The following is a 57,671-nucleotide window of genomic DNA, read 5'->3' as shown; positions in this document are numbered from 1 at the left end:
GCAATGGGCCTTACATGAAAGGCCTCGACTCATAAGTCAAAAAAACAATATTCGAGAGAACAATGCCTCTTCCAATAAGCCTGAACCCAGGCCCTAGATAAAGGAGTCATCATGCGAAGATGTGTCATGCTTTTCGTTGTTTTGTTTATTATGATTGGCTTACTCACGGGATGTTGGAGTCGGCGTGAGCTTAATGATATCGCCATATCGGTCGGAATGGGTTTTGATAAAAAAGATGATCAAGTGCAGGTGACGATTCAAATTGTTAACCCTTCTGAAGTGGCTTCAAGGAAGGGTGGGGTCGGACTGGCTGCGCCTGTCAGCACTTTTCAAGCTACATCCAAAACCATTTTTGAAGCATTAAGAAAAATTGCCACACAGAGTCCAAGAAAGGTGTACTCTTCTCATCTTCGGATTCTTGTGATCAGCGAAGAATTGGCTAGAGAAGGGATTACGCCGATACTGGATGGGATTTCAAGGAATCATGAAATGCGAGCAGATTTCTATATCGTTGTAGCCAGAGGAACAACGGCTGCGAATATATTAAATATCCTTACGCCTATTGAGAAAATTCCCTCAAATAAAATGTTTAAAACTTTAGAGTTGTCCGAACAGATTTGGGCGCCTTCGGTTAAAGTGAAATTGAATACGTTAATTTCTGATCTGCAAACAGAAGGAAAAGATCCTGTATTAACAGGCATACAAATCAACGGAGATCCGAGTAAAAGTGAAAGTAAAAGTAATGTGAATCGAACAGCCCCTTTTGCATTCTTGCAATATTCGGGTGTAGCCGTTTTTAAAAAGGACAAACTTATCGGTTGGCTTAATGAAAAAGAAAGCAAAGGCTACAATTATATTTTAGACAACGTTAAGAGAACGATCGGACATATAACTTGTCCAACGGGCGGGATTATAGCCGTAGAAGTGGTACGAACGAAAACGAGAATGAGAGGAAAAGTTTTGAACGGCAAGCCACAAATTAATGTTGATGTTTTTGTTGAGCAGAATGTGGGTGAAGTCCAATGCAAGATCGATCTTATCGATCCTCAGACCATTGAGGAACTGGAGAAATTATCGGAAAAAGAGGTGAAAACCATTATCGAATCGACGATTCAAAAAGCAAAAAAATATAATGTGGATATTTGCGGCTTTGGTGAAGCGATTTATCGCGCGGACCCCAAATATTGGAATAAAAACAAAGACAACTGGAAGGAAGAATTCCATGATTTACCTGTATATGTGAATACAGACGTGAAGATTCGTCGTCTGGGCACCGTAAGTGATCCTCTGGTACAAAATTTAAAGGAATGATCAAAAATGTGGACAATCATTATGATACTTTTAGCCTCTACAGTTATCGCAATGCTGGAGATTCCAACGCTTAGGAAGAAAAGGCAGTATAAAGATTTCGTTGTTTTTTGTTGTTTATTATTGCTCGGTACAATCCTGAGCATTGCCCAAAGTTTGCGTATGAAGCTGCCCAACCCTCTAGATTTGATCACCTTTGTTTTTCAACCTGTTAGTGAGTTCATACTAGGGCTTTTGCAATAAATGAGATAGAACGAGAGGAGGGAGCAGCAAAAAAATGGAAAATGGAATTATTGGTATCCGGCAATTCACCATTCTCGTCACGCTATTTACGGTAGGAAGTTCCATATTAATATCCCCAGCAGGCCTCACCGCGGAAGCAAAGCAAGATGCATGGATAGCCGCCATTCTGGCACTAAGTCTTGGATTGCTGACAGTCTACTTATATAGTGTATTGGTAAGGCAATTTCCTAAGCAAACTTTGGTGGAGATGTGCGAGGCAATATTCGGCATTTGGATAGGAAAAATAGTTTCATTCCTTTATTTCAGCTTCTTCTTCCTCCTTGCTGCTCTTGTATTGCGGAACATTGGTGACTTTATGACAACTCAGGTTCTCCCAGATACACCGCTTCAGTTTATAATCATTATCTTTCTCGCAGCTGTAATTATGGCAAATTGGCACGGTCTTGAAACCATTGCGCGTGCCGGGGAAATTTTTTTCCCTTGGGTTATGATTTTCTTTTGTGCTATGGTCATTTTTCTGCTGCCGCAGATCCGACTCATTCAACTAGAACCTTATCTTGGCGGAGGCTTTACGCCGATTATCAGAGCGAGCTTACCCTTTATCGGAACCCCATTTATGGAACTAATCGTATTATTGATGGTTATTCCTTTTGTAAATTGCGCCAAGGAAGTGAATAAAGCGTTTCTTGTAGGAACGGCAATAGCAGGATTATTACTGATTATCATCTCCCTGATATCCATTCTTGTACTTGGTGCAGGTATGACCGCAAGTCAAATGTATCCAAGTTATAACTTAGCGAAAATGATCAGCATTGGAGGATTTCTGGAAAGATTAGAAGTTATTATGGCGGGGATCTGGTTTATCACAATCTTCTTCAAGCTTACGATTTGTTTTTATGCTTCTGCCCACAGTTTCGCTCAAATTATGAAGATGAAAGAAATTCGTCCTCTGCTCTTCCCTTTAGGGATGATTATGATCGTTTTATCCATTGTTTCATACCCAAACACAAGCTATTTTCTTAACTTTGTCTCCAAAATATGGTTTACCTATGCCTGCACATTTGGATTTCTTATCCCTGTATGTATGATTGGTGCAGCCTTCATTCGAAAGAGAGTATAATTTAAACACAGACAACTATGCTACAATAGTCATAAACAACCATTAGGAGATGACATCAAATGACAGAGCAATTAAACGAACAAGAGCTAATACAATTCATCGTAGACAAATCGAAGGCCGATCCTAAGCAAATTCAGCTGGTTTTGAAGTATGAGAAGGATTTTATTATCAAAGCAGAAGAAAATGCCAAAGGGGAAGTTGATATTGATAGCGATGAACTGATCGATCATATTCTGGGCAGACCCGATGTGAAATTGACAGAGCTGGCGGTAGATACCATTTTGGAAGCTGAGATGGATTATTTAATGAAAAAGGGATTTGCCGGATACATCGATTAAATATGTGATAAAAGGAACGGGACACCTCTGAGATGAGGTGTTCTTTTTTTATCGTAACTTGAAAGTTAATTGAATAACGCATATTGACATTAGATGGGCTTGATATGATAATAATCTAAGAGTTATTCATGTTATTTAGTTAACTTTTAAATTAATTATATGGAGGCAATGATGACCGATGACCAACCAACCACGAGCTGAGTACCCTAGACCTCAATTTGTAAGAGATAGCTGGATCAACCTGAATGGCGAATGGGAATTTGAATTTGATGATGATCGTGTAGGCAGTAAAGAGAAGTGGCATTTAGGGAATAGAAAGTTATACAAGACCATTCAAGTGCCATTCGCTTTTCAAAGTAAATTGAGCGGCATTGGGAGCAATGAGTTTCACGATGTTGTATGGTACCGCCGAGATCTAACTTTACCCGATGATTTTCAGAATAAGCGGATTCTGCTTCACTTTGGAGCGGTGGATTACGAAGCTTCGGTTTGGGTGAATGGGGTGCTGGTTGCTAAGCACGAAGGTGGTCATACCCCTTTCCATGCAGACATCACGGATGCGCTTCAAGCTGGGACGAACAAGCTGGTTGTCAAAGCGGTCGATTATAGCAAAGATGTTACGCTGCCGAGAGGAAAGCAATATTGGCATACGGATTCCGCAAGTATTTTTTATACAAGAACGACAGGCATTTGGCAAACCGTATGGATGGAAGCGGTATCTAACGACGGCTATTTGGACAAAGTGAAAATTACCCCGGATATCGATGAGAAACAAGTGGAATTCCAATTCTTTATCCAGGGTTCTGATTCAAATGCTAAGCAGCAGATGAAAGTAGAGATATCTTTTAATGGAGAACTCGTGTCGGAAGATACGTATGGGATGAGAAGCAGCTCCGGTGCGAGAAAAATTCGTCTTAATGATTTCAACGATCATGGGCTCGGTGCTTGGTGGACACCGGAGCATCCGAATTTATATGATGTCACGTTCACGCTGCTGGTTGATAATAAAGCTGTAGATGTGGTAACGAGTTATTTCGGCATGCGTAAGGTATCCATCGAAGACGGTAAATTATGCTTGAACAATCGCCCTTATTTTTTGAAAATGGTTCTGGATCAGGGGTATTTCCCAGATGGCAATTTGACGCCGCCAAGTGATGAAGCGATCAAGGAAGATGTCGAGCTAACGAAGGCAATGGGCTTTAACGGCGCACGGAAACATCAAAAGCTGGAGGATCCAAGATTTCTATACTGGTGCGATAAGCTCGGATTGGTCGTTTGGAGCGAGGCGGCTAATGCGTACGAATATACAGAGAAATATGTTAGTCGATTTACGAATGAATGGATAGCTTCTATCGATCGCGATTACAATCATCCTTCGATTATTGCCTGGGTTCCCCTCAATGAGAGCTGGGGAGTGCCTAATATTCAAATCGATAAATTGCAGCAGCAGCATGCCCTGACCATGTATCATTTGACCAAATCGCTTGATCCGATGCGTCCGGTTGTGTCTAACGATGGGTGGGAGCTAGTGAAAACGGATCTGTTCACCATTCATGACTATGAGTGGCGTGAAGGTGTGCTGGAAGAGCGCTATAGTTCTAGCGATAAAGCTGTTCATGCGATGCCAGCGAATCGCCGCTTATTTGTTGAAGGCTTCCCTTATGAAGGACAACCGATTCTTGTAACCGAATTTGGCGGTATTGCTTACAAGAAAAGCGAATGGGAAGGTTGGGGATATTCAGGGGCGGATAATGACGAGGATTTTGAGAAAAAGCTGCGTGCCGTCATACGTCCTTTGCTAAACTCAGGCGTTGTACAGGGGTACTGTTACACGCAGTTAACTGACGTTGAGCAGGAAATTAACGGCCTTCTAACATATGATAGAAAGCCGAAAATTCCAGTCGAAATCATTAAAGCTATTAATGATCGTAAGTAATTGACTTATATGGATTAAGAAACAAGGGAATCCTTCGGGGTTCCCTTGTTTGTTTGTGAGATGATGAATGACAGCACTGTTTAATCATGTTGACAAAAGCAAATAAAGGGAATAATATACATTTCATATATGTCTAATAGACATGTCTACAAGAATCAAAGGAGGTTCATCATGCAGGACAAAATCATTCTGGGTTTGCTGCTGGACGGGGATAAGTCGTCCTATGATCTTAAGAAAAGCATGGAGGCAAGTACCGGATTTTTCTATAATTCCAGCCAAGGGAGCATACAGCCAGCCTTAAAGAAACTTGTTCAGAATGGGCATGTTCATTTAACGGAGGTGCGTCAGGGGGGGAGGAACAAGAAGGTTTACTCGATCACTGAAGAAGGAGAAAAGGAATTCCTGAGTTGGGTTGGTGAGCCGATCGCATTAGACAAACCAAGGGATCCAGCCCTCGTCAAAATGTTCTTCTTCAACTACGTCGAAGATCCCAGAAAACTCGAACTCATTGAAATGTACTTGAATGAGATCGAAACGGTCCGGTCCACTTTGAAGATGTTTCAGCAAATGAATCGGGAACAACTCGGGAAAAACCAAGAGCTTCTCAACAACCCGAAGGTGAGAAGAAGGCTGGATACTCTGGATTTCGGGAGTGACTATTATGATTTCTTGAAGGCGTGGTACGGGAAGTATGTACAGAAAATAAAAGAGGAGCTGGGACCTTGAACGTAAAGAATAACAAGACACTGAGAAACGTGATTATTTTCTCGCTTGTTGCGTTAAGCTGCGGCTGGATCGGACGACTGGTTGATTTGCAGGCCGGAAAGGATGAAAATGGCAGTCTGGGACAATTGATATGGATTGTATCTCCCCTCCTGATGATGGTCATTTTGCGCAGTTGGATGGGAGATGGGTGGAAAGATTTCGGCATCAAACCTCGAGTCAAAGGAAACGTATTTCTCTATATATTCAGCCTGCTATTCTTTCCCTTCATGACCATGGTGATTGTCGGAATCAGTTCAGGCTTGGGGTGGACGGATATATCCCCAATGTCTTCTCACTATTTGACGGCAGTCGGTTTAGCTCTTGTACCAAGTCTCATCAAAAACATTTTTGAGGAATTTGCATGGAGGGGCTATTTGGCTCCAAAGCTTTATTCGCTTGGTTATCATCGTGTTATCGTTCATATTGCCGTGGGGTTAATTTGGGGCGTGTGGCATTTCCCTTATTTATTTCTTTTCGTGGATACCACGGAAAGCATGATCACCTATATCCCTCGCATGATGCTTGGTGTGATTGTTATGACGGTTCTGTATGGTGAGATTCTGCTGATGACTCGAAGCGTTTGGCCAGCCGTCTTCATGCACATGGCTGGAAATGCCTTCATTGATACATTGATTCTAAAAAAGTTCGTTCTCGTGCAAGCGGAATTTAGTTATTTGGCAATGCCCAGTCCGGAAGGAATCCTCGCCATTGTCTTAACAGCACTTGCCGGTCTATGGATGTATAAAAGAAGGAAAAGAACAACGTTACGGCAAAATCCTCTTGTCTTCCCAACACAACCGAAGCTCCCGGTTTAGCATAAAGCAATCGCCGTCACCTCGTTTAAGAGGCGAACGGCGATTTGTTTTACCCTTTGACAGCGCCAATCATGACGCCTTTGACGAAATACTTTTGCACGAAGGGATACAGGATCAGAATAGGCACCGAAGCTACCATGATAGTTGCATATTTAATCGTTTCCCCTATTTGAAATTGCTCGGCCGCATTAGCCCCTGATGACATGGAATCGGTATTATTCGCTATTAATATTTCTCGCAAAGTGAGCTGGAGCGGGTAGAGGTCACGATCCTTCAAGAAGATAGAGGCATAGAACCACCCGTTCCATTTCTCAACGGCATAGTACAAGATCATCACGGCAATGACCGGCATGGAGAGTGGAATGATGATGCGAAAAAGAATCACAAAATGATTGGCCCCATCCATTTTAGCAGATTCCTCCAAGCTTTCTGGGACTGCCATGAAGGCTGTGCGCATGATGATCAAATTAAATGTGTTGACGGCAAAGGGCAAAATGGTCGCCCAAAGTGAGTCAATTAAACCAACGCCTTTTACAACCAGATAGAGAGGTATAAGTCCACCGCTGAAAAACATCGTTAATACGACAACGAAGATGAAGACACGATTCCACATCACATTTTTACGGGAGAGCACATAAGCGCCTAGAGCAGTAACAATAAGGTTCGTAATGACGCCGAAGAAAAGGATAAACAACGTATTTTGGTAGCCTTTTAGAATAGCAGGGTTATGAAAAACACTTTTGTAAGCTTCTAAACTGAAGCCCAGAGGTTTAATCAGGAACCCTTTATGCGTGATCAATTGGCCGGCGTCGCTAAACGAGGCAAAGGTGACATAAAGAAGAGGATACAGGGTAACAACAACAAGCATAAGCAGCAAGACGTGGATTAACGTGACGAATACTCTGTCCGAATAGCTCGTTTTCATTTCAACACCACCTCCATCACCATAAGCTGTTTTCACTTATCTTTTTGCTTATTTTGTTTGCTGCAATGAGTAAGGCTAGATTAATCACAGAATTGAACAAACCAACCGCTGAGCTGTAGCTCCAACCAAATTCTATGAGCCCTTTGCGATAAACGAAAGAAGAGATGACGTCCGCCGTATCGTAGGTGCTGGGGTTGTAGAGCAAAATAATTTTCTCGAAGCCTACGTTCAGCAAATTCCCCATGCGTAGAATGAACATGATCGCAATGGTTGGGAGAATACCCGGTAAGGTAATATGCCAAATTTGCTTGATTCTGTTGGCCCCGTCCATTTTCGCCGCCTCATACTGCTCTTGGTCAATGCCCATGAGTGCAGCTAGGTAAATAATGGATTCCCATCCTATTTTTTGCCATATTTCAGATAAAATGTAGATCGTTCGGAACAATTCCGGTTTCTGCAGCATTGCCGTATCATTGAAGCCAAAGTAAGTCAGAAAGTTATTAATTAAACCGCCGTTATTTGTAAAATCTTTGATCATCCCGACAATAACGATGAGTGAAATAAAATACGGCATGTAGGTGACCGTCTGAACGAAGCGTTGAAACTTTTTATTCGTAAGCTCATTAATAAGAATCGCCAAAATAATCGGAGCTGGAAATTCAAAACATAGTGAGTAGAGGGAAATAATGACGGTATTTTTGAGAATTCGCCAGAAATAATAGCTGCTGAAGAAATCATTAAAGTGCTGGAAGCCAACCCAGCTACTACCCAGAATGCCTTTATTAGGGGTATATTCTTTAAACGCAATCAAGGCTCCATACATCGGCGCATAATGGAAGATAAAGTAGTAAGCCAGAACGGGAACCATCATCAGGTATAAATATTTATTCAGCAGAAAATCGCGCTTGAAGCGTATTTGGAAGGTTGCTTCCCCTGCTTTACGCATGATATCTCTCCTTTCGCCGTTGTGTTAAAGTGGGGAGAGCCGCTGCCCTCCCCCTGGCGTTTCATCTACCTTTTGTTATAACGATCTAAGGATGCCTTTTTAATTTCGAGAGCACGGCTTAGCTTAACGGATTTGAATTTTTCCATGTATTTATCAAAGCTATCCACTGGCTCTGTTCCTAAAATAATTTTGAGCGTCATTTCATCGACTAGTGTATTGAGGTCAGTCATGATTTTGGCAAGCTCTGTGCTTTCTTCCGGTGTAGCTGTAATAGGAGGCAATTTGTGTTTATCAACATCCGTTTTTTGCCAAGTGGAAACGGCATCGCGTTGTGTTTGCAAAGCCAAATATTGCTCGATATAGCGCTTATCCTGAACGAAAGGACCATTATAATTACCGCGGATGTACAGCGACAGAGCTTGTGCAGGTGCCAATTTATCCGGGTTTTTCATGAGAAGATCCGTATATTTCGGGTAGCCGTTCTCTAATTTATGAGCAACGCCTTCCGTTCCGAAATTGAAGAACATATGACCCTCTTCGGAGTAGCCATAGTCAAGAAGCTTCGCTGCGGTTTCAATATTTTTGGATGACGCAGTGATGGCAACCATACCTCCGGGCGCACTGGCGGGATCCTTCTGGCCGTACATCGGGATGTCGCCTTTTTTGAGAACCGGATATGGAGCTCCGATGAGAATGCCTTTAGGATCTTTAGCTGTAATTAGCGGCTGCCATTTACCGATGCCTCCACCGGCATTCTGTACGGTCACACCTGTCGCACCGGAAGCCATGTTGGCGTCTAAGGATTTGCCATCCGCTGTTGCGAAGTTTTTATCAATCAGCCCTTCTTCGTACCATTTGTGGAAGGTAGCTAGGAAATCTTTGTAGCCCTTTTCGGCTGGACCAAACTTAATTGTGCCATTGTCGATAAAGAAATCACGCGTCACACCGAAGGCACCGGCAAAAGCGCCGTTTGCTAATTCGTTGAAAGGTCTGGGAACACTTACGACGGAGAAGGCAGCCGTTGCGCCTTTTTTCTCCTTAAAGGCTTTGAGAGTTGTGTACCACTCATCGATGGTTTGAGGAACAGGTAGACCCAGATCATCCAACCAATCCTTCCTAATGATAGGGCCTTGGAAGACACGCAGGTAATCATCGCCGCGGATGAAAGGGAAGACATAATAGCTGCCATTATCGGTTTTTACTTGTTTATCAACTTCCGGATGCTCCTTGAGGAACTTCTTCAAATTCGGTGCAAATTTATCGATCGTATCATTTAGTTTAAGGATGTACCCATCTTTGATCGCTTTTTCGGGGCCACCTGGGAATTTTCCCTGCCAATCATACTCGATCATATCAGGTAAATCACCTGTTGCTAATAGTACATTAATAGCTTGATCTGCTTGGTTTGTGGGAGGAGCGCTGAACTTCAGATTAACACCTGTTTTCTTCTGCCAGTCTTGGAAAAAAGGTACATCTGCATGGGCTGCTTTTACTCCCGTTAGGTTACCTGAAAGCTCACCCCAGTAGGTTAGAGTTTTGTCCACTTTTAGCGGATAAGTGACAGCAGCATTAGGAGCGGTCGTACCACCGGCAGTTGTTTTAGGGCTAGCGCTGTTGACATCTGTTGGTGTGTTGGATGAGCATGCAACGACTATGCTCCCCATCAATGATGTTGCAACCAGCATGGTGAACATTTTTTTTCTGTTCTTTTTCATAGGTTGACCTCCTAAGAGTTTTTCGCCAGAAAAACTGGCATCGAAAGCGCTACTGAGTTTTTCGCCAGAAAAACTGGCAGTGTAAGCATTGCCGAGTTTAGAAATCTGCTATCGAAGCGATACAGTGTTTCCCTGGAGGACTGTTTAAGCTTGTGTGAGCTGAGGAGCCGTATGTCTAACCTAACTATATGTTAGCGCTTCCATTTTAACTATCTGCAAAATATCCAATTGGTTCTCGAATTCTGTGTCTAGACTCTACAAAATATCCAATCGCTTCATCAATTTAGCCAATATTCGCTTGTTTCTCGGCATATTGTTGCAAAAGAATAAATAGGCTCACGTTGTCTTCGGGGAAAGCCCGGTAATGGTTCCGGATGAATGAATCCTACTCTCGATTGAATGATGTTGTAGAAAATGCAACAATTGCTCCCTAGATCCCGCCTTTATCTCTTCGTTGTTGCATAATGTACAACAATTGTGCCCCCAAATAGGCCATTTCGCAACAAATGGGTTCAAAATGTTGTACAAACTGCAACTTCAACTAGCAAAACAGCTTTTGGGCGCTTGAATTGTTGTAGAAAATACAACATGGGTAGCCACTATAGCCATCTACCAACAGGGTGCTGCTGAACAATGCTAAAATCGAATCTTGGAAGTATGTCTATCCGCAAGAACAAACCAGCGAAATTGTTGTATGATGTACAACTTTCATTAAAGAAGGGGCAGCCCCACGGCTACCCCAATCAAAAGTGTGCATTTTTGAATCACATCATTTATTTTTCAATCAGTTCTTTATACTTCCCCGGTGTGATACCCTCTACCTTTTTGAAAACCCGAATAAAAGCATTAATATCATTGAAGCCCACGCCGTAAGCCGCATCGCCGACCGACTGTTCTTGCCGCCCCAGCAGCTGTTTGGATTTCTCGATTCTGACCTTATTAATGCGATCAAGCAGCCCCTCTCCCACATAATCCTTGAATAGCTTCGAGAGGTAGGTGGCTTTACGGTTAAAATGGCTGCCAATCATCGTGACATTCAGATTAGCATCTGTGTAGTTATGTTCGATGTAGTCCGTCACTTCATTTACCAATTGCTCCAGTGCTTTCTGTCGTGTAAGTGAAATCGTATGCTGCCGTTTGGCGGATGTGTAGGCACACACTTGTTCGAGCATATCACTGAGCTGGAGCTGCATGTCATGAACGGTTTTACTGCATAAAAGGCGGTCGAGAAGCTTTGGGTTGCGTATAAAGAAGCTTTCCTGGATATCTCCGGTTTCGCTAATGCTTTTCATCATGGTGGTTACCAGGTTGAGCATGAGACACTTCGTTAAGGAGACCGAAATCCCAGGATTATCAAAGTTTTTATTCATAATGTCAGTAAGAATCATCTGCGCTTCTTCAAGTTCACCCAGCTTCACGGCGTACATGAATTGCTGCTCAATCTGCGCCGGATAATAATAGCCGGTATTAGACTCGCAAATGGTACTTGTTTGCAAATCGTCATACGATAGAATCTCTGGCCCACCCATAACAAGCTTAAAGGCCATGGAATCTAGAGCTTCTAAGAAAGCTTGAGGTACATTAGCGAGGTGTTCATGGATACTGCTTATTGAAATTGTTAAGTTTATGTCGTAGGTGGAAGAGAGGAAAGTTTGCGCTTTGTCTGCGATTCTAAGTAACTCCAACTTGGAGCTATTTCCATCTTCCATAGTTAAATTGACTAAACAGGCGAGGGTATCATCAATCTCGGCTGCATAACCGCGGTGCCTCTCCGATATCAGATCCTCCACGACATTCATAATAATAAATTGAAGAAGCTTCCATTTATCCTCTTCAGGCGTATGGTTAATTCGTTCAAAGAAGGGTTCACTCTTATCGACAACAAAAAGCATGACGGCAAAATCCTGCCGATCTAGCTTCATTTCAAAGGTGGTTAAGGCCTCATCGATAGGAATCTGGCTGTCTAATTTTCCTTTCAGCAGCTTTTCGATAAAGTGGGAGCGGACAATGTGCCGCTGCTGCTCCATTTTACTCTTGAAATTGGCAATTTCGATCAACGTACTGTCCACGGCTTCTTGTAGGAAATGAAATTCATTGTATCGTTTACTAGATTGTAAGGTCTGTTTTTTGGAAAATGCATGAACTAAGCGACGTACTGGATTGTAATTTCTTCTTAGAAATACGTAGGTTAGTATACCCCCACCAAGCAAACTGATCGCCATGCTCGTATAAGTCAGGTTACGGATGTGAGCGGCTTTTTTCCAATATACGGTGCTGGGCATCATAGACACATATTTTAGTTTGGAAAGAGGTGACTGGATGTTGAAAACTTCATATTTCTCGGCATTAGAATCGGTGTAATAGAAGTTAGACGAGCTCTCTAATTTATCAAAAGGAAAATCGGCAGGAAGTGAATCTGCGGAGTTGGAAGCTAGAATTTGATTTTCATTATTTAGGATAAGTACGTGACCTTTGTTGAAAATTTCCATATTTTGAATGGCGCCAATTATACGTGACTGATCGACCATAATGACATTGGTAGCAAGTGGTTTATTATGCTCTTCGGGGTATGTGCTGATGTAGGCTACCGTTTTTTGCAGTTTATTATCGTCACCAATCCGGTACATGGGAATAAAGCCTTTGAAATTGCTTCTTGTTACAATAGCTTGCCAGGAAGAGAATGAAAAAGCATCGCTCATATGTAAAGTTTCATAGGCAAAGCTATTTGTTCTAACGGTGGTAGGAAGAATTGCAGATTGATCTTTATTTAAATAAATATAGAAAGAGTCGATCAGCGGGTAGGAGGTTTTGTACATAGAAAGAATGCGTGCGATTTGATAAGCATCATATCTATATTCTTTGGGAAAAGCTTCATACTTATTCGAATAGAGCAGCTCCTGGACGCTTACATTCCACGTAATCTCGAAGTTCAGTTGTTCCATGGTTTTAAACTGATTGTCCATAATTTCCCTTACTTGTTTTAATAGGGAATCATTGGCTTGCTGAATTTCTTCCTTCAGTGTTTTACTGGATTCCACATACAATAATAAGCCGATTGCCACGGGTAAAAGTAGAATGACGATATAGGAGATCATCCACGTTAAGACGATACTTTGTCCATTAAAGAAGATTTTATTCCGCATAAGCAAATCCCCTCACAATCGATCATCGATGATGAGCACTAGGCTCGGAATGAATACGCTCTCATGTATTGTATTTCCTTTCCATCGTTCAAGTCAACGATAGAAAGAATCAATTTTTCATGCAGATTCCTCAACGGGTTTAAACCGATTTTTCCCGAAAAAGAAGTAGAATAAATAGGAGATTACTGTATAGACTACAGCTGTGATGCAGAAAGCATACGCGTAGCCGTAGTAAGAGCCATAGCGGAAAACAAGGCCCGTACTTACTGGTGAAGCAAGGAACCAACCTAGATGAAAAACGGCTTCCCCTGAACTGGACGCTAATCCCCGAAGCGATCGGTTGACGTAACTCATTTTGATCGAATTATAAAAAGGATTAGCGGCGTTCATTAAGGCTTGCCGGAACAAGTACCCACCCGATGATAAGTAAAAGTTAGCAGAAAAAGCGGTTAGGAGGAGAAATGGAATGGAACATAACTGCAGGTATACGACAGATTTAACTTCTCCGAATCTCTTTACAATCATGGGTCCAATGAGAAAAGCAATCGCTGTTGCGGCTTGACCTAAAGCTACAACGATGCCTATTGCGGATTTCGAAGCTTCAAAGCGATCTTCAAAATACACATTTAAATAGGGGACAATCATTCCCCCACCCATGGATGACAACAGGCCTAATAAACAAAAAATGCCAATAACCTGTAAGGATGGTTTATGTACGCTCCACACTTGCTTCCACTTTAGTGATTCGCCACGTTGATGAATTTCTTGCTCACTCTTTTCAAAAAAAGCCATAGGTATAAAACCAAGTGCTGCGATACCAACTCCAGTTAATAAGGTAAATCTCAAGCTTCGAATTTCGTCTAAACCGATAATGAATTGAAAAAGATCACAAAGAACGCCGCCAAGTGCAATACCGACTACATTCGCTAGCATGACAAGAGCCATGTTAAAGCTGAACAGGTGAACACGCTGCTGTGGAGTAGAGTTGTTGGCCATAAACGGTAGAATGGTTGCAGAAACAACAGCAAGAGCCATACCGCCCAAGAATGACGAGATGAGCATACCCTCTTTGACTTCAATAAGAGAGCGAGCCGTCAATGTTACGATGGTAAAAATGAGACCAATTGTAATGACGCGCTTAGGTCCGAAGCGATCATTCATTAAACCCGCGGGAATGAGAATAATGGCCGCTGCAAGAGATGCCATACCAACCATGCTGCCAACAGTTGTTTGGTCATAGCCGAGACTTCTGACATAAAGGTTATAGACGAGACCAAACATACCTAAACCTAAGTTCCATACAAAATTAAACCAAAAGAAGAGCATAATATTTCGGCTGTAGCCATGAAATTGTGACTTCCATTCACTTAGTAAATTTGTCATAAATTATTCCTGCCTTTGTATTCTGTGTCTAAATTGTAACCGCCTTATCCATTCTACCACTGGTAAATAATTTTGAACACGGGAAAGACTTGATATTCGATCTGATCTGTATAATAATAAGTAGTCTAATCTACGAAGCAGGGAGCACATAACTGAATGTCTACACCAACGAGTACCGTGACCGAAGATCAAAAGCCAGAAGTCGAACAGATAGAAATTTGGAAATGTAAAGAGACAGATTGTAAAGCATGGGTTCGCAAAGAATTCGTTACGGAAGCTTTACCAACTTGTCCATTATGCAAAAATCCGATGGTGCGCAGCTACAAGCATGTGCCTGTAACAGCTAAAAAAGGAAATAAAAAGTTTTTAGTTGGGAAAAAACGATTCTAGTAAAATTCAAAAGATCAATAGCATCTTCGCCTTGCGTGAAGAGAGATGCTCTTGGTCTTTTTTTTTTGGAAAGAATAGCAGTGTCCAAGCATAAGATGCTAGAGAGGGGGAGTGCGTTATGCAATGGCCTGAACTTAATCTAAGTGACGATGCGATCAAGATACTTTACAAACTTCGGGATAGGAAACAGGAATGGGACAAGCTCAAGGAGACTCAACCTTTATTCTCTATATTGACTGCGTGTTTGATTCTCTATTTCATATACGTTTTCTATCAAAAGGTATTATTGACTTCTGGCGGGAATGCACTGTCCATCCTCGATTTGCTTATTTCAAACAAGTTCCTGTCGGGCTCTCTTCTGGCTTGTATATCATTGTTCCTATTTACAAGAAATCGCGTGACTAGGATAGAAAAAGCGAAGACGAAATACGAGGATTTAAGAAAGGAAGTCATCGAGAAGTTGGACGCTTCTTGGTTAAAGGACGTAAAGTCGGAATCTCGGGATCAAATTTCTAGCTTTCTAGATAACGAATATGATATTAATATTGTATACAAGAGTTAATGCTCCTTATAGAATATGACTTTTGTGTATTTCAATTAATCTTACCCACACTTTACCCACAAACGGTAAAACCCCACCAAACCATTACGGTTGATAGGGTTTTACCGTTTGTTTTCATTCAGTCGCATCAAGCAATGCGTCCAGACGATCCACGTCGCGTTTCTCGCGCGCTTTTGTTATATGTAGGTAAATGGAACGAGTGACGTCGCTGCCCTTCTGGTGACCGAGCTGCTCCTGTATGGTGTCGAGATCATCGCCAGCTTCAGCCATTAGACTTCAGTGAAATTGGATGTCACACGATGAGGAAGACTTGGGGATACCGATTGTATGTCCAGAATCCGGCTAATTTAGCGTTCCAAATGGATATGTTCAACCATGGGAAACAAACGACTACATTGCGTTATTTAGGGCTTACACAAGGTGCAATGGACAAGGTTATACTACGACTGAGCTAAATACAACGACCATTAATGATGCACTCATTTTCATAAAACGGAAAAAATCCAATAAACATTTACAGTTATTAGTAGATTTCAGCTTATTTTCAGCTCAAAGAAATTTGAAAGCAATCTGCAAAAAAAGCCGTCAAGAAGAAAAATAGGAATTCAAACTCAAATAATAAAAGAGCGCCTTAGCTAGGAAATAAATGCTAAGGCACTCTTTTATTAAAACAACATTATTACCATGCAAAAGACATTGTAATGATAACCAAAAGGATAAAGAGAACTAAAACTTCGGCCATATTATTACGACGATGTCCATGTCCTTCTACTGCATATCCCATATAAATGCAACTCCTTTTAAATGGATTTAACTACACCTTATACTATGTCAGTATCTATCCTTTGATTGGACAGGTATATAAGGCACATGCACATTTCGTTAGTGTATATAACCGTTAAAATGATTCCCCTGATTGAATAATAGTTGCATAAATGTCCAAAATTACTGTTTGCAAATGCAAATTTGATGATCAGCATGAAAAAAGAAAACCCCATAACCATGCGCCTTCTCGGTGTTTTGCATAAATGATGCATAAAGGCCTATTCTGTATTTACCGAAAAACATGCATGGTCGAGGGATTCTCCGCACCGTTAAAGGAAAGTACTTCTGTATAAAATATTGAATTCTATACATATCTCCTTGCATAAAAAATACATACTTGGGGGTGGGTGATTTGAATGTCACGGAAACGCAGTCCAGACAGAGAAAAGGCGTTAAAGCTCTGGCTCAAGAGCGGCCGGCAGATGAAGCCTGTTCAGATTGCGGACAAGTTAGGTGTCAGTGCTGCAATTGTCCGTAAATGGAAAAGTATGGACGGTTGGGACAAGCTGCCTAGTCCTAAGCCGGGCCGAGCTCTTTCAGCTCAAACGGCTGCAATGGGGATGGTACAATGAGTCGGTGTGCGGAAAGATTGCGAAAATCGATACCGCATAGCGATTTACTATGATTCATGATAAGTTATCTAAAGGGTGAAAAACCTTATAGAATTTGAGTCATTGTGAGTAATCTTGATTTTACCTAGAGGACTCAATGTAATAAGATATTAATATTGTATATAAGAGTTAATAGGAAGCGAGGATGTCGGAACGGATGAGATATGAATGTCGCTATATAGATGCAGAGAACGGAATATGGAAATGGGAAGATATGGAGGTTGAGGCCCCTTATTTAAGGGAAGTTGTAACGGGAGAGAAGCCGCGGCTCAAGACTCGCTTTCGCGCGTGTTGGACAGCGGATGCACTGCATATACGATTCGAATGTGAGGATGATCACGTCGTGGCAACGATGGAGCGGCGAGATGATCCTATTTATTTGGAAGATGTGGTTGAGGTATTTATTGATAAAAGCGGTACCGGAGCGGTTTATTACGAGTTCGAAGTGAGTCCGCGCAATGTCGTATTCGATGCTTTGATCCATTATAACGGTGGGGATAAAGAGATAGATGTTGCATGGGATGCGAAGGGAATGCATACGCAAGTTTTGGATGGGTCCGATGGGTGGAGGACTTACGATCTGCGAATTCCTTTTGCTGATTTGGATTGGGAGCGGGGGCAAGAGCAAGAGCTGATGCAGGAGAATGGCGAAAACTGGACACCTCAGCATGGCGCTGAGTGGCGTTGGAATTTATATAGAATTGATGATGATCTAGAAGGTAATCGGCATTATTGGGCTTGGTCACCCACCGGTAAAGTCGATTTCCATATGCCGCATCGATTCGGGACACTTGTTTTTGTGAAAGAATAGAATAGTCGGGGTGCTGTAACGTTGTTTTTCATCGCTAAATTGGCAGCAGTTCGTAAAAGTGGCTCTATAACGATGAAAAACAATCTTAAAGCAAATTTAAAGCAAAGCCCTCTAGCTTCAACAAAAGCTAGAGGGCTTATTATGCTTGATGAACTAGGCTTCATTCAGCACGTCATTTACTTGCTGCCAAGCCCAATCGAGCTCTTCCTTCGTAATCGTAAGAGGCGGAGCCAAGCGAATAATGTGCTCGTGTGTCTCCTTGCACAGTAGACCCTTGGCTTTCAGCTCTTCACAGAACGGACGAGCTGAAACCTTAAGGTCAATACCGATGAACAGCCCGCGGCCGCGAATCTCCGTAATCTGTGGAGATTGAATTTCCTGAAGTCGCTTCAGGAAATAAGAGCCAAGCTCATCCGAGCGCTCTGCGAGCCGCTCGTTCAGGGTGACCTCCAGCGCCGCGATCGCGACGGCGCAGCCGAGCGGATTACCCCCGAACGTCGAGCCGTGGGAGCCCGGCTCGAAAACATCAAGAACCTCTCGATCACCGGCGACCGCCGAGATCGGGAACACACCGCCGCCGAGGGCTTTGCCCATGATGTACAGGTTCGGCGTTACGCCTTCCCAGTCGCATGCGAAGCGGCGACCCGTACGGCCAAATCCTGTTTGGATTTCGTCCGCGACGAACAACACGTTATTCGCCTGGCATAGCTCATAACATTCCCGCAGGTAACCAGCCTGCGGAATCACAATACCGGCCTCACCTTGAATAGGCTCGAACAGGAAACCCGCCGTGTTCGGGCCGATGGCCTCACGCAGCGCCGCCGCATCCCCGTAGGGAATAATGCGGAACCCCGGCGTAAAAGGCCCGAAGCCGCGTTGATATTCCGGCGACGAGGAGAAGGAAGTGATCGTCACTGTCCGTCCGTGGAAATTCCCTTCACAGACAATAATTTCGGCTTGATCGGCAGGGATTCCTTTCACTTCGTAGCCCCAACGGCGAATAGCCTTTACTGCGGTTTCGACCGCTTCGGCACCTGTATTCATCGGTAAAATCATCGGCTTACCTGTGTAATTCGCTAATTTTTCATAAAACGAACCTAACGTCTCACTATGGAAAGCTCTAGATGTCAGAGTTACCTTCTCGGCTTGCTCATGAAGCGCTCTCAGAATGTGAGGATGACGATGTCCTTGATTTAAGGCGGAGTAAGCGCTAAGCATATCCATGTAACGGTTTCCTTCTGGATCCTCGACCCAAACGCCTTCCGCTTTCGATATCACGATAGGCAGCGGATGGTAATTGCGTGCCCCGTATTTTTCCGTTTTTTCAATAATCATCGAACTTATCGTATCCATAACAATTCCTCCCTGACGTGCAGCTTGTAAGCCAAACTCGCCGGCATTCCCTGTATCTTTCTAATTGTCTCACATAGCGAGCTTGTTTAATCCATTGTATTCGTCAACTCATGAACGTTGCAAATATAAATCCTATGAGGTAAATCCCCTATGCGTTTGTGCTTCTCCTAGCATATATAAATACATAGCTTTAGACAGTGATACAAGTCTTCACGAAATTGGCCAAGTTCAATCATTATGTGCAAATCCATTTATAATGTTGCAAATATGAGAAGACTTGAATTGTCGAAATAGGAAATATTATTAGAAGCGGGAGAATTGATCAGTGGTCAAAAATTTATTACAGAACGTGTCAGATATTGCAGGATTCTCGAAAGCGGTCGCGAATTCTTCAGATGAGCGCTTATGAATGCCATGCATTGCGTTCAATTGGTCTAGCGGCAGAGAGTTAGAAGGATTTTCGGAACACCTACTTAGCAACTTCGAGCAATATACTTTGTAGAAAAAAGGAATGGTGTCTACGATGACTCATCGCATTGAAAAAGACTTTATAGGTGAAAAACAAGTTCCATCCCAAGCTTATTATGGCATTCAAACGATGCGTGCATTAGAGAATTTCCCAATTACGGGAGTTAAAATTCACGCAGAGCTCATTACAGCTTTGGCAGAAGTAAAAAGGGCAGCTGCAATTGCGAATATGGAAACACATATGCTGCCAAAAAAAATCGGTGAACAATTAGTCAAAGCAGCTGAAGAAGTTAGACAAGGTCAGTTACTTGAGGAATTTATTGTTGATTCTATTCAAGGCGGAGCGGGAACCTCCATCAATATGAACATGAACGAAGTGCTTGCTAACCGGACTTTGGAGCTGCTTGGCGAGGAAAAGGGCAATTATTTCCATTGTAATCCGAACAATCATGTCAACATGTCGCAATCCACAAACGACGTTATCCCTACCGCCATCAAAATTGCCGCGTACCGTTTATCTGAGCAATTGATTGAAACTATGATTTCACTCCAGAGTGCTTTTGCACGTAAGGAAACGGAATTTGATGATGTCATTAAAATGGGGCGAACGCATCTTCAGGATGCAGTTCCTATTCGTATGGGCCAAGAATTCGGCGCTTATGCACGTGTCATCCAGCGTGATATTAATCGTATTCGCCATGCTTCTAAGGGACTTTTGACCGTTAATATGGGGGCTACTGCTGTAGGAACAGGGCTTAATGCAAAGCCTGAGTATGTGGAACGGGTTATGTTTCATCTAAAAGGGCAAGTGGGAATACCCATTGAACTAGCCGAGCATTTGGTCGACGGCACCCAAAACATGGATGCCTACACAGAGCTTTCCGCTTCCTTGAAAGTATGCGCCGTGAACCTTTCGAAAATATGCAATGATATCCGATTAATGGCTTCAGGTCCTCGCGTAGGCTTAGGGGAGCTGAAACTGCCACCGAGACAACCAGGATCTTCCATTATGCCGGGTAAAGTAAACCCTGTTATGCCAGAGGTCGTGAATCAAGTGGCGTTCCAAGTCATTGGCAACGATCATACCATCTGCTTGGCTTGCGAAGCCGGTCAATTTGAACTAAACGTAATGGGACCCGTACTTGCGTTCAACCTTCTACAATCGCTGAAAATACTGCGGAACGCGGCTGACGTGTTCGAGCGCTTTGCGATTGAGGGCTTGGAAGCCGACCGCGAGCGCTGTGCGACTTATGTCGAGCAAAGCTTCGGCATCGTCACAGCCTTGAACCCGCATCTCGGCTACGAAGTCGCCGCGCAACTAGTGAAAGAAGCTGTGCGCACTGGCATGACGCTCAAAGAGCTGATCCTAGAGCGTGGGCTGCTTACAACTGAGGAGATTGAAGAAATCCTCAATCCGATTCAGATGACCACGCCGGGCATCGCTGGCGAGAGATTGCTGCAACCTGCCGACTAGGGCTGCTGGGTGAAGAAGCTTTGCAGTCTACGACAGCTGGCTAAAGCCTGCTCATAAAACGAACGCCCCCGACCCATCGGTAGATGAGTTGGGGGCGTTTTTAGCATCATTTTTCTGGATTGCTGCTTGCGACGTCTTAATCCACATGGTCGTTCAACGATTCATAAAAGGTAAGCTTATTTCCGAATGGATCTGTGACGCAAACTTCTCTGGTATGCCATGGGCTCATTTCTAAGCCAGGACGAGAATAGGTATATTTTTTATTTTTCAAATTAGAATGAAAAGCTTCTATATCCACGATTTCTATTCGAACCGCTGCACCCGGGCTGCAATCCCCATAATGCTCAGAAAGGTGCAATTTACATTCGCCTAAACTAACCTCCATGTAAAGCGGCATCTCACTCTCAAAACGATGCTCCCAACCTAACGAAAAACCCAAGTAATCGATGTAGAATTCCTTTGCCTTCCTCTCGTCGAACATTCTAAAAATGGGCGTCACACCTTTAATAGTTGTTATAACAATCATCTCCTTGTTTTTTCGTTTGTGTACGCACTTGAATTTCTTGAGCTGCCTATGCCATTTACGAGTACATAAAAGGTTATGTAAACCGTCATGATAACAAATCCGACTAATAAGCAGAAAACGAAGGCCTCTTGATGCAGAGTTTCTCGCAGGATTTCCAGTATTCCGTTATTGAGTAAAGCATCCCAACTGTTTAAGCGATATTCTCTTCCCAAAAGTATGCCATACCCGGATAGAAGCGCGGTCAATGCGATGATCAGCCATGAAACAAAGTGATTGAATCGCTCTTTCCATATCTTTTGAATGATGTACATGGAGCTGCATCCTAGCAATAGACCGTTCCATGCAAATAAGAAGATGATGAAAAAATCATACCAATATGTAAAGGAGAGCGCTCCTTTTTGTACATAAGAGTCCTTCAAAATCGTTAAATGAATGAAGTCCGTAATGACATACGGAGAGTTTGGCAGGAATAATAACCAAGCTAATCCGACTACGATTAAAATGAATTTTTTCAAGATCATAGATTTACGAGTGTGTATAAAATGGGCTATCACAGCAAGGATATACGGAATCCAAGCGAGGAATAAGTTCCAAAGTAGAAATTCATAATAGGTTTGGTTTTTGAACAAAAAGTAGACCCCAATTGTGGAAAGCGAGAGCAAGATCAGAAAGAGATGCAGGTACCAGTGATTCAAGGTTTTCATTGTAGGCTCCACACTTGGTCTATGTATTTGGCAGTGAGTGATGCCACCCCACCCAAGATTATGTCTATATCTTACATTTATTTACTACCTGTAACAAGCAAATAACCCGTTATCCTCGCAGTTAGCGGGGACTAACGGGTTTTTGTCTCAATCTATAGAATCTGCTTGCCCAACAAGGAGCTAATTAAGCCAACGGCTAATTGGGATGTTTTGTTATTGTCGTCGAGAAGAGGATTCACCTCAACGAATTCGGCTGATGTCACAATGCCTGCTTCATGCAGCATCTCAACAGCTAAGTGAGCTTCGCGGTAATGAAGTCCACCTTTTACAATCGTGCCTGTTCCAGGTGCTTCAATCGGATCCAATGAATCGACGTCAAAACTAAGATGCACGCCGTCTGTTTTACTGCTTATATAGTCAATGGCATCTTGCATAATGGAAGCCATTCCTTTGCGATCTATATCATACATGGTATAGCATTTGATTCCCAATGAGCGAATGAGTTTCTTCTCGCCCTCGTCGAGAGATCTTGCTGCAATCAGGACGATATTCTCCGCTTTCACTTTATCATGACTGCCCATAATGCTGGTCAATAAGGGATGCCCCATCCCTAGACTGACGGCCAATGACATCCCATGAATATTACCGGATGGACTTGTATCGGCTGAGTTTAGGTCGGAATGAGCATCGATCCAAATGACACCCAAGTTTTGATAATGGCCGGATAATCCAGCTAAAGTCCCGATAGCTATACTATGATCGCCGCCAATGACGAGAGGAAAGCGTCCTTGTTCCACGACCTGAGAGACTTGCTTAGCCAGAAGTGTATTTACCTCGAGAACCTCTGCCAAATACTTAAGGTTGGTTTGATCAACTTCAGCTGCCAAGGGAGTCGCTTTATCATCCGGAAGACGGATATCAGCGATATGATCGATTGTAATATCCATTTGCTGTAGACCTCGAATTAACCCTGCTTGTAAAATGGCTTTCGGTCCTTTGCTGGCTCCGCGTCGACCTGCTCCAAGATCAAATGGCACAGTAATCGCAGCAATAGTCGGTTTGGTACTCATACGATCAGCTCCTCTGGTCTGGACTTTGATACAAGAAACTCGTTGCGAATCTTTAAGAGGCATCCTTTAATCGCTTTCATTGGAGTGAACGCTTCGAATAAAGCTCGTTTGTAATTAGGTTATCATAACCTAGCTCATAATTGGAGATTTTAATTTGGTTCTTGTGGCAATTGCTGCCGCCTGTTAGGACGCATCATTTCGTGATCTTCATGCTCCAGTATATGACAATGGTACTACGCTCGGTGAAGGATCTGAAACTAGCTATAATGGATGTTACATAACAAAAGTGAACTTGACATTCAATGAAGTTGATGTGAAAATGAATTAACTGATTGTTTTTAATTCATGTAAATTCATTGACGAGAACGAGTACGCTAATCCCCTTGATTTCCAGAGAGTTGGCCTAGAGCTGAAAGCCAACATTCAAGACTTAGCCGAAAATCCCCTCTGAGAAGGAAAGCTGAAGGAATTTTAGTAAGCTGACCCGGGATCCCGCCGTTACAAGGGCCGCGTATGATAGTACGTAGAACGAGAGCTATAATGATCATATCCTTATGATCGTTATGGAACTAGGGTGGTATCGCGAGATGTAATCTCGTCCCTTACGGGACGGGATTTTTTTGTTTTTTTACAACAAATTTTCACGATAAGCCCCAATCATTTTATTAGAGGAGTGTGAGTTACACATGAGAAAAATTGATGTGAAAGAAAAAGCGAGAATCCGCGAACTGCGCATTTTAGAGCAATGGAGATTGAATGGTACGTTCCGCAAGTCGATTGAAAACCGCAAAGGTAAAGCGAACTTCGTCTTTTACGAAGGACCGCCGACGGCAAACGGATCACCCCATATCGGACACGTGCTTGGTCGTGTTGTGAAAGATTTTATCTGCCGCTATAAAACCATGTCTGGGTACCAAGTCATCCGCAAAGCTGGTTGGGACACGCATGGATTGCCCGTCGAGCTTGGCGTGCAGAAGCAGCTTGGTATCTCGGGAAAACAAGAGATTGAAAAATACGGCGTAGCCGAATTTGTTGAGAAATGCAAAAGCAGCGTATTTGAATATGAAAAGCAATGGCGTGAACTGACGGAAGCTATCGCCTACTGGACGGATATGGATAACCCCTATGTTACGCTCAATAACGGTTATATCGAGAGTGTTTGGCATATTTTATCCAATATCCATAACAAAGGACTATTATACAAGGGGCACCGTGTAAGCCCTTATTGTCCCGACTGCCAAACAACACTCAGTTCTCACGAGGTTGCGCAAGGCTATGAAGACGTGAAAGATTTAAGTGCCACTGTGAAATTCAAGAGTAAAAACGCGAGCGAAATCTTTCTGGCTTGGACGACGACCCCATGGACTCTACCTGCGAATGTAGCGTTGGCAGTAAATAAAGACATAGATTATGTCAAAGTGAAACAAAAAGGCGAAGTTTATATCGTTGCGAAAAATCTCGCGGAAAAAGTATTCAAACAAGACTACGAAGTTTTATCTGTGCATAAAGGATTGGAATTCGTCGGCACCGCCTACGAGCCTCCTTTCGGCTATATTAGCCCAACCAAAGGACATATCGTCGTAGATGCTGACTATGTCATGGATACGAGTGGTACGGGTATCGTCCATATTGCTCCTGCGCATGGTGAAGATGATTACCGAACTGCTCGCCGACACGAACTGGATTTTGTGAATGTAGTGAACTTGGCAGGACGTTACAATGATCAGATCACAGACTTCGCTGGACGCTTCGTCAAAGATTGTGACGTCGATATCGTGAAACACTTGTCTGAACGCAGCCTGCTATTTTCCAAAGAGCGCTATGAGCATAGTTACCCTTTCTGCTGGCGCTGTAAATCCCCGCTGCTCTATTATGCGATGGAGAGCTGGTTTATCAAAACGACCGCAATTAAAGAGCAATTGATTGAGAACAACAGTAAAGTCGACTGGTATCCCTCCCACATCCGCGAAGGGCGCTTCGGTAAGTTCCTTGAAGAGCTTGTCGATTGGAACATCAGCCGTAATCGTTATTGGGGTACCCCGCTGAACGTTTGGTTATGTGGGGATTGCGGAACGGAATATGCACCGGGAAGCCACAAAGATTTGCGGGAAAAATCAATAACGCCAATTGACGAAAGCTTGGAGCTGCATAAGCCTTACATCGATGAAGTGAAACTGCGCTGCTCTTGTGGAGGCATCATGGAAAGAACCCCTGAGGTGATCGACGTCTGGTTCGATAGCGGTTCTATGCCTTTTGCGCAGTATCATCATCCATTCGGGGATGAGACGTTGTTCAATGAGCAGTATCCCGCGGATATGATCTGCGAAGGGATTGACCAAACAAGGGGCTGGTTCTTCAGTCTACTTGCTGTTTCAACGTTGTATAACGGCAAATCGCCTTACAAAGCCGTTCTTTCTACCGGACATGTATTGGATGAGAACGGACAAAAAATGTCTAAAAGCAAAGGAAACGGCATCGATCCATGGGAAATCATAGATGAATTTGGTACGGATGCGTTTCGATGGGCCCTGCTGTCAGACAGCGCACCTTGGAACAGCAAGCGCTTCTCTAAGCAAATTGTTGCCGAAGCGAAATCCAAAGTGGTCGATACGATCAATAACACACACGCTTTTTATGCGTTATATGCAACGATTGACCAATATAAGCACGAGGATCATCCGGCTCACAAGCATACGAACGAATTGGATCGCTGGATATTATCAAGACTAAACAGCACACTGCAAAATGTAGGTAAGGGCTTGGAGATTAACGACTTCTTAAACCCAGCGAAGCAAATCGAAAGTTTTGTCGACGAGTTGAGTAACTGGTACATCCGTCGCTCTCGCGACCGTTTCTGGGGCAGTGAAATGACCGTTGATAAAGTCTCAGCGTATCAGACACTGCGTGAAGTGCTGCTGACACTCTCGCGGATGATAGCGCCGTATGCGCCGCTCATTGCCGAGGACATTTACGGTAACCTCGGAGGAGAAGGCAGCGTTCATCTGGCTGATTATCCAAGTGTGATTCATTCAGCCATCGACTTAACGCTCGAGAGTGACATGGAAACCGCACGGCAGATCGTTGAGTTGGCTCGAAATATTCGGAATGATACAGGTATCAAGACACGCCAGCCTCTCTCCGAGTTGATCGTTTCGCTCGATAGCAATTTCGACCTAAGTCGTTTTGAGGAAATCATTAAAGACGAAATAAACATTAAAGGAATCCGTGTAGAACAAAGTGACAGCGGCTTTGTTGACTTCAAAATGAAGCTGAATCTTAAGGTGGCCGGGAAAAAGTATGGCAAATTCGTTGGCCCTCTGCAAAACCACTTTAAACAATTGTCTACTTCAGATACCAAGCAAGCGGTCGATAGTGGTTTTCTTGAAGTAACGATCGACGGAGAGGAACTTCATATCACACTCGATGAGATGCTTGTGGAAAAACAAGCCAAAGAAGGGTTTGCTTCTGCTTCCAGTAACCAGATCACGGTAGCTTTAAACACATCAATAACGGAAGAATTGGAGCAGGAGGGTCTTGTACGAGAAATCATACGTGCAATTCAGGATTATCGTAAAAAGCTGGAGCTGCCTATTGATAAACGAGTCGATCTTGTTCTCGATGTCAATTCGACGTTGAAAGAAGCGTTGGAGCGTTTTGATCATGTTCTGCAAGAGAATGTACTGCTTTCCAGTGTAAGATTCGCTAAGGAAGAAAAAATGGAATCCATCTTGATTGGGGACAACAATTTACGCCTGCTTATAGAATAACTGAAAAAAGGGTAGCACTTAGAGACATGGTTATCATGACTCTCAGTACTACCCTTATTAATTTCTAGAATGCCCAATTCCCCTTGCGGAAAATGGGTTCAATCGTGCCGTCTGCATGTTCGCCGTCAATATCCATTTCGGCAGAGCCGATCATAAAGTCCACGTGAATCAGACTGTTGTTAAGGCCGGCGCTTTCTTGCTCCTCCTTGGACATCGAAGTTCCGCCCTCAATACATGTGGGAAAGGCTCTTCCGAGTGCCAAGTGATTTGAGGCGTTCTCATCATACAAGGTATTAAAGAAGATTAGGTTGGAGTTCGAAATTGGTGATTCGTGCGGCACAAGTGCGATTTCACCCAGATAATGTGCTCCTTCATCCATTTCGATCATGGCTTTTAGAGACTCGAAGCCTTGTTCAGCCGTGTAGTCAACAACACGTCCATTATCGAAGGTGATGGAGAAATTGTTGATCAAATTACCTTGATAACTCAACGGTTTCGTGCTGCGCACTGTGCCATGAGTACCCATTCGATGAGGAGAAATAAAGACTTCCTCTGTCGGGATATTCGGGTTGAAATCGAAGCCTCCCGTCTCATTGGTGGCGGAACCGCCTCGCCAAATATGGTTGGCAGGAAGCTCGACAGATAGTTCAGTGCCTGGGGCACGGTAATGGATCTTACGAAATTGCTTCTCGTTAAGCTGTTCTCTTTTGCTCCGAAGTGTCGCGTTGTGATCGACCCAAGTCTGGATTGGATTTTCTTGATCTACGCGTGTCGCTTTGAAAATGGCGTCCCATAGGGCGCTGATCGCGGCTTCCTCTTCCAAATGAGGAAACACTTTCTTCGCCCAAGCAGAAGAAGGTGCCGCGATAATCGACCATGTCATCTGATAGGAGGACATGCTTTCTCTCCATTTCACTAATTTCGCGCCTGCGGCTTTGGAATTTGCGGAAATGCGAGATGGATCGATATCCTTCAGCAATTCAGGATCATCGGCATCGATCAATAAATAGGCGCCGTTATTATCGGCTAGCTCATCGAGCGCTTGCGCTCTCCATGATGGATATTCATGAAACGCTTCATCAGGCGCGTAGGTATATTTGATTTGTGTGCAGATTGCATCCTGCCATTCAATATGTACGTGTTTAGCTCCAGCTTGATAAGCTTTACGGGCAATAAGTCGAACGAACTCGGGATGATGAATGGGTGCGTTAATCCAAAGTGATTGGCCGGATTGAATGTTCACAGCGACGCGGACGGTTAGCTCCGCATATTTATCAAGATTACTTTCAAAAGTCATAGGAATCCTCCTCTTTTTTCTAATCTTGCTTGCAGTTTATCCTGCCAAGAGTCAACTGTCAAATAAATTTTACCGTCGTTCTTTCATGAATGTACTTGGGTTCATGCCATACCATTTGCGGAATTGATTGGTGAAGTGATTATAGTTTTGAAAACCAACATCATAACAAACTTCCGAAGCGCTCCGTCCGGTATGTTCTAGCATTAGCACGGCTTGTTGTATCCGCATCCGATTGAGCGTATCGATAATGGAATACCCTGTACTGGCTTTGAAAAGATGGGACAGTCTCGAAGGAGAGAGCCCGACAGTCTGAGCCAAATCCTCAATCCGAATAGGTTGACGCATCTGTTGGGACAACAGGTGGAGAACCTCCTCGATTCGTGCATCAACTTTTGTGTTTGTTTTCTGAGCCATGATTAGGAGGATTTCCCGCAAAGAGCTGCTGCACAATTCGAACCAATATTCACCGCGCTCTCTGGAATCCTCCAGCATGCGTGTGAAAGCTCGGTGGATGCGTTCGCGAATCGACTCACTTTCGATGGTAAGGATAAGCTGCTCTTCATCCGGCAGCAGATTGGTTTCTGTGAAGATCGAAGGAAAGTGTACCCAGACAAACTGCCAGGTATGGTCTTTTTTCGTACCGTAGTGCTGCGGTGTTCCTGGCTTCAGCAGGGTGAGGTCCCCCGGCCTGCAGATTCGTTCATTCCCTGAATTGATAAAGTAACCTTCACCTTCGAGCGTGAAAGTAAGAAGCCAATCGCTTCGTCCTTGGGGCCGCTTGGTTACATACGTATCTTGCTCTATAAAATGTCCGGATAAAAAGGTGAAATCATCGAATATCATGGCCCTGTGGTCCCTTTCGTCATCTGCAGCAATTTACTACAAGTATATCAGGAAATAGCAGGATTGTATGAGTAATTAGCATCATCCTTACTTCAATGTTTGTGGGGCTTTCGATATGATTATGTCATAAGGGAACACAATCCTAACTTACTCATGGAGGGGACCAACATGTCACGGACGATGCTTAAGCTTTCAAATGAACAAAAACTGCAATTCGAATCGGAAGGTTATTTAATTGTAAAAGGATTGTTTTCGGAGCAAAATTTGACCGAAATCGATGATACTTTTGAAGAGATTAGTCATCAAACGGTACCAGGCTTATTTGAACCGGATTTACAAGCGGATGGATCAGATCCGTTAAAAAGATATCCGCGAGTCATGCATCCGCACCGCTTTAATGAGACGGCAAAGAAATATATGCTGCACCAGCCGGTTATGGATGTATTAGCAGATTTGTATGACGAAGAGGCGCTAGCTGCGCAAAGCATGTTTTATTACAAGCCGCCGGGCTCTCGCGGCCAAGCGCTTCATCAGGATAATTTCTATCTGCAGGTCGAACCTGGTAATTGCATAGCAGCTTGGACGGCCATAGATGCTGCAGATGATGAGAACGGTGGCTTACTCGTTGTGCCCAAAACGAATACATTCGAAATTGCCTGTCCAGACATCGCGGATGACAAAGAATCATTTACGACTCACTACGTGAAGCCGCCGAAAGATGAAAAAGCGATTCCTGTCATCATGCAGCGAGGCGACGTTCTCTTTTTTAACGGGAATCTTATCCATGGCTCTTATCGAAATAAAACGAAGGACCGATTCCGCCGAGCGTTCATTTGTCATTATGCGAACCAATCGGCAACCCATATTAGCGATCATTATCGCCCTTTGTATCGTCAGAATGGAACGACCGTTGATTTAGAGGTCAACCCAAATGGGGGGCCGTGCGGCGAAGAGTTCCAAGCGGTTTATCCTCACTAATCTTTCATCTAGCCATAAAGGACCAGCCAACATCCATGGATGTGGGCTGGTCCTTTATTACATAGTATGGAATCATTTCAATTGTTTACACTAGAGGAGGGGGTGATGGCGTTCATGAGTTATAGTTGGATACTGGGTTTGCTGCTTCTTGCACAGCAAAATGAAGTGCCATTTCGAATAACGAATGATAATATGGGTCATAGCATAGCGAATGTGCAGCGTGAATTGTACACAGTCAATCTTCTGGATATGCCAATCATTGATACTGGACGATTAGATCAGCTTACGAATGAACTCGATAAGAACATGTATCGTAAACCGATCAATGCAACCATTAATGCTGAGGGGACAATTGTGAAGGAGATTGCAGGTTCGAGGTTGAATCGTCAAGCTTTTGTTGAGCAATTTTATGAGCATTATTATCGTGAGGGTCCGATGCAATTTGAAGTGCCCCAGTTATCTGTATATCCCAAAGTAGACAGTGAGTTGCTAGCGAATATTCGTGTGCGTCCCATTGGTTATTATGTGACCTATTTTAACTCGAATAATAAATATCGTTATACGAACATCAAGCTTGCAGCCCAAGCGATTAATAATTATGTCGTTCAACCCAATGAAACGTTCTCCTTCAACCGTGTTGTTGGCGTTCGGACACGAGGAAAGGGGTATATGCCGGCAAAGATCATTGTAAGGGGAGAATTCTCTGAAGGGATCGGCGGAGGCATTTGCCAAATTTCTTCTACGCTGTATAACGCAGTGGATCGCGCGGGTCTCAAAATCGTAGAAAGATATTCGCACAGCAGATCTGTTCCCTATGTTCCGCCAGGTAGGGATGCAACTGTGAATTGGGGAGGTCCTGACTTCACTTTTAAAAACAACTATAATCAGCCTATCTTGATAAGGGCACAGGCTTTACCTGGCAGGGTATACGTTAGCATTACTTCCTCCGATGTCATTAACTATAAGCCGCGGCATGTTCCGAGTGCATCCGATAATCTGCCGGAGGAAATACAAGCGGGAACAAATGTAGGTCAGCCTGTTCCATAAATGTTAAGCTCCGTTCCAACTTGATTGTTGGTGTATGGGGCTTTTTGTTTGTTTGAGACTGAGTTATGGCTGATATGAGGTCAATATATGCATATTTTACAAAATGAAAGCAAAAAATCACAAGATTTTCGGGTCACCTTTCGCTAGAATAGAGGGCAGATCATTCAGCTCGAGAAGGGTGGAATTTAGCTTTATGAAAACATTTTTAGATGAGAATTTTATGCTTACCAACGATACCGCGGTTCATCTATTCCACGAATTTGCCAAAGATCTGCCGATTATTGATTATCACTGCCATCTAAGTCCTAAGGAAATTTATGAAAATAAACAATTCAATAACATAACGGAAGCTTGGCTGTACGGCGACCATTATAAGTGGAGAATGATGCGTGCCAATGGTGTGGAGGAAGCGAAAGTTACGGGTGAAGCTAGTGATTACGATCGTTTCTTGGCATGGGCTGGAACGGTTCCTATGGCTATTGGCAACCCGCTGTACCATTGGTCTCATATGGAGCTTCGAACCTATTTCGGTGTTCATGAGATTATTAACGAGCAGAATGCGCCAGCCATCTGGGAAAAAGTGAATGCAAAGCTCGCAGAGGGGGGTTCTCGCGCTAGAGATCTCATTACGAATTCCAAAGTAACCGTCATATGTACAACGGACGATCCGGTGGATTCGCTAGAATATCACATCAAAATTAAAGAGCTTACTGATTTTAACACACAAGTCCTGCCTTCATACCGTCCTGACAAAGCGCTTGAAATTAATCGCGCCACTTTCCTTCCGTGGATCGGCCAATTGGAGCAATCCGCTGGCATCACGATCAGCTCCTACGATGACCTGCTGGCAGGATTAGAGAGCAGAGCGCAGTTTTTTGATTCAGTTGGTTGTAAGGTGTCTGACCATGCCTTAGATTATGTTCCTTACGCTGCAGCAACCAAAGAAGAGGTAGATCAGATTTTTAAAACGGCTCTGGCTGGCAACGCGGTTAGTTTAGAAGAAGAGAAGAAATATAAAGCGTACACCTTGCTGTTCTTAGGGGGCGTGTACAAGAAGCTGGATTGGGCGATGCAGTACCATATTAATGCTTCCCGCAACAATAATGGACGAGCTTTCGCGAAACTTGGACCGGACACCGGATTCGACTCTGTTAATGATAGCCCGGTAGCGAGCGCCTTGACTGGTTTGTTATCCTCGCTTGCTGTTGCTGATTCGTTGCCTCGGACGATTCTGTACTCCTTAAATGCACGTGACAATGAAATTCTCGCTTCCCTCATGGGCAGCTTCCAAGGCGATGGTATTCCTGGTAAAATTCAATTGGGATCTGCTTGGTGGTTCAATGATACCAAAGACGGTATGGTTTCGCAGATGAAATCGCTAGCGAATTTTGGACTGCTTGGCCGATTCGTAGGTATGTTGACAGATTCCAGAAGCTTCTTGTCCTACACAAGACATGACTACTTCCGCAGAATCCTCTGTAACATGTTAGGCGAATGGGTCGAAGCTGGAGAATTCCCGAACGACGAACAACTGCTGAAACAGCTGGTTCAAGGGATTTCCTATTATAATGCTAAGCAGTATTTCGGTTTTTAAAATAGAGAACCTTCGTGCGGGTTGTTGCCTGCTCGAAGGTTTTTTTCGAATTTATATATTTTTGGGTTTCCGCGCTTATTCAGCGTGGAAGCGCAGGCTGGTCTGCTGAGAAGTCGATTTGCAGCTTCTCAGACTCTGTCGGCTCGGCGAGCTCTCACTGAAAGCGCGTTTTTCGCGCTTAATAGTTCGGGTGCTCCTGAATAAGCGCGTTTTCCGCGCTTATTCAGCGTGGAAGCGCAGGCTGGTCTGCTGAGAAGTCGATTTTCGGCTTCTCAGACTCTGTCGGCTCTGCGAGCTCTCACTGAAAGAGCGTTTTTCGCGCTTATTTGTTGTGGGGGAGACCATGTTGGCTGCAGAGAGGTATTTAGCGGGCGTGAGATAAGCTCCGAAAACGAGCTTAAGTCTGGCGATTGGTTAGGATAAGCTTGGAAACGAGCTTACTGCGGCGCTAAGTAGTAGATGTGGCTACCTCAGCCTTTTTTACAGACTATGGCGCATCAATTTGCGGCATTCCAGTGGCGTCTGTGTGGTCACTTGTTTGAACACGCGGCCGAAGTGAGCGACGCTATCGAAGCCGGATTGCTCGGCGATGTGGATGACTTTCAACTTCGTTTCACGCAGCAGCCGCTGAGCCTCTCGGATTCGAACGTTGTTCAAGTATTCGATGAACGAAAAGCCGGTCGTTTCTTTGAAAGAACGGCAAAAGTAGCTTGGACTGATATAAAAGCTTTCGGAAATCGAAGCTAACGTCAAACGGTTTCTATACTGTTCGTTGATATAAGCGACGATTTCGAATATTTTGGGATTGTGCGCTTGCTGGTGTTCCTGAGCAGAGCTTAACTTATCTGTGAGACGCGAGCAGAAGATGAGTAGTTGCGTGAGCAGGGCTTTACTGTTCAGCTGCCAGCCGCCAAGCGTCTGCTGCTGTTCGCGTAATAAGCTAAATAGAAGGTTCTCAACAAAAGTACGATTCGTTCCTGTTAGGGAAAAGATATGCTGTTTCTGTTGAAAAGGAACAAGTAAATGTGTCGATGCATCCTCATCAATAGAACGTATCCAACTATCATCAAAGCTAAGTAGAATGCGCTCGTGATGAAGGACATCCGCATTTCGTGTTTTATGAAGCTCGTTTTTATCGATAAAGACGAGGTCGCCCTCTTGAATCAGATAGGAACGGTCTTGTATAAAATAGTAGCGTTTCCCGCTGAGTAAATAATAAATTTCATAGTGATCATGAAAATGATTCACTGTCATAGAGTAGGGGCGATCTCTGCGCAGTCTTTCAATTTCGTAGAGTACCAAAAGTGGACACCTCTTCGTTCGTTCTTTTATAACTATTATATAGCAAGATATGCAAGGAATAAAAGTGAATAAGCAAGATTTGATTAGAAACACAACAAATATTGTATTAATCTTGAGATAGGACATTCGAACATGAAGACATATCTAAACTCGAGAGGGGTTCACTTTTATGAAAAAGCGTTATGCACTAGTTGGTACCGGAGGAAGAGCAGAATTTTTCTATGGCGCCATTGTGAAGGATTTTCAGGAAACGTCAGAGCTAGTTGCGATTTGCGATATAAATCAAACGAGAATGAATTTTACAAATGGCTTACTTGTCAATAAATATGAATATAACGCTGTTCCCACGTATAAAGCGGATCAGTTCGAGGAAATGATTCGCAGAGAAAAGCCTGATTATGTCATTGTCACCTCCGTTGATCGCACGCATCATACGTATATTATCAAGGCGATGGAGCTTGGTTGCGATGTTATTTCGGAAAAGCCGATGACAGTGGATGAAGAGAAATGTCAAGAAATTCTCGATACCATTAAACGCACAGGGCGGCAGCTTCGCGTGACTTTCAATTACCGTTACGCTCCGCATAATACAAAAATTCGTGAGTTAATCATGGATGGTACGATAGGTGATGTTCATTCTGTCCATTTCGAGTGGCTGCTGAACACCGAACATGGGGCGGACTATTTCCGCAGATGGCATCGCGATAAACGTAACGGCGGAGGCTTACTTGTACACAAATCAACGCATCATTTTGATCTCGTGAACTTCTGGTTAGGGACGCGTCCGGAGACGGTATTTGCTATGGGCGGCTTGATGTTCTATGGTAGAGAAAATGCCGAGAAGCGCGGCGTGACCAACTTTTATCAACGTGCGACAGGGAATGAAAACGCGAAGGGTGATCCTTTTGCACTTCATTTAGATAAAAATAAAAACCTCAAGGGTCTATATTTAGATGCGGAACACGAAGATGGTTACCAACGCGATCAGAGCGTTTTCGGCGATGGAATTAGTATTGAAGATACAATGGGAGTTATGGTCCGCTATAAAAACAAAGCCATTCTCACCTACTCGCTTAATGCGTATATGCCTTGGGAAGGCTTTAGTGTACAAATCAATGGCAGCAAGGGTCGTATTGAAATGAAAGTTGTTGAGAAATCATACGTAAATTCCGGAGGCCTTAAAGAGGATGAAGGTGCATTGAAGGAAAAGACGATCAGGGTATTTCCAATGTTCGCAGCTCCTTATAAAGTAGAAATTGAAGAAGGTGTTGGCGGTCATGGCGGCGGTGATCCTGTGCTCTTGAAAGATATTTTTGATAAGCCATCTGACGATCGCTTTGAGCGAGCTGCTTCTCATGTTGATGGGGCGATGTCGATTTTGACCGGTATTGCCGGGAATATTTCCCTGCGTACGGGGCAACCGGTTGCGGTGGATAAGCTGGTTACTTTTTAAAAGGTAGACGGAGGTGGGAATGCTTGTGGAATCCAGATTCAATCATGGAAAATCTTTATCACTCCTACGAGAATAAACGTCTGCAACAGAAACGGGCCGAGAATTCCGAACAGACCAAGATTAGATTGAAGCGGCACCTGATCAAGTCTCTAGATATAGCTTTGGAAGAACAAGATGAACTTCGTCCTCTTCTCCTAGAGTGCACTGAGCTCGAAGATCATATTCGAGAGCGTATCGAACTCGGTACAGTTTGGGGAGTTCGAGTTCCGGCCTATGTGTTGTTACCTAAAGGAATGACCAAACGGACGGCAGCAGTGCTGGCTTTGCACGGACATGGTTACGGTAGTCGGCAGATTATTGGACTCCATCCGAATGGAACTGAAAACACAGGGAAGCTGGATCTTCACGGCAATTATGCCTTGGAATTAGTGAGACGCGGTTTCATAGTGGTCGTACCTGAGATTATCGGATTTGGGGATCGAAGACTGGCTGCGGATCAGAAGGATGGGCAAGTCGGAAATTCATCCTGTCAAACACTTGCTTCACATCTGCTTTTATATGGCATATCGTTGGCAGGATTGCGAGTGCATGAAGCGCGGCGGGCGCTCGATTATGTGTTGTCACGCGAGGATGTGGATCCAGCAAGAGTGGGGTGCTTCGGTTTCTCCGGTGGCGGGCTTATCGCCGCATATACCGCAGCGATAGATGAACGAATCAAAGCCACTGTACTCTGCGCCTTTGTGAATACATTCAAAGGAAGCATTATGCAGATCCGCCACTGCATCGACAATTACTTGCCAGGTGTTTTGGAATATTCGGAGCTCCCCGAATTACTCGAGTTACTTGCTCCTCGTCCGCTGTTCATTGAATCTGGCCAGCAGGATCCTATTTTTCCGATAGAAACAGTAGAAGTGGCGATTCAGTATTTGCGGCAGGTGTACGCTGAAGCGGGTGCAGCTGAAAAGTTGGGGGTTCATCTCTTTGAAGGTGTTCATGAAGTGAATGGGAGTCAAGCCTACCCTTGGCTGATTGAGGCTTTAGAATCTTAATGGTACAGAAAAAGAAGAGCTGAGGCTCTTCTTTTTGCTGTATTTGTCTAACATGCGCGATCATTTATTCCGTTCCGCTTTCTTTATATCGAGGCCTATCTATGTTAACCTGAAAGATAGAGTTAACAAGGTGGTGTACCTCTTTTGAAACGAGTCTTAATAACGGGTTATAAAGCATCAGAGCTTGGCATTTTTTCTTTAAAGCATCCAGGCATTCCGATTATCAAAAAAGCGATCAAAAAGAGACTCATCGCACTTATGGATGAAGGTTTAGAATGGGTCGTTGTGAGTGGACAATGGGGAGTCGAATTGTGGGCGGCTGAGGTTGTGCTCGATCTTCGAGATGGCGCCTACCCAGAGCTGAAATTAGCTGTCGTCACTCCTTTTCTTGAGCAAGAAGAAAAATGGAGCGATGATAAGAAAAATAGCTATAATTTTGTCATGGAACGCGCGAATTACGTGAATAGCGTGACGAAGACTAAATACGAAGGACCGTGGCAGTTCAAGGAACGAGACAAGTTTCTGCTTCGTAATTCGGACGGGATCATTCTCGTTTATGATGAAGATACAGAGGGATCGCCCAAGTTTATGAAACTGCAGGCAGCGCAGATTGCTGCGAATCATGCCTACCCGATTATCACGATTAATGCCTATGATTTACAAAATATTGCCGAAGATGAACAGGGTGACCAATCGGGAGATCTGGCTGGAGACTTCGATTTCGCCGACGCCGGTAACCCTATGGATTTTGAAGAAATATAAACAATAAATAGCCGTCTCAAAAGGGTATAGACCTTGGGAGACGGCTATTTTTTCGTAATGGTGTATAGCTTACTTGGTAAAAGTAGTCAGCAGTAGTTCAATATTCCTCTTAGCATAGCTGACATGCTTGTTGTCATGGGTCAAACGGCTTGCCATGATGCCGCCTTCAATGGATGAGAAGAGGAAGGAAGCGACGGATTCGGTGTCGAGATCAGATCGAAATTCACCGTCTTCGACTCCCTTTAGCAAAATCCCTTGGATGAAGGCTAACATTTGCTCATAAGCCCCAACCGCATGATCTCGCAGAATTGGAAAGGAATGATCACTTTCTACCGCTGTATTGAGAAAAGGGCATCCACCTTTCATAGGGGGATTATGTACTGTATCGCTGTACACGTCACACATCGCAAGGACTTTATCCGTTGCTGTAGACGCACCTTCAACCGCTTCAGCAAAATGTCCCCAGAGCACTTGTCCAGCGTAAGTGAAAGCTTCAATCGCAATCTCATCCTTATTCGCGAAGCTCCGATAAATCCCGCCTTTGGTTAGGCCGGTTACCGTCATAATATCCTGTATGGTTGAACCCGCGTAGCCCTTTTCGTTGAATAGTTCAGCGGATTTCATAATAATATGCAATCGTGTTTTTTCACCCTTACGCATGTGCAATATCCTTTCTCAGAGACAATGAACTCTCGTAATATTGTAACATTTTATAAGTGAATCATAGCATAGATCGTTGTATAATAAAAAAACCGTACGGTTCGGTCTCTAAAATATCTAATCAGCATACATATTAACGAAAAGGATGAGGTTTCTATGGCTAAAATGGCAAAACCGACTAAGAGCTACGCATATCCGCTGCTCCTGTCAGCTTTAATTATTTACATGGTATACGTTGTGTTGGCGAATTTATTTTTTGATCCACAAGCTGCTGCATTTCTTACTCATAAAATGAATCTCAAACGTCCTATGAATCTCCCAATTTGGCTAAACGTTATGCATATTCATGTAGGTGCTGCTTGTTTGGCTATGCTGACAGGGGCGCTTAATTTCTCAAGCAAGATCTTACGCAACGCTCGCAAATTTCATAGAGTCAATGGTTATCTATATGTTATTTTTGTTTTTGTCGTTGTACTGACCTCGGGTTACATGGCTCCGTATTCAACTGGCGGAAAAATTAATAGCATGGCTTTCAATCTGGTGAGTATCGTCTGGTTCGCCATGACCATTACAGCGATTGTCCAAATTAAACGCAAGCAAGTCAGCAAGCATCGGAAGTGGATGGTTCGCAGCTATGCTTTCTGTTTCACAAATCTGTTCATTCATCTTATTAGTTTTATTCTCCATGAAGGAGTTGGTTTGAGGTATGAGTCGAGTTATACGTTTGGTGTTTATGGAGCAATCCTACTTAATTTCATTCTAGCGGAACTTGTGATTCGTTATGTGTATGTTAAAGCACCGAATGTAACAGTTAAATAAAGGATGGAGATGACTTATTATGCATGTACAAATCGTTTTATTTGATGGTTTCGATCTGCTTGATGCGATTGCTCCTTATGAAGTGTTCTGTGAAAGAGGATGGTTGCTTGTACATTTATCGTGTACGAGCAACCATCCTCTTTTTCTATTCCTAATGGGCATTCTCATGATGTAATTACTAATCTTCAAACAATATGATAAAATATACATAATATAGTATGGTTGTCGGGAGAACTTCGTACATGGTCGTTCAGTCATCAAGCATCAGGGGGTAAAACACATGGCATTTTCCTGGAAACGTAATCTCATCACTTTATGGATCGGTGTATTTTTCTGCGGCATGGCGTATACGATTTCGGTTCCTTTCTTACCTATCTTTCTGCATACGGAGCTCGGCATTGATAAAGGACTGGAAGCATGGTCAGGTATTACGTTTGGCATCACCTTTTTGGCTAGTGCTTTAATCGCGCCTTTTTGGGGCTCTTTGGCGGACAAGTATGGCCGCAAACCAATGCTGATTCGCTCAGGCTTCAGCCTAAGCGTTCTTTATTTTGCGACCTTTTTCGTCCATGATCCTTACATATTTCTGATCGTTCGGATTCTTCAGGGATTGCTTGCCGGTTTTGTTCCTGCTTCCATTGCCTTAGTAGCCACGAACACGCCTGAAAAAGAAGTGGGTTATGCGCTGGGGGTTATGTCAACGGCAGGAGCCGCCGGAAGTGTCATCGGTCCACTGGTAGGCGGATTCGTCAGCCATTGGGTGGGAAACCGAGAATCATTCCTAGTCTCGGGGTGTGTCGTCTTAGTTGCAGCCTTTATCGGGCTGTTTGGGGCAAAGGAAACAAACTTTAACCGCTCGGCTACGAGATCGGGTGTTATGGATGATTTGAAGTCGGCTGCTCATAATCGCCCTTTCATGATGATTCTAGGTGTCACCATGTTGGTAGCGACTTCGGTCATGATTGTCGAGCCGCTGCTTACCATCTATGTGCTGCAAATGGGCGGCACCCAAAGCTCAGCTTCGCTGAGTTCAGGCATTATTTTCTCTGCTGTCGGAGTCGCAACCGTCATTGCAGCACCGAGATGGGGGAAACTCGGACAGAAAATCACCTACTCTAAAACACTGTTCATCGGCTTAATTGGCGGAGGAATAGGGAATCTGCTTCAGTTAGGCACTCACCACTTGCTAGCCTTTGGCATTCTGAGGTTTAGTTATGGGTTGTTTTTTGCTGCCGTCTACCCGGCGTTAAACGCGCTCATCGTGAAATTTACGGATTCCAGCTTTAGAGGCCGAGCGTTTAGCTTAAATCAATCCGCTACGCAGCTTGGAACCATGAGCGGTCCGATTATCGGTGGCTTTTTGGGTGGATGGATCGGTATTCCGCTCGTTTTTGCCATCAACGGCTTGGCGCTTATCTGTGTGGCCTTTTTCTTCAAATATCGCGGTCCCAAAGTGGCGGCTGTTCCATCATCTTCACCAGAGTAAGGGCAATTTAAATATACTCAGTCATTCCTTTTTCCTTCAGCAGGTCGACGATATCTTTAACGGATTGTGCTTTATCTTTGGGACATATTAAAAGTGCATCGCCAGTGTCCGCAATGATGAAGCCGTCAACGCCAATTGTCGTGATTAGTCTGCCATTTCCGTATATGATCGAATTTCGTGTATCTATGCCCATATGATTTGCTTTAATAATGTTCCCCGATGGATCCGGAGGGAAGATCGCGCCGAGCGCATCCCAGCTGCCGATATCATTCCAGCCAAATTGACCAGACAGAACAACGACTTCATCGGAGCGCTCAAGGATCCCGTAATCAATCGAAATGTTTTGAAGCGTTGGATAGATGTTATTTATGATTTCTTCTGCCTGATCCGTGCCCAGATAATCACTGATGGGAAGCATTGTCTTATACAGTCGAGGCAGGTAACGCTTGAAATTATCAATAATGACGGAAGTTTTCCAAATGAATATGCCGCTATTCCATAAATAATTACCTGATGACAGATAGCCTTGTGCTTTCTGAAAGTTCGGTTTTTCTACAAATTCAGCTACTTCGTATACGGCCACTGGATTTGAAGAGATAGGTTCTTTATCAAAGGCGATATAACCGTACCCGGTAGAAGGAAATGTCGGTTTAATTCCGATGGTAACGATTTTGTCCGTCTTCATCGCGACTGTACAGGCTTCGTCTAACGTAAGCCGAAATTGTTCTTCATCGGTTATATAATGATCGGAAGGCAAAACCACCATTAAGGAATCACCGTGTGATTTTTCTATAGATAACGCCGCGAAAAGTATGCTTGCAGCCGTGTTTCTGGCAACGGGCTCGATCAAAATGTTGCTTTTCGATACACTACTATGCATGATGCTCTCCAGCAGAACTGCTTGTGAACGATTCGTTACAATAACGGTATTTTCTTGAGGGATAATGCCTTTGAATCGTTCGATCGTATCATTTAGCATAATATCATTTCCGCTAATATTTAGAAGCTGCTTTGGAATTTCTTGTCTAGACAGCGGCCAGAAGCGGGTTCCGCCCCCGCCTGCAAGGATGGTAGCAAATTTATTCATGATGCATCACCAAATGGGCAATGGAGAAGGAAATGATGCTTTCAGAGCCTTGATTAAGGTTCAGCCCTGTGGCATGGATGCCATCGTAACAAGCTCCTGTTTGAGGATCAATGAGAGAGATTTGTAATGAATTATGGCCTAAATACCATTCGTAGCATAAGGCTGCTATCTTCAGATAAGCTGGGTCTTGGAGCACGATCGCGGCTTCTTTGCAAGCAAGAAGCATTTCACAAGCCTCAATCGGCTGTTCGTCGTAGAGAGCGGCCTTCTGGTCTCGCAACTGCCAGCCATGGCTACCAATGGGCTTATAATATCCTTCTTTAGCAAAGGTTTTGGATACTAGAAAATCCAGACTTTCCTTCGCCGTTTCCTTCAAACTAATGTTATCTGAGATATCTGATGCTTTTAAAAGTGCCCATGGTAGCATGGAGTTTCCGTAAGTAAGGCTGTCTTCAAACCAATTCCAATCGTTACCCTTATTGCGAACATATTGATTGTGCAGTCGGACCGCTATTTTTTCGATCAAATTGATAATGAATGCTCTTGGAAGAAAAGCCTTTTCTTCTGCGGTACTTGGCGCGTGAGGATAGGGGAAGGAGTAAGTTAAAGCATCAGGGGTTTCTATTAAATAACTTAGACCGATTATCGCGTAGGCTCCAGCACGAGGAGAGCCTAGCTTTTCGATATGCGGTAATGTCTGATTGATTAAATAACGGCAGGTATTAAGCACATTATCGGGGAGCAAGGCGGAATGGGCGAGCGCGAATCCTAATGCCCATAATGTGCGTCCTTGACAATCCTCAGAGCCGCTATCCTCCATGAATGAACGGTTATAATCCATAAAGTTTCTAAAGTTTCCCTCTGTATTCTGTGCGTGGTGAATGAAGGAAATATAAGTATGAATGAGGTCTAACGTGCTGGAATCTTTTTGGCTGCTGTACAATAGAACGGCTGCGATTAATGCCCGTGCGTTATCATCCGTCGTATAACCTTTCGACCGGTCGGGTACTCCAAACTTGGTATGTTGAAAAATGCCTGTATCATCGGTTATCCTGCGCATGTAATCGGACTTAAACTGCCGTATCGTTTGTACTTGCATTAAATCACTCCTAAATGTTTTACTTTAGCAAAACTGGCATCGTAAGTATTTAATTTAGTTGATCCTGAATCTAGTATTTTTTCTTGGAAGATGGCAGCATAGGTTTTGGCAATCTCGTTCCACAACATGGTTCTTCCGAGTTCGAGCGTACGATTTTCCATTTCAGCTATTCTAGTAGGGTCATTCAGTAATTGAAGGATGCAAGCTTCCAAGGAAGCTGAATCGCGGAAGTTTGCCAGTAAGCCCCTGCCCTCTGCCAGCATTTCCTCGGCATATCGGTAAGGTGTGGAGACAATAACCCTTCCATAACCGACTCCGTACGCCAAAGTCCCGCTAACAGCTTGATCCTTGCCTAAATAAGGAGTCATATAAATGTCTGACATGACCAGGGATTGAATGACTTCATCCTGCGTCAAAAGCTTGTCGACGAAGCGAACGTTACGCGTTAAATCAAATTCTTCCACAAGACCCATCAGCTTTTGTCTGTATACCTCGCCTGTTTCTTGTTTAACGACCGGATGTGTTTTCCCCCAAATGATATAGAGAGAATCCGGATGCTGTTTGACCACTCCGCGCATGGCCTCAATGCTGTATTCAATTCCTTTACCAGGACTTAAAAACCCAAAGGTGGATAATATTTTTCGATCTGCAAAGCCATACTGCTCTTTAAGTTCTGATCTTGATCCGGTTTTGACATGGGGTACACCATGATGAATGAAAGCGATTTTGGCAGCATCAACGCCATATATGGAGATCAGATCGGTTACTGTAGACTGCGCCATCGTGACAACTTTAACACTTAGCTCTGCAACTCGGTTCATGATGTGGTGCTGCTTGGGAGAAGGTTTGGTTAACACGGTATGAAAAATGACGACATACGGAATAGTCAGTCTCTCGATGAATGGAATCAAGTATTCACCGCTTTCTCCGCCATAAATACCGAATTCATGCTGGATAACGAGAAGATCAACGTTAGACGTGCCAAGATAATCGGCCGTTTCTATATAATCTGATAGCTTATGTTGGTCAATTTCCCTCATCACTTGCTCCTGATAGTCGTAAGTTTCGTTGTTATTGATTGCAATGATACGAGGCTTGTTAAAGCCTTTGATGTGCTGGAGTTCATCTAATAAATCTTGTGTAAATGTAGCTATGCCGCATTCTCTTGGCAGGCTAGTGCCTAGAAAAGCGATATTCCGATTGCTGCTTGTATACTTCATATAATGAGCCTCCATGTTGGTTCGCGATTTTTGGAACACAAAAAAAAGAATCTAAAGATAGATCTTTAATTCTTTTGGGGGAAGGGGTATTTTATTTTCAGAAAATTCCAAATTATTTCCTGTTTTCACTATAACATGACCATTTTTTCTTGTCAATTCATTGACTCTCCTTTGCATACCCTATATATTTATGGAGGAGGTGTATGTGTGTCAGTCATACGCAGTAAACTAAAAGAAGTCATGGAAAATCACGACCCCAAATTATCTATACGTAAGCTCGCTAAAGAGATTAACTACCACTTTGACTCCGTTCGGCGGATGTATAAGGATGAGATGGTACAGTATCCTAGGGATTTATTGCTGAAGCTTTGTCTGTATTTTAATGTCCAGCCTGGACAGCTCATTGGCATCGAAATGGATGAGGAAAGTGATTGGACGATAGATGCATCGATGGATTATCAGGAGGACGTCAATGACAAGGAAATCGATAACAACAGAGAGCTGTAAACAGCTTCTGGAAACCTTTTATGCAAACCCCAGATTAACAAATGTGCAGAAACTAGTGTTCTCTGGAGTTGGAAATCGCGATGTATACAATATAACGGCCCCGTTTCAGTACGACGGGGAGGAAGTCATCTTAGGAAGAGTTGAGGAACGGGATAGTGAGTTCTCTCAAGTCTTCTTTTTTACATGCAAAAATCAGGTTTGGAGTCCCCGAATACATACACACACTTATAACTTGCAGGATCCATGTATGACGATCATCAAAGGTGAACTTATAATTGGCGGAGTTGAAGTCATTACGGCTGTCGATAATCCGAGTAAGATTGTGTCATGGATTACCCAATTTTATCGTGGGTTTCAAATAGACTCATTATGTCACTTCTCATCTGGACCCGGTACGATGAAAGATATTCGACTAATTGAGCTTAACGATGGTAAAGTAGGTGTCTTTACTAGACCGCAAGGAGCAAGAGGTGGAAGAGGGCAAATCGGATTTACAATCATCAACACACTGGAGGAGCTCAATGAGCAAACCTTCATCAATGCGGAAATTCTTAGTGAGCAATTTGTGTCTGAAGAATGGGGCGGTGCAAACGAAGCGCATTTACTGGGGAATGGTCATGTAGGCATTCTGGGACATATAGCCTGCTTCGATACCCTAGGAAACAAGCATTATTATTCCATGGTCTTTTCGATAAATCCTGAGACCTGTGAGAAAACACCCATGAAAATTATTGCAGCAAGAAGTGATTTTCCTAGAGGTCCTGGCAAACGGCCTGATCTTGAAGATGTTATTTTTAGCGGGGGGCTTATACGGTCAGGCAATGGGCGAGCCGTACTTTCTGTTGGCGTTAGTGATGCTGAGGCTTATCAGATTGAGATCCCTGATCCATTTATGGAGTATGAAGAGTAACGAGTGAGTTTTCATCAAAGTTTGACTAGATTTTATGGTCATGTTATAATCGATTTGACAAGAATTTATGGTCAAAGAGAGCGGGAAACAAACAAATGAGTAAATTTATTCAATTGAACAAGCGCACTGGTGAAACAAAGTCCCACATGAATCAAGCAAGAAAACAGGGACGCATCCCAGCTGTGTTGTATGGGATTGGTAAAGATACTTTATCATTAGAAGTAAATGAAAAAGAAATGCTGGATATTTTGAAAAAAAATCCACGAGCTATCCTACAAGGCAATACATCGGATGAAAAAGTAATTCCGGTCATTGTTCAGAGTGTCCAAAGAGATGCTATGTCTGGCAATCTGCTGCATATCGACTTTCATCATGTAAACATGACTGAAATCATGGACAGCAAAGTTACCATTCACTTTTCTGGAGAGGCAATTGGCGTTAAATCTGGTGGGGTACTGCAAATCGAAATCTATGAAGTAGAAGTTCGTTGTATGCCTGGTGATTTGCCAACTTCGATGGAAGTAGATATCAGTGGCCTTGATACTGGCGATAAGCTTCTTGTTTCTGACCTGATTTTCAAGGATGGAATTGAAGTGCTGACGGATCCGAATACGGTCATGATTCAAATCAAAACCGTGCATGAGGAAGTCGAAGCAACAGCTTAGAAGAATCCAATAAAACATTAAATATAGAGAGTACATCCCCTTATGGCGGGAAGTGTCTAAGTTCATGAACTTAGACACTTCTGCTTGCAAGGGGATTTTTTGGTTTCCCTCATCTATGCCATATGGGCAGAATAGAGAATTTTATCCCTTCAGTCTCGAAATGACTGACTATAATTTACCAGTCCCCATTTCTATAATCAAAGTGTAAGCAAATAGTTAACGATCTGTAGGAGGTCAAGAATGAAAAAGACGAAAAGTGCATTATCTTTGGCGATGGTTATGGCAATGGCTGCAACATCAGTAGCGTGCGGTTCTGGCGGGGACACAAAGACAGCATCATCTTCAACCGCTCCTGCTTCAACTGCTCCCGCTGCTTCGGTTAAACCGGCTGAAACGGCAAAGCCGAAAGAATTCAAGATGGTTCTGCGCCACATAGAAATCAAAGATACGGCGAAATCGAACCTTGCTATCTTGCAGGATGTAGTTAAAGCAACAGAAGCTGAAGTACCTGGGTTGAAATTTGAGCTGGATGGCGTTGAGGATGTTGTCAATCGCGATACGAAGCTTAAAGCTGAGATGCAGGCTGGCAGCCCGCCGCCTATTTTTGACCTTTTCGGTGGAGCGGATACCCAGAACTATTCCAAAGCAGGCCGTCTTCTTGATTTGACGCCGATTCTCGCTGAGCTTGGTTTGAAAGACAAATTCATGAACTTGAACGAGTTCACCGTTGATGGCAAAATCTATGGTCTACCTAGAGCGGGATATGTTGAAGGTGTATTCTACAACAAAAAAATGTTTGCGGATGCAGGCGTTCAGGTTCCAAAAACATGGGATGAATTCTTGAAGGTTTGTGAAGCGATTAAAGCAAAAGGGATAACTCCGATTGCCATGGCTGGAGGCGCTGGCGATGGTTGGGTCATTAACATGCTTGCGAACACGTTGTTCGTACGTCTTGGCGGACCACAAATCCAAGAAGGCTTCGCGGCAGGAAAAACGAAATGGACGGATGCTCCAGTCGTCGAGGCGTTCAAGAAGCTGGAAGAGTTGAAACAAAAAGGTTATATCGACAAAAACGTGATCGCGACGAAATATTCGGACGGCCAAGCCAAATTCTACACAGGTCAAGCTGCGATGCTGTTTGATGGCAGCTGGGCGGCAGGTGGAATCATGGGTAAAAACTCCACAGTCGCTGCAGACGCAAGCTTCTTTAACTTCCCGAACCTGGGCGGTGCAGGGGATGATATGATCAACGGCGGTTGGTCAAACGGCTACGGTTTCTCTTCCAAGTTGAATGACAGCGAATTAAAAGCAGTTAAAGCGTTTATTAAAAACTTCTATACGGAAGCGAATCAGAAGCGCGCTTTGAAAGAATCCGGCAACATTCCAGCCATGAAACTAGCTGATATCGGTGATGCTTCAGGTTTAGTTGCAGAAGTCGTAAAAGGTCAACTTTCTGCTAAGAAAGGCGCTTTCCCAGCATTTGACGCATTGGTTTCACCGGCTGTTAAGAAAACGCTGGAAGGTACAATGGAAGAGCTGATGGGAGGTAAAGTAACGCCGCAGAAAGCGGCAGAGAAAATGCAAGCAGCACAAGATGCTAAATAAGATTGAATAAGCGCAGGGCACCACACGTACGCGGTGGTGTCCTGATTTATGGTCATTGAAGCTGCGCCTCCGCGACAGATCAAGTCATTATTATCGAAAGATGGGGGATTACATGAATAAAGTATTACGCAATCCGCTTGCCTACACGCTGTTCGTTGTCCCGGGCGTGGTGCTCTATATGGTCTTTTACATCTTACCCATGATCAGCTCCTTGAAGTATTCGGTGACAAGCTGGAACGGAATTAACGATCCGATCTTCAATGGTTTGGATAATTTCATTAAGGCTTTCCATGATGAGAAATTTTGGATCGCCCTCGAGAACAATATTTATTTCGTGCTCTTTTCCGTGTTTGTACAAATCCCAATCATTATCTTTTTCTCGATTTTGATTAGTGGTGCACGCAGGTTTCTTGACTTCTATAAAACGACCGTGTTTTTGCCGAGTGTTCTTTCGACTGCCATTGTTGGTGTGATCTGGCAATTCATTTATCATCCTGACGCGGGTTTAGTTAATCAGCTGTTACGCGCGATGGGGCTTGAGAAGTGGACGCATCTATGGCTTGGCGAAGAGGGATATTCGATGATGGCCATACTGGTCACGAATGCGTGGCAGTGGACTGGATTTTATATCGTTCTCGTATTGGCTGCCATTTTTGCGATATCCAAAGATGTTCAAGAAGCAGGAGAAATTGATGGTGCCGTCGGTTGGTTAAAGGCGCGTCATATTACTGTTCCACTTATTCGTCCGGTCATTCTCGTTGTCATGATGCTATCCATCACAGGAGCGATGAAAGCACTGGATATCGTGTTTATTATGACAAAAGGCGGCCCTTTCGGCAGCTCTGAAGTTATGGCTACTTACATGTACAAACAAGCCTACTCCATGTCCTTATTTGGTTACGCCAATGCGATATCTATCATCATTTTCTTATTCACTGTCCTATTGACATTAATCTTCCATTTCATTACCAAAAGGTCAGAGGAGGTCGAATACTAATATGAGAAGAAACACAAGCGGCATAATCCGGCATCTGATTCTTTTGGTTTACCTGCTTATCGTCTTATATCCGCTCCTATTTATACTCAATTCTTCATTTAAAAATAATTCAGAGGTCTTTCTTAATCCTTGGGGCTTTCCAAAGAAATTTGAATTGGATAATTACGTAGACGCATTCACAAGCTCTAATATTGGTATTTATTTTATTAATAGTTTGTACGTGAGCACGATTTCAACAACGGTAGCTATCTTGCTGGCGACTTCAATCGCTTACGCCTTAACGAGAATGAAATTTTCTAAAGTGAGCAAAATTGTTTACGGCATTCTTTTGTTATCGCTGCTCATATCGCCTGCGTCGCTGCTCATTCCTTTGTATATCATGATCAAGAATATGGGGATCTATAACACGCCTCTTGCTTTGATTGTTCCTTATACAGCTTTCGGCATTCCGCTATCCGTGTTTGTCATTGCAGTATTCTTGAAGTCCATCCCCAGGGAGCTGGAGGAAGCGGGCATCATGGACGGACTTACTGTATATGGCTTACTATCACGCATCATCATGCCGCTTACAATGCCAACACTTGTGACGGTATTTATTCTGAACTTTATGGGACACTGGAATGAATTTATTATGGCAAACCTGTTTTTGTCCAGTACAAACCTGCGAACTTTGCCTGTTGCGGTTGTTTCTTTCATGGATAAATTTCAAATGAACTATGGAGCTCTTACCGCATCCGTGATGATCAGTGTCATACCGGTCATTGCGATATATAGTATTTTGCAGCGGCAAATTATTCAAGGTGTTACAGCAGGCAGCGTGAAGGGCTAACGAATCGAAATCCTCGTATATACGAATAGAAATGCAGATTTCCTGGCTTTTGAAGAAGGGAGATGTCTTTGATGTTGAAAGCACTGCTTGTTGACGATGAAATTAACATTTTACGTAATTTGGGGCGTGTTATTCCATGGGAAGATATCGGTATTGAAATTGTTGGGTTAGCTGAGAATGGCGCCAAAGCATTGGAGTTGGTGGACCTTTGTAAGCCTGACATCGTGCTGTCGGACATCAGTATGCCAGTCATGGACGGTATCACCTTCGTTCAAAAGCTGCGAGAGCGAGACGATTCTTGTGAATGTATTATGTTAACAGGATATCAGAGCTTTGAATATGCTAGATCGCTTATGCGGTACGGGGTCAAGGAATATTTGATGAAGCCTATTGATTATGAGGAGCTGGAGCGAGTTGTAAGACGTGTTGGGCATTCGATCCTTGTCAGACGACTGAAAGCCAAGAAAGAGGAAAAGGCGTGGGGGAACGTCGTCAGCTTGGTTTACGAAAAAGTACTGTATGACTTTCTGATGGATTACACGTCCGTTGCAACCAATCCGATTCTAACTGCGGAGGGACCGCATCTGGATGAGACCGAATATATGCTGCTTCTTGTTGATCTTGAGCACTATGCCCAGCTGTCACTCGGTTGGGATGAGAAGGAACAGAGACTGTGGAATTTCGCGATCTATAACGTACTTCGGGAAGCACTGATCTTGGAGAAGCGAACATATACGGTCCTGCAAATACGTCAGGGAGAATGGTGCTTATTGATCGAACAAGCTCGTGGCGAGAGGTCGGATGTGGAGATCAATCAGGCCAAAAAATGGGCAAATCACATTCGTGAGTGTGTTAAAAACAATGTTAAATTGGAAGTAAGTGTAGGCATTTATTCGCATTATCTGCCCGTAACTGGGTTAGCCGCAGCGTATAAGCGTGTGCAGTGGGAAATTCACTTGTCACCTGGGAACAACACCATTGTGACATCAACGAATCCTAATTGTACATCGCAATTGCAGATTGATTTACTGTGGCAAATAACGGAGGATATGGTCTCTGCTCTTAAACAATGCAACCGTGTTAAAACGGAAGAAGTGATGGAAGCGCTCCATGATCAATTGAAAACTATTCCCGATTCACTTATGCTGCGTGTACAGCAAATTTTGCATTATCTAGTGCTCAACCTTCTGCGCGAAATGCGTGAATTCAACATGTTTAAACGGCTCGAAGAGGAGAGCATATGGGATAAGCTCAGTTACAGTATCAGCGCTAAAGACTTACTCGTTGTTTTGGATGAAATGGTCAGTAAGTATCTTGAAGTATTTGTAAGTAAAAAATCAAGCGTCGCACTAATGGAATTGGCCAAGGCTTATATCCATGAAAGAATGGCCAAGGATCTTGGCATCGATGAGCTTGCAAGCACGCTAGGCATCAGTAACAGCTACTTTAGTTTGCTATTCAAACAGCATTTCGGAGTCACGTTTGTCGAGTATTTGACGAAGTTAAGAATGGAGACGGCGAAGTCCATGCTCGAAGAGAAAGAGCGCAGGGTCGCACAAATCAGCGAGTCTGTCGGTTACTTGGATGGTCGCTATTTCATGAAAATATTTCACAGATATACGGGGATGACGCCTTCCGAATATCGAGCCAGCAGGAAGAATATCGCCTGTTTTCACAAATGAAAGGAATCAAAGGTGCTGTCTCACAAGTTCATAAATGAACTTGAGGGCAGTCCTTTTTTTCTTTAAATTAGACGTATTCTTTCTTCAGCAGACTATGGGGAAGGAAAAACCACCCAACCTCATGGCTCACTTTGAACAAGACTTTAAGCAGGAATCGTTAAAATCCTTGGTTGTTCTTCATATCGCCAAAACTCGGGCAATATCATACGCCTTACGGAAAAACGCATAGCCTTTTTCATTCCGCAGCTTCTGTCCCAAAAATGATAAATACATGAGAGGAGGAACGTAGAGACTCTATTTGTGTGAAATAGCTCTAATTTAAGCAAACGAGGAACGTAGCGCCGCTATTCCGTTGTTTTTAGCTTCGGATAGTTCAAATTTCATCAGATAACGCCCTCTCGTTCCACTAATTCAATTTTTAGCTCATTTCATCCAGTTTAGCGGCTTGTCGTTCCGTTAAGAACAACTCTGTCCCAAATGGATCTCCCACTATTGGCGGAAGTCCGTAAAGAAACGTGTAACCACCTTCAAGTAAGATTCCTCTCAAAGTTAAAAACCCTTTTGGGACAGCTCCTTTTTGTTTTTGTTTTAATTTTATGATTTAAGTCCGTTATGCTTTGTTTTCTCTTAAAAACAAAAATAAAAATAAGTATTCAAAAATAAACAAAGGTGTGTTACGATGAATCCATCAAGAACAAACACATACTCATGGGATGTAAAAAGGATAGACTTTGAGCTACGCTCAAAGATCCCTATATTAGGAGGGTATTTATGGTTGCGAATTTGTGGGAAGTGGAAAAAGCGAATGCAGTATCAAAAGGTGTAGAGGAACTGGTGTACCGTTCCAATTTATTAGGGACAGATCGTGCAGTTGCTAACTGGGGCGGCGGTAACACTTCGTACAAAACAATCGAGAAGGATTTCCGCGGTCGTGATGTAGAAGTGATGTGGGTAAAGGGCAGCGGTTCTGACCTTGCTACAATGAAAGCAAAGAATTTCACAGGTCTTCGCATGGAGGATATTCGTCCTTTATTCGAGAAAGATGAAATGTCCGACGAAGAAATGGTTGCTTACCTTGTGAATTGTATGATCGACAGCAAACATCCGCGTGCTTCTATTGAGACGCTTTTACATGCATTTTTGCCATTCAAAAACGTTGACCACACGCATCCTGATGCGATTATCGGTCTCTGCTGTGCACACAACGGACGTGAGTTGGCGAAAGAAATTTACGGCGACCGTTTCGTATGGGTACCTTATGTGCGTCCTGGTTTTACACTTTCCAAAATGATCGCGGAAGGCGTTAGAAACAATCCTAAGGCTGAGCTCGTGCTGATGGAGAAGCATGGTCTGGTTACTTGGGGCGAAACGTCGGAAGAGAGCTACCTCAAAACTTTGGCTATCATTCAAGAAGCAGAAAGCTTCATTGAAGCTCGTGTGAACGAGAGCAGTCTTTATGGCGGAGCGAAATACGAGTCCCTTTCTGAATCCGAGCAAAAAGATATTTTGGCACAAGTCCTGCCAATCGTTCGCGGAGCAGTGAGCAATGAGAAGAAAATGATCCTGACCACTGACAGCGCGGATGATGTTCTGAAGTTCGTTAACAGTAAAGATGCTGCTGTGTTATCCCAAGTAGGAGCGGCTTGCCCGGATCATTTGGTCCATACGAAAATGAAGCCTCTTTATATCGATTGGAATCCAACCTCCCGTGATGTGGCTTCCTTAATTGAAGCTTTGAACGCCGGAATCGCGGCTTACAAAGAAGAGTACAAAGCTTATTTTGACCGCAACAAAAATGAAGGCGACGTGATGAACGAAGCGGCACCTCGCGTTATCCTGATCCCAGGTATCGGGATGATCAACACAGGCAAAAGCTGGTCCAATGCACAAGTAAGCGGAGCTCTCTATCACCGTGCGATTGCTGTAATGAGAGGCGCAACAGCGCTCGGAACGTTCGTTTCCTTAAGCGTAAATGAATCCTTTAATGTTGAGTACTGGCCTCTTGAACTTTATAAATTAACATTGGCTCCGGCTGAAGCAGAGTTTTCCCGTAAAATTGCTTTCATCACAGGCGGCGCAGGTGGAATCGGAAGCGTAACGGCTCGTCAGTTTTTAAAAGAAGGCGCGCACGTCGTTCTAGCTGACCTGAATCTTGAAGGCGCACAAAAATTAGCAGCCGAACTGAACGAGCAGTATGGCGAAAACAGAGCCATTGCCGTTAAAATGGATGTAACGAAAGAAGAGGAAGTGGAAGACGCTTACCGCGAATCGATTCTCAGCTATGGCGGTATCGATATTATCGTGAATAACGCAGGTCTTGCGACTTCTAGTCCTTTTGACGAAACATCACTTAAAGAGTGGAACCTGAACATGAACGTGCTTAGCACAGGTTATTTCCTTGTAGCTAGAGAAGCTTTTAAAATTATGAAAAAGCAAAGCATCGGCGGCAGCATGGTATTCGTCGGCTCCAAAAACTCGGTATTCGCAGGCAAAAATGCTTCCGCCTACTCGACAGCCAAAGCGGCTGAAATTCACCTAGCACGCTGTATCGCTGCTGAGGGAGGAGAATTCGGCATTCGCGTGAACTCGGTATTGCCAGATGCGATTCTTCAAGGCTCTGCTATTTGGAATTCCGGCTGGCGCAATGAACGGGCTGCAGCTTACGGTATTGAACCGGATCAATTGGAAGAGCACTACCGTAAAAGAACGACACTGCTCGTAAACATTTTCCCGAAAGACGTTGCGGAAGCCATCGTGTACTTCGCTTCTTCTAAAGCAGACAAAACGACAGGTTGTATGATCACAGTTGACGGCGGCGTTCCGGCTGCCTTCACACGTTAATTCACCTAATAGGAGGATACAAATCCGATGAGCGATAAAGCATATGCATGGTTTGAAGAGCAGCAAGCAAATAGAGGTATTGATTTGGCTGCCGTTAAAGCTAAAATCAAAGCACTGAAAGTCGAAACCCCTTCGTGGGGTTACGGCGATTCAGGCACACGCTTCAAGGTGTACAAGCAAAACGGTGTGCCGCGCAATCCTTTCGAGAAATTCGAGGATGCTGCGCAGGTTCATAAATTGACGGGTGCTTGCCCGTCGGTTGCGATTCATATCCCTTGGGACAAGGTTGATGACTATGCGAAGCTTAAGCAGCACGCGGCTGATCTCGGTGTATCCATCGGTGCGGTGAACCCGAACCTTTTCCAAGAAGATGATTACATCTTCGGCAGTGTGACGAACTCTAACGCAGCGATTCGCCGTAAAGCGACGGATCATTTGCTTGAGTGTGTAGACATCGCGAAGACGGTTGGCTCTGATGTATTCAGCCTATGGTTCGCAGACGGTTCCAACTACCCTGGGCAAGTCGATATTCGAGCTCGTAAAACATGGATGTATGAAGCGCTAAAAGAAATGTACGGAGCCATGACGCCAAGCATGCGTATGCTGATTGAATACAAATTCTATGAGCCGGCGTTCTATCACACAGATCTGGCTGACTGGGGCATGGCGTTCAATTTGGCGAACAAATTAGGGCCTCAAGCCGAAGTGCTTGTTGATACGGGGCATCACCCGCAAGGAACGAACATTGAGCATATCGTGACTTATTTGTTAGATGAAAATAAACTGGGCGGCTTCCACTTCAACTCCCGCAAATATGGGGATGATGATTTGATCGTTGGCTCGGTCAATCCGTATGAATTGTTCCTGATTTTCTACCAAATCATTGATGCAGCGAACGATAAAAATCCACAAATCCGTCAGGCTTCTGACAATATTGCCTACATGATCGATCAAAGTCACAATATCGAGCGTAAAATTCCAGCGATGCTGCGTTCCGTGCTTAACGTTCAAACACAGTATGCAAAAGCTTTGCTGATCAACCTCGATGAAGTTAGAGACGCTCAAGAACGTCAGGACGTTCTAGGTGCAGAAGATGCAGTCCGTAAGGCATTCGAATTTGACGTTACTCCGCTTCTGCAAGCCGTTCGTGAAGAGATCGGTGTACCCGTAGATCCGATGAAAGCTTACCTAGAAAGCGGCTACGACGAAAGCATTAATGCTCGTGGCAAAGGCGGTGCCAGCTGGTGAGTAAGCCCTCCTGCGTACTGGCCTTTGATTTGGGAGCAAGCAGCGGCAGAGCGATCGTCGGACGACTTGATTCCGAAGCGGGCATCGTTACGATCGAGGAAATTCACCGCTTCTCGAATGATCCAGTGAAGGTGGGAAACCACCTTTATTGGGACATTTTGAGATTGTTTCATGAATTGAAACAAGGTATTTTACAGATGAAGCATCTGGGCTATACGGATATCGAAAGCCTAGCTATAGATTCATGGGCGGTAGATTTCGGGCTGCTTGCAGCAAATGGTGAGCTTCTCGGTAATCCCTACCACTATCGGGACCATCAGACGGACCATGTCATGGATAAGGTCATTGATCTTGTTGGTCGTGAAAATCTGTATGCCAAAACAGGTCTTCAGTTCCTTCAATTTAATTCGATTTTTCAACTATATGCGTTAAAAGAAAGAAATCCAGAGCTTCTGCAGCGTGCAGATACGTTCTTGATGATTCCTGACTTACTCAGATATTTCTTAACGGGAGAAAAACACAGCGAGTATACCAATTCCACAACGACGCAGCTCTTTAATGCAACAACGCAGACGTGGGACATGGAGCTCATCGATCAGCTTGGCCTTCCTGGTGAGCTATTACTGAACCCGGTTTCGTCAGGGACTAGAGTTGGCGCGTTAACCAAAGAAATTTGTGATGAACTTGATGTTCCTTCGATTCCTGTCATTGCCGTAGGCGAGCATGATACAGCATCTGCTGTTGTCGCAGTTCCCGCTTTAGAAGAAGATTTTGCTTTCTTAAGCTGCGGTACTTGGTCACTTCTCGGAACTGAGACGTTGGCGCCGGTGCTAAGTGAACAGGCATTAGCTTGGAATTTCACCAATGAAGGCGGCGTTTATGGGACGAACCGTTTGCTGAAAAACATTATGGGTCTTTGGTTAATTCAGGAATGTAAGCGTACCTGGGATAAAGAAGGCAAAAATATCAGTTTTGCTGAGTTAGTGAAGCTTGCCGAACAGGTGAAGCCTTTCCAATCCTTCATCGATCCGGATGATGACATGTTCTTGAATCCTGAGCATATGCCGAAGCAAATTCAGCAATACTGCCGGGAAACGGATCAGATTGTACCGCAAACGGAAGGTGAAATTGCTCGTTGTATGTTGGAAAGCTTGGCTCTGAAGTATCGATTTATTTTAGAAAGAACGGAACAGCTATCGGGGAAGAAGTATCAAGGTCTTCACATCGTTGGTGGCGGCATCCAGAACGAGCTGCTTTGTCAATTCACGTCAAATGCTACACAGCGCGAGGTTTGGGCCGGTCCTGTTGAGGGTAGTGCCCTAGGTAACCTTGTAGTACAATGGATATCACTAGGGTATATCGCGAATTTGCGCGAAGCCAGAAAGCTGATTCGGAATTCGTTCCCGGTCAAAACGTACCTCCCTCAGGATGGAGCGGGTTGGCAGGCAGCGTATGCAGCATTTTGTCAGGTGGCGTCCCGATCGACGGTGAAATGAGGGAAGTACGATGCTGGTAGCGGAAAGATGGCAGAGAATTATTCAGTTGGTGAATGAAAGAGGTAGTATTCGCGTAACGGAACTCAGCGAGCTGTGCCAAGTAACGGAAGAAACGATACGGCGTGATTTGGATCGGTTAGAAAGCGAAGGCAAGCTGATGCGCAGCCATGGCGGCGCTGTTAGTGTGAAGGAAGCGCAGTCGGAAGTCCCTTTCATGGAAAGGGAAACGGCGCAGTCGGATTTCAAGAACAGCATCGCGAAGGAAGCGGTATCGCATATTCGGGAGCATGATCGGATCATTTTAGATGCAAGTACAACGGCTTGGTATATGGCCAAAATTATTCCCGATATGCCGCTAACGATCATCACGAACTCGATGAAGGTTGCGCTTGAGGTGAGCGGTAAGGAGAAAATTCAGGTCATATCTACAGGTGGACTCCTTTCGCCAAAATCGTTGTCCTATGTAGGACCACTTGCGGAAAGATCCTTAGATATGTATCACGTTCATAAGCTGTTCTTGTCATGCAAAGGGGTTCATATCCACCGTGGAATTAGCGAATCCAACGAGCTGCAAGCGCTTATTAAACGCAAAATGATCAGTATCGCTGATGAAACGTACCTGCTTGCTGACCATAGTAAATTCGGCATGCAATCTTTGACACAAGTAGCTGGCTGGCCCGAAATTAAGCACTTGATTACAGACGGGCAAACCAACAAGGATGATGTGGACCAGATTCGGGATAAAGGTGTGCACGTCCTCCAATTAGATAAAGGTTAAAAATCATGTTCCTCCCATCACCAGTATGTTCTCTTTCGTACTGAGGATGGTTTTTTGTATAACAAAATGCCTCTGAGGAGGGAACGATTAAGGAAGGGAGTTAGCTGCAATCATGAAAGTATCCTTATTCATTACGTGCTTGAGTGACCTTGTTTATCCCAAGGTTGGTGAGTCTATGGTTCATTTACTTGCAAAATATGGAGTCAAGCTAGACTTCCC

At 43.9% G+C, this 57,671-nt stretch carries 51 protein-coding genes, 1 pseudogene and 1 other annotated feature (1 of these 53 running past the window's edge); of the genes and pseudogenes, 36 read left to right on the top strand and 16 right to left on the bottom strand.

Translation table 11 applies throughout. From position 1 onward, the window contains the following. The 8 genes from GC102_RS23410 to GC102_RS23375 form a co-directional block, all read left to right on the top strand. Window positions 1-97 carry the 3' end of a spore germination protein gene (locus GC102_RS23410; RefSeq protein WP_171641606.1) on the top strand. Its footprint begins 1,472 nt before the window's first position, so 97 of the gene's 1,569 nt are visible here — the last part of the coding sequence; its start codon lies beyond the left edge, outside the window; the stop codon is at window positions 95-97. Between the two features lie 14 nt (window positions 98-111). After that, a complete protein-coding gene (locus tag GC102_RS23405) occupies window positions 112-1,311 on the top strand; it encodes a Ger(x)C family spore germination protein (RefSeq protein ID WP_171641604.1) in 1,200 nt (399 codons plus the stop codon). Window positions 1,312-1,317: 6 nt separating this feature from the next. Continuing rightward, window positions 1,318-1,551 carry a hypothetical protein gene (locus tag GC102_RS23400; RefSeq protein WP_171641603.1) on the top strand — a complete coding sequence of 78 codons (234 nt, stop codon included), beginning with the start codon at window positions 1,318-1,320 and terminating at the stop codon, window positions 1,549-1,551. 34 nt (window positions 1,552-1,585) lie between these two features. Continuing rightward, complete coding sequence (locus GC102_RS23395; RefSeq protein WP_171641601.1) at window positions 1,586-2,671, top strand: GerAB/ArcD/ProY family transporter; 1,086 nt, start codon at window positions 1,586-1,588, stop codon at window positions 2,669-2,671. 59 nt (window positions 2,672-2,730) lie between these two features. Next, entirely contained in the window at window positions 2,731-3,009 is a 279-nt protein-coding gene (locus GC102_RS23390) for a hypothetical protein (RefSeq protein WP_171641599.1), read from the top strand. A 178-nt stretch (window positions 3,010-3,187) separates the two neighbouring features. Next, window positions 3,188-4,945, top strand: a complete 1,758-nt coding sequence (locus GC102_RS23385; RefSeq protein ID WP_171691632.1) for a glycoside hydrolase family 2 protein — start codon at window positions 3,188-3,190, stop codon at window positions 4,943-4,945. A gap of 171 nt (window positions 4,946-5,116) precedes the next feature. After that, the gene (locus tag GC102_RS23380) at window positions 5,117-5,671 is read left to right on the top strand and encodes a PadR family transcriptional regulator (RefSeq protein WP_171691631.1); all 555 of its coding nucleotides are present in this window, start codon (window positions 5,117-5,119) and stop codon (window positions 5,669-5,671) included. Next, window positions 5,668-6,525 carry a type II CAAX endopeptidase family protein gene (locus GC102_RS23375; protein WP_171691630.1) on the top strand — a complete coding sequence of 286 codons (858 nt, stop codon included), beginning with the start codon at window positions 5,668-5,670 and terminating at the stop codon, window positions 6,523-6,525. The genes GC102_RS23380 and GC102_RS23375 overlap by 4 nt, the downstream gene beginning before the upstream one ends. Before the next feature lie 49 nt (window positions 6,526-6,574). On the opposite strand, the gene GC102_RS23370 is transcribed toward GC102_RS23375, so the two are convergent. The 5 genes from GC102_RS23370 to GC102_RS23350 all read right to left on the bottom strand — a co-directional run bounded on the left by GC102_RS23370 (window position 6,575) and on the right by GC102_RS23350 (window position 14,637). Continuing rightward, entirely contained in the window at window positions 6,575-7,450 is an 876-nt protein-coding gene (locus tag GC102_RS23370; protein WP_171691629.1) for a carbohydrate ABC transporter permease, read from the bottom strand. Between the two features lie 16 nt (window positions 7,451-7,466). Further along, a complete protein-coding gene (locus GC102_RS23365; protein ID WP_171691628.1) occupies window positions 7,467-8,396 on the bottom strand; it encodes an ABC transporter permease in 930 nt (309 codons plus the stop codon). A 65-nt stretch (window positions 8,397-8,461) separates the two neighbouring features. Continuing rightward, window positions 8,462-10,111 (bottom strand): type 2 periplasmic-binding domain-containing protein, encoded by a 1,650-nt coding sequence (locus GC102_RS23360; protein WP_171691627.1) that lies wholly within the window; start codon window positions 10,109-10,111, stop codon window positions 8,462-8,464. Window positions 10,112-10,884: 773 nt separating this feature from the next. After that, window positions 10,885-13,254 (bottom strand): helix-turn-helix domain-containing protein, encoded by a 2,370-nt coding sequence (locus GC102_RS23355; RefSeq protein WP_171691626.1) that lies wholly within the window; start codon window positions 13,252-13,254, stop codon window positions 10,885-10,887. Between the two features lie 117 nt (window positions 13,255-13,371). Next, window positions 13,372-14,637 carry an MFS transporter gene (locus GC102_RS23350; RefSeq protein ID WP_171641581.1) on the bottom strand — a complete coding sequence of 422 codons (1,266 nt, stop codon included), beginning with the start codon at window positions 14,635-14,637 and terminating at the stop codon, window positions 13,372-13,374. Window positions 14,638-14,793: 156 nt separating this feature from the next. Here GC102_RS23350 and GC102_RS23345 point away from each other — a divergent pair, with 156 nt between their 5' ends. From GC102_RS23345 to GC102_RS23325, 5 genes are all read left to right on the top strand, one after another. After that, window positions 14,794-15,027 carry a cold-inducible protein YdjO-related protein gene (locus tag GC102_RS23345; protein WP_052229221.1) on the top strand — a complete coding sequence of 78 codons (234 nt, stop codon included), beginning with the start codon at window positions 14,794-14,796 and terminating at the stop codon, window positions 15,025-15,027. Between the two features lie 118 nt (window positions 15,028-15,145). Then, on the top strand, window positions 15,146-15,589 hold the full coding sequence (locus tag GC102_RS23340) for a DUF2663 family protein (protein ID WP_171641580.1): 444 nt from the start codon (window positions 15,146-15,148) through the stop codon (window positions 15,587-15,589). A 299-nt stretch (window positions 15,590-15,888) separates the two neighbouring features. Continuing rightward, a complete protein-coding gene (locus GC102_RS23335; protein WP_171641576.1) occupies window positions 15,889-16,044 on the top strand; it encodes a site-specific integrase in 156 nt (51 codons plus the stop codon). A gap of 726 nt (window positions 16,045-16,770) precedes the next feature. Beyond that, a complete protein-coding gene (locus GC102_RS23330) occupies window positions 16,771-16,986 on the top strand; it encodes a phage terminase small subunit-related protein (RefSeq protein ID WP_171641574.1) in 216 nt (71 codons plus the stop codon). 196 nt (window positions 16,987-17,182) lie between these two features. Further along, complete coding sequence (locus GC102_RS23325; RefSeq protein WP_171641572.1) at window positions 17,183-17,836, top strand: carbohydrate-binding family 9-like protein; 654 nt, start codon at window positions 17,183-17,185, stop codon at window positions 17,834-17,836. A 153-nt stretch (window positions 17,837-17,989) separates the two neighbouring features. Here the strand turns inward: GC102_RS23325 and GC102_RS23320 are convergent, their stop codons facing one another. Further along, the gene (locus GC102_RS23320; RefSeq protein WP_171641570.1) at window positions 17,990-19,189 is read right to left on the bottom strand and encodes an ornithine--oxo-acid transaminase; all 1,200 of its coding nucleotides are present in this window, start codon (window positions 19,187-19,189) and stop codon (window positions 17,990-17,992) included. 523 nt (window positions 19,190-19,712) lie between these two features. Here GC102_RS23320 and GC102_RS23315 point away from each other — a divergent pair. Beyond that, a complete protein-coding gene (locus GC102_RS23315; protein ID WP_246321078.1) occupies window positions 19,713-21,131 on the top strand; it encodes an aspartate ammonia-lyase in 1,419 nt (472 codons plus the stop codon). A gap of 136 nt (window positions 21,132-21,267) precedes the next feature. Here GC102_RS23315 and GC102_RS23310 read toward each other — a convergent pair whose 3' ends face one another. The 3 genes from GC102_RS23310 to rocF form a co-directional block, all read right to left on the bottom strand. Further along, window positions 21,268-21,657, bottom strand: a complete 390-nt coding sequence (locus GC102_RS23310) for a glyoxalase superfamily protein (protein WP_171641566.1) — start codon at window positions 21,655-21,657, stop codon at window positions 21,268-21,270. Further along, the gene (locus GC102_RS23305; RefSeq protein WP_171641564.1) at window positions 21,654-22,361 is read right to left on the bottom strand and encodes a DUF1361 domain-containing protein; all 708 of its coding nucleotides are present in this window, start codon (window positions 22,359-22,361) and stop codon (window positions 21,654-21,656) included. The genes GC102_RS23310 and GC102_RS23305 overlap by 4 nt, the downstream gene beginning before the upstream one ends. Before the next feature lie 152 nt (window positions 22,362-22,513). Further along, the gene (rocF, locus tag GC102_RS23300; protein ID WP_171641562.1) at window positions 22,514-23,431 is read right to left on the bottom strand and encodes an arginase; all 918 of its coding nucleotides are present in this window, start codon (window positions 23,429-23,431) and stop codon (window positions 22,514-22,516) included. 347 nt (window positions 23,432-23,778) lie between these two features. Then, window positions 23,779-24,037 (top strand) — a binding site (T-box leader). Between the two features lie 80 nt (window positions 24,038-24,117). On the opposite strand from rocF, the gene ileS reads away from it, so the two are divergent. Next, on the top strand, window positions 24,118-27,198 hold the full coding sequence (gene ileS / locus GC102_RS23295) for an isoleucine--tRNA ligase (RefSeq protein ID WP_171641560.1): 3,081 nt from the start codon (window positions 24,118-24,120) through the stop codon (window positions 27,196-27,198). 64 nt (window positions 27,199-27,262) lie between these two features. On the opposite strand, the gene GC102_RS23290 is transcribed toward ileS, so the two are convergent. Further along, window positions 27,263-28,495 (bottom strand): aminopeptidase, encoded by a 1,233-nt coding sequence (locus GC102_RS23290; RefSeq protein WP_171641558.1) that lies wholly within the window; start codon window positions 28,493-28,495, stop codon window positions 27,263-27,265. A 69-nt stretch (window positions 28,496-28,564) separates the two neighbouring features. Then, window positions 28,565-29,338: a helix-turn-helix domain-containing protein gene (locus tag GC102_RS23285; RefSeq protein ID WP_171641556.1), complete on the bottom strand. Its 774-nt coding sequence runs from the start codon at window positions 29,336-29,338 to the stop codon at window positions 28,565-28,567. A gap of 168 nt (window positions 29,339-29,506) precedes the next feature. Here GC102_RS23285 and GC102_RS23280 point away from each other — a divergent pair, with 168 nt between their 5' ends. The 3 genes from GC102_RS23280 (at window position 29,507) to uxaC (ending at window position 32,957) form a co-directional block, all read left to right on the top strand. Then, window positions 29,507-30,316 (top strand): phytanoyl-CoA dioxygenase family protein, encoded by an 810-nt coding sequence (locus GC102_RS23280; protein ID WP_171641553.1) that lies wholly within the window; start codon window positions 29,507-29,509, stop codon window positions 30,314-30,316. A 114-nt stretch (window positions 30,317-30,430) separates the two neighbouring features. After that, window positions 30,431-31,363 (top strand): VanW family protein, encoded by a 933-nt coding sequence (locus GC102_RS23275; protein ID WP_171691625.1) that lies wholly within the window; start codon window positions 30,431-30,433, stop codon window positions 31,361-31,363. 193 nt (window positions 31,364-31,556) lie between these two features. Further along, entirely contained in the window at window positions 31,557-32,957 is a 1,401-nt protein-coding gene (gene uxaC / locus GC102_RS23270; protein WP_171691624.1) for a glucuronate isomerase, read from the top strand. A 480-nt stretch (window positions 32,958-33,437) separates the two neighbouring features. Here uxaC and GC102_RS23265 read toward each other — a convergent pair whose 3' ends face one another. After that, the gene (locus GC102_RS23265) at window positions 33,438-34,259 is read right to left on the bottom strand and encodes a helix-turn-helix transcriptional regulator (RefSeq protein WP_246321077.1); all 822 of its coding nucleotides are present in this window, start codon (window positions 34,257-34,259) and stop codon (window positions 33,438-33,440) included. 169 nt (window positions 34,260-34,428) lie between these two features. On the opposite strand from GC102_RS23265, the gene GC102_RS23260 reads away from it, so the two are divergent. The 3 genes from GC102_RS23260 to GC102_RS23250 all read left to right on the top strand — a co-directional run bounded on the left by GC102_RS23260 (window position 34,429) and on the right by GC102_RS23250 (window position 37,523). Further along, on the top strand, window positions 34,429-35,712 hold the full coding sequence (locus GC102_RS23260; RefSeq protein ID WP_171691622.1) for a Gfo/Idh/MocA family protein: 1,284 nt from the start codon (window positions 34,429-34,431) through the stop codon (window positions 35,710-35,712). A 23-nt stretch (window positions 35,713-35,735) separates the two neighbouring features. Beyond that, window positions 35,736-36,761: a dienelactone hydrolase family protein gene (locus GC102_RS23255; protein ID WP_171691621.1), complete on the top strand. Its 1,026-nt coding sequence runs from the start codon at window positions 35,736-35,738 to the stop codon at window positions 36,759-36,761. A gap of 144 nt (window positions 36,762-36,905) precedes the next feature. Beyond that, the gene (locus tag GC102_RS23250; RefSeq protein WP_171691620.1) at window positions 36,906-37,523 is read left to right on the top strand and encodes an SLOG family protein; all 618 of its coding nucleotides are present in this window, start codon (window positions 36,906-36,908) and stop codon (window positions 37,521-37,523) included. 69 nt (window positions 37,524-37,592) lie between these two features. On the opposite strand, the gene GC102_RS23245 is transcribed toward GC102_RS23250, so the two are convergent. Next, window positions 37,593-38,183: a TetR/AcrR family transcriptional regulator gene (locus GC102_RS23245; RefSeq protein ID WP_171691619.1), complete on the bottom strand. Its 591-nt coding sequence runs from the start codon at window positions 38,181-38,183 to the stop codon at window positions 37,593-37,595. A 156-nt stretch (window positions 38,184-38,339) separates the two neighbouring features. Here GC102_RS23245 and GC102_RS23240 point away from each other — a divergent pair, with 156 nt between their 5' ends. From GC102_RS23240 to GC102_RS23230, 3 genes are all read left to right on the top strand, one after another. Continuing rightward, window positions 38,340-39,002, top strand: a complete 663-nt coding sequence (locus tag GC102_RS23240) for a DUF2306 domain-containing protein (protein ID WP_171691618.1) — start codon at window positions 38,340-38,342, stop codon at window positions 39,000-39,002. A gap of 19 nt (window positions 39,003-39,021) precedes the next feature. Then, a complete protein-coding gene (locus GC102_RS23235) occupies window positions 39,022-39,177 on the top strand; it encodes a hypothetical protein (protein ID WP_171691617.1) in 156 nt (51 codons plus the stop codon). A 105-nt stretch (window positions 39,178-39,282) separates the two neighbouring features. Beyond that, window positions 39,283-40,488, top strand: a complete 1,206-nt coding sequence (locus tag GC102_RS23230) for an MFS transporter (RefSeq protein ID WP_171691616.1) — start codon at window positions 39,283-39,285, stop codon at window positions 40,486-40,488. A gap of 7 nt (window positions 40,489-40,495) precedes the next feature. On the opposite strand, the gene GC102_RS23225 is transcribed toward GC102_RS23230, so the two are convergent. From GC102_RS23225 to GC102_RS23215, 3 genes are read right to left on the bottom strand one after another with little or no spacing between them, the layout of a single operon-like run. Then, window positions 40,496-41,575, bottom strand: coding sequence for a mannose-1-phosphate guanylyltransferase (locus GC102_RS23225; RefSeq protein WP_029196696.1), 1,080 nt, complete (start codon window positions 41,573-41,575; stop codon window positions 40,496-40,498). Further along, on the bottom strand, window positions 41,568-42,674 hold the full coding sequence (locus tag GC102_RS23220; protein WP_171691615.1) for a glycosyltransferase: 1,107 nt from the start codon (window positions 42,672-42,674) through the stop codon (window positions 41,568-41,570). Before GC102_RS23220 ends, GC102_RS23225 begins: the two co-directional genes overlap by 8 nt. Continuing rightward, window positions 42,674-43,894, bottom strand: a complete 1,221-nt coding sequence (locus GC102_RS23215; protein ID WP_171691614.1) for a glycosyltransferase family 4 protein — start codon at window positions 43,892-43,894, stop codon at window positions 42,674-42,676. Before GC102_RS23215 ends, GC102_RS23220 begins: the two co-directional genes overlap by 1 nt. A 207-nt stretch (window positions 43,895-44,101) precedes the next feature. On the opposite strand from GC102_RS23215, the gene GC102_RS23210 reads away from it, so the two are divergent. The 12 genes and pseudogenes from GC102_RS23210 to GC102_RS39630 all read left to right on the top strand — a co-directional run. After that, complete coding sequence (locus GC102_RS23210) at window positions 44,102-44,401, top strand: helix-turn-helix domain-containing protein (protein WP_312883361.1); 300 nt, start codon at window positions 44,102-44,104, stop codon at window positions 44,399-44,401. Continuing rightward, window positions 44,367-45,311 (top strand): DUF1861 family protein, encoded by a 945-nt coding sequence (locus GC102_RS23205; RefSeq protein WP_171691612.1) that lies wholly within the window; start codon window positions 44,367-44,369, stop codon window positions 45,309-45,311. The genes GC102_RS23210 and GC102_RS23205 overlap by 35 nt, the downstream gene beginning before the upstream one ends. Window positions 45,312-45,406: 95 nt before the next feature. Then, entirely contained in the window at window positions 45,407-45,976 is a 570-nt protein-coding gene (locus GC102_RS23200; protein ID WP_171691611.1) for a 50S ribosomal protein L25, read from the top strand. Between the two features lie 240 nt (window positions 45,977-46,216). Next, window positions 46,217-47,581, top strand: a complete 1,365-nt coding sequence (locus GC102_RS23195; RefSeq protein WP_171691610.1) for an extracellular solute-binding protein — start codon at window positions 46,217-46,219, stop codon at window positions 47,579-47,581. A 112-nt stretch (window positions 47,582-47,693) separates the two neighbouring features. After that, the gene (locus tag GC102_RS23190) at window positions 47,694-48,578 is read left to right on the top strand and encodes a carbohydrate ABC transporter permease (protein WP_171691609.1); all 885 of its coding nucleotides are present in this window, start codon (window positions 47,694-47,696) and stop codon (window positions 48,576-48,578) included. Window position 48,579: 1 nt separating this feature from the next. Continuing rightward, window positions 48,580-49,407, top strand: coding sequence for a carbohydrate ABC transporter permease (locus GC102_RS23185; RefSeq protein ID WP_171691608.1), 828 nt, complete (start codon window positions 48,580-48,582; stop codon window positions 49,405-49,407). A gap of 71 nt (window positions 49,408-49,478) precedes the next feature. Next, window positions 49,479-51,089 (top strand): response regulator transcription factor, encoded by a 1,611-nt coding sequence (locus GC102_RS23180; protein WP_171691607.1) that lies wholly within the window; start codon window positions 49,479-49,481, stop codon window positions 51,087-51,089. A 771-nt stretch (window positions 51,090-51,860) separates the two neighbouring features. Beyond that, window positions 51,861-53,930 (top strand): bifunctional aldolase/short-chain dehydrogenase, encoded by a 2,070-nt coding sequence (locus GC102_RS23175; RefSeq protein ID WP_171691606.1) that lies wholly within the window; start codon window positions 51,861-51,863, stop codon window positions 53,928-53,930. A gap of 27 nt (window positions 53,931-53,957) precedes the next feature. Continuing rightward, window positions 53,958-55,178, top strand: a complete 1,221-nt coding sequence (gene rhaI, locus GC102_RS23170; RefSeq protein WP_171691605.1) for an L-rhamnose isomerase — start codon at window positions 53,958-53,960, stop codon at window positions 55,176-55,178. Beyond that, a complete protein-coding gene (gene rhaB / locus GC102_RS23165) occupies window positions 55,175-56,674 on the top strand; it encodes a rhamnulokinase (RefSeq protein ID WP_376769405.1) in 1,500 nt (499 codons plus the stop codon). Before rhaI ends, rhaB begins: the two co-directional genes overlap by 4 nt. Before the next feature lie 10 nt (window positions 56,675-56,684). Next, window positions 56,685-57,452 (top strand): DeoR/GlpR family DNA-binding transcription regulator, encoded by a 768-nt coding sequence (locus tag GC102_RS23160; protein WP_171691604.1) that lies wholly within the window; start codon window positions 56,685-56,687, stop codon window positions 57,450-57,452. A gap of 112 nt (window positions 57,453-57,564) precedes the next feature. Beyond that, window positions 57,565-57,671, top strand: a pseudogene (locus GC102_RS39630) (Fe-S oxidoreductase); the annotation flags it as partial.

The organism is Paenibacillus germinis, assembly GCF_013141785.1.
Taxonomy (GTDB): domain Bacteria; phylum Bacillota; class Bacilli; order Paenibacillales; family NBRC-103111; genus Paenibacillus_E; species Paenibacillus_E phytorum.
Note: the sequence above shows the minus strand (reverse complement) of the source record. Positions and strands in the feature narration are given on the sequence as shown.

Excerpts from the sequence above, each read along its gene's own strand:
- GC102_RS23240 (WP_171691618.1), top strand. The coding sequence starts at position 38,340 with ATGGCTAAAATGGCAAAACCGACTAAGAGCTACGCATATCCGCTGCTC.
- GC102_RS23395 (WP_171641601.1), top strand. The coding sequence starts at position 1,586 with ATGGAAAATGGAATTATTGGTATCCGGCAATTCACCATTCTCGTCACG.
- GC102_RS23380 (WP_171691631.1), top strand. The coding sequence starts at position 5,117 with ATGCAGGACAAAATCATTCTGGGTTTGCTGCTGGACGGGGATAAGTCG.
- GC102_RS23350 (WP_171641581.1), bottom strand. The coding sequence starts at position 14,637 with ATGACAAATTTACTAAGTGAATGGAAGTCACAATTTCATGGCTACAGC.
- GC102_RS23175 (WP_171691606.1), top strand. The coding sequence starts at position 51,861 with ATGGTTGCGAATTTGTGGGAAGTGGAAAAAGCGAATGCAGTATCAAAA.
- uxaC (WP_171691624.1), top strand. The coding sequence starts at position 31,557 with ATGAAAACATTTTTAGATGAGAATTTTATGCTTACCAACGATACCGCG.
- GC102_RS23360 (WP_171691627.1), bottom strand. The coding sequence starts at position 10,111 with ATGAAAAAGAACAGAAAAAAAATGTTCACCATGCTGGTTGCAACATCA.
- GC102_RS23280 (WP_171641553.1), top strand. The coding sequence starts at position 29,507 with ATGTCACGGACGATGCTTAAGCTTTCAAATGAACAAAAACTGCAATTC.
- GC102_RS23160 (WP_171691604.1), top strand. The coding sequence starts at position 56,685 with ATGCTGGTAGCGGAAAGATGGCAGAGAATTATTCAGTTGGTGAATGAA.
- GC102_RS23305 (WP_171641564.1), bottom strand. The coding sequence starts at position 22,361 with ATGAAAACCTTGAATCACTGGTACCTGCATCTCTTTCTGATCTTGCTC.
- GC102_RS23200 (WP_171691611.1), top strand. The coding sequence starts at position 45,407 with ATGAGTAAATTTATTCAATTGAACAAGCGCACTGGTGAAACAAAGTCC.
- GC102_RS23285 (WP_171641556.1), bottom strand. The coding sequence starts at position 29,338 with ATGATATTCGATGATTTCACCTTTTTATCCGGACATTTTATAGAGCAA.
- GC102_RS23315 (WP_246321078.1), top strand. The coding sequence starts at position 19,713 with ATGACTCATCGCATTGAAAAAGACTTTATAGGTGAAAAACAAGTTCCA.
- GC102_RS23245 (WP_171691619.1), bottom strand. The coding sequence starts at position 38,183 with ATGCGTAAGGGTGAAAAAACACGATTGCATATTATTATGAAATCCGCT.
- GC102_RS23190 (WP_171691609.1), top strand. The coding sequence starts at position 47,694 with ATGAATAAAGTATTACGCAATCCGCTTGCCTACACGCTGTTCGTTGTC.
- GC102_RS23385 (WP_171691632.1), top strand. The coding sequence starts at position 3,188 with ATGACCAACCAACCACGAGCTGAGTACCCTAGACCTCAATTTGTAAGA.
- GC102_RS23220 (WP_171691615.1), bottom strand. The coding sequence starts at position 42,674 with ATGCAAGTACAAACGATACGGCAGTTTAAGTCCGATTACATGCGCAGG.
- GC102_RS23275 (WP_171691625.1), top strand. The coding sequence starts at position 30,431 with ATGAGTTATAGTTGGATACTGGGTTTGCTGCTTCTTGCACAGCAAAAT.
- GC102_RS23195 (WP_171691610.1), top strand. The coding sequence starts at position 46,217 with ATGAAAAAGACGAAAAGTGCATTATCTTTGGCGATGGTTATGGCAATG.
- GC102_RS23400 (WP_171641603.1), top strand. The coding sequence starts at position 1,318 with ATGTGGACAATCATTATGATACTTTTAGCCTCTACAGTTATCGCAATG.
- GC102_RS23365 (WP_171691628.1), bottom strand. The coding sequence starts at position 8,396 with ATGCGTAAAGCAGGGGAAGCAACCTTCCAAATACGCTTCAAGCGCGAT.
- GC102_RS23215 (WP_171691614.1), bottom strand. The coding sequence starts at position 43,894 with ATGAAGTATACAAGCAGCAATCGGAATATCGCTTTTCTAGGCACTAGC.
- GC102_RS23335 (WP_171641576.1), top strand. The coding sequence starts at position 15,889 with ATGAGGAAGACTTGGGGATACCGATTGTATGTCCAGAATCCGGCTAAT.
- GC102_RS23340 (WP_171641580.1), top strand. The coding sequence starts at position 15,146 with ATGCAATGGCCTGAACTTAATCTAAGTGACGATGCGATCAAGATACTT.
- GC102_RS23345 (WP_052229221.1), top strand. The coding sequence starts at position 14,794 with ATGTCTACACCAACGAGTACCGTGACCGAAGATCAAAAGCCAGAAGTC.
- GC102_RS23180 (WP_171691607.1), top strand. The coding sequence starts at position 49,479 with ATGTTGAAAGCACTGCTTGTTGACGATGAAATTAACATTTTACGTAAT.
- GC102_RS23330 (WP_171641574.1), top strand. The coding sequence starts at position 16,771 with ATGTCACGGAAACGCAGTCCAGACAGAGAAAAGGCGTTAAAGCTCTGG.
- GC102_RS23355 (WP_171691626.1), bottom strand. The coding sequence starts at position 13,254 with ATGCGGAATAAAATCTTCTTTAATGGACAAAGTATCGTCTTAACGTGG.
- GC102_RS23325 (WP_171641572.1), top strand. The coding sequence starts at position 17,183 with ATGAGATATGAATGTCGCTATATAGATGCAGAGAACGGAATATGGAAA.
- GC102_RS23310 (WP_171641566.1), bottom strand. The coding sequence starts at position 21,657 with ATGATTGTTATAACAACTATTAAAGGTGTGACGCCCATTTTTAGAATG.
- GC102_RS23370 (WP_171691629.1), bottom strand. The coding sequence starts at position 7,450 with ATGAAAACGAGCTATTCGGACAGAGTATTCGTCACGTTAATCCACGTC.
- rhaI (WP_171691605.1), top strand. The coding sequence starts at position 53,958 with ATGAGCGATAAAGCATATGCATGGTTTGAAGAGCAGCAAGCAAATAGA.
- GC102_RS23185 (WP_171691608.1), top strand. The coding sequence starts at position 48,580 with ATGAGAAGAAACACAAGCGGCATAATCCGGCATCTGATTCTTTTGGTT.
- GC102_RS23390 (WP_171641599.1), top strand. The coding sequence starts at position 2,731 with ATGACAGAGCAATTAAACGAACAAGAGCTAATACAATTCATCGTAGAC.
- ileS (WP_171641560.1), top strand. The coding sequence starts at position 24,118 with ATGAGAAAAATTGATGTGAAAGAAAAAGCGAGAATCCGCGAACTGCGC.
- GC102_RS23225 (WP_029196696.1), bottom strand. The coding sequence starts at position 41,575 with ATGAATAAATTTGCTACCATCCTTGCAGGCGGGGGCGGAACCCGCTTC.
- rocF (WP_171641562.1), bottom strand. The coding sequence starts at position 23,431 with ATGAGTACCAAACCGACTATTGCTGCGATTACTGTGCCATTTGATCTT.
- GC102_RS23260 (WP_171691622.1), top strand. The coding sequence starts at position 34,429 with ATGAAAAAGCGTTATGCACTAGTTGGTACCGGAGGAAGAGCAGAATTT.
- GC102_RS23320 (WP_171641570.1), bottom strand. The coding sequence starts at position 19,189 with ATGGATACGATAAGTTCGATGATTATTGAAAAAACGGAAAAATACGGG.
- GC102_RS23290 (WP_171641558.1), bottom strand. The coding sequence starts at position 28,495 with ATGACTTTTGAAAGTAATCTTGATAAATATGCGGAGCTAACCGTCCGC.
- GC102_RS23235 (WP_171691617.1), top strand. The coding sequence starts at position 39,022 with ATGCATGTACAAATCGTTTTATTTGATGGTTTCGATCTGCTTGATGCG.
- GC102_RS23205 (WP_171691612.1), top strand. The coding sequence starts at position 44,367 with ATGACAAGGAAATCGATAACAACAGAGAGCTGTAAACAGCTTCTGGAA.
- GC102_RS23230 (WP_171691616.1), top strand. The coding sequence starts at position 39,283 with ATGGCATTTTCCTGGAAACGTAATCTCATCACTTTATGGATCGGTGTA.
- GC102_RS23405 (WP_171641604.1), top strand. The coding sequence starts at position 112 with ATGCGAAGATGTGTCATGCTTTTCGTTGTTTTGTTTATTATGATTGGC.